The organism is Pseudoflavonifractor sp. 60 (assembly GCF_009911645.1).
Taxonomy (GTDB): domain Bacteria; phylum Bacillota; class Clostridia; order Oscillospirales; family Oscillospiraceae; genus Lawsonibacter.
In genome coordinates this window covers 1-57,095 of record NZ_QWKI01000057.1, presented here as the reverse complement: position 1 = coordinate 57,095, position 57,095 = coordinate 1, and the positions used below count along the sequence as shown (strand labels likewise).

The window sequence follows — 57,095 nt, the reverse complement described above, 5'->3', positions numbered from 1 at the left end:
CTGAACGCCCATGCGGGCGGCCCGGTCCAGAGCCATAATCTCCAGCTCGATGCCGGCCTCCTGAAGCATGGCCTGGAGGGCCACGTAGGGGCCCTGGGGGGCCTGGGCGGAGGTCAGGATCTTCAGCTTCAGCTCACCGGGCTTGTAGCCGGCGGCGGCCAGGCACTCGGCGGCCTTGTCCAGGTCCTGCTCGAAGTAGGACTGATTGTCCCAATCCTGCACGTAGTCAGGGCCCTTGTTGGGGGCCACGTCGTGGCTGACCACACAGGCGTCGCTGCCGCCGCCCATCATCACAGTGAGGGAGTCGGTGGCGTAGGAGACGGCCCGGCGGACGTTGACGTCGTGCATGGGGGAGTTCTCGCTGGTGTTGTAAATCAGGTACTGGGACATGGCGTTCATATAGCGGGTGATATTGTAGTCGCTGCCGCTCTCAAAACGGCTGACGTCAGAGGCGGCGATCTCGGCCATATCCACCTCGCCATTCTCCAGGGCCACGGAGCGCATGGAGGCCTCGGTGATGCACTTCAGGTTGATCTTCTTCACATTTTGCAGCTCAACCGTGGTCAAATCGCTGGTCTTCCAGTAGTTGTCCTTGGCGGCCATGGTCAGGGACGCGCCGATTTCCATGTTCTCCACGGTGTAAGGGCCGGTGGTGGCGGGGTTCTTCTCAATTTCGTCCTGAGAAGCGCTGGTGTACCAGGACTCGCTGGCGATGGAGCAGCCGCAGAGGACTTCCTCAATGGCGCCCTCGGTGTCGCTCTTGAGGTTGATGGTCAGGGTGTAGTCGCCGGTGGCCTCGGCGCTGCTGTAGTAGGTGCTGATCTCGGTGACATAGCCCAGCTCGGCCAGCTTGTCATAGCTGAATACCACGTCGGAGGCTTTGATGGCGTTGCCCGCGCTGTCCACGATGTTGTCGTAGATCTCTACCTCATAGGTAGTGCTGTCCACTGCATTTACGCTCTTGGCAGCAACCAGCTCCAGCTCGCCGGCCTCAAAGGCGGCGCCGATAAAGGGACGGTAGGCCAGGTGGGTCCACAGGATGGTCTCGGTCCAGTCCCGGACGGCGCTGTCGCTGCCCCAGGGGCCAATGGTGAAGGAGTCGTCGTCCACCGCAACGGTGACGGATTCTGCCGCCGTGTCCATGGCAGTCGCCACACTTCCGGTGTCCAGTCCAGGCATGGACTTGGAGCCATCGCCGCCGGTGTTGCCGGCACTGGTTCCACCATTGCCGCCGCAGGCGGCCAGGCTGAGAGACATGGCCGCAGCCAGCAGCAAGGCAAGTGCTTTTTTCATATAAGTTCCTCCTTTTATGAACCCTTTTGTCGAAGATAGCGGGTTCAACTCTGATTCTATTTTATAAAAACGGCTTCCTTGAATCAATTCTGTTCCTGGAGTGTTATTTTCCAAAACGGAAAAAGTGACCATTTTATACAAAATTTTAAAATGATTTTTATGTGTTTAATACAAAAGCGGTGCTGCGACCTGCCGTCACAGCACCGCTCATTATTCAGTCCTCATCCATGGGGAGGTCCTTGTAGGCCTCGTACAAATCGGGCAGCACCTGGAGCAGGTGGGCCCGCTCAATGGTATTGTGGGTTATGACATTTTTCAGGTAGGTCTCGTCCACCGGCGTGTCCGGGTCCCGGACAATTTTGCCGTCCCTGGGGTACCAGCCCATCCACTCGCAGTTGAGACTCTCCCGGCCGCCCAGGGGGCAGGGGCGGCTGAACCGCAGCACCAGGTGGTGGCCAGGCAGCTGATTGCCGTCCTGGTCGAAGAACTCCTCGTAGACCGCCTCGGCCCGGCAGTCGGCCTCCTCCAGCTCCCGCTGCTTCTCCGCGGTGAGGCCGTAGTCCCGCAAATTGATCTGGTGGGAGATGGCGGGAATGCCGCAGCTGGGATCGCCGCCCGCACCCAGGTCCAGGGTCTCCAGGGACCAGACGCCGTCCTTGTCGTTCTCGCCGTTGATAAACCTGTGGTCCCAGTGGTCGATGGGATTCCAGATTTTGTAGCGCAGATTGCCCAGCTTCTTGCCCTTCATGCTCCTGGAGTACTGGTTGTACCACTTGCCGTACCACCGCCGCCAGGCGGATTTCCAGGTGGGGGGCGTGACAGAGTACTCGATGTAGAACCCGGAGCCGTCGGGCATCATGGTGTAGCCGTAGACAACCCTGGGGTAGCCGTGGGGCTGGAGCCAGTCCAGCCAGTGCTCCACCGGGATGGCGTCCTCAACCCGCATGGGGCCGGCGTCTAAAATCTGCTGCTGGAGGGGATTGGGGGGATATAGGGGGTAGTCGGTGTAGAAGCAGGAGGAGGGCAGAGCCTTCTCCTCAGGGGAGAGCTCGGGGACCTTGATATGGGGCATACAGTTTTCGGTAATCAGTTCCATGGTGTGTTCCTCCTTTTAACCCACGACAAAGCCGCCGTTGACGTCGATGCGGGCGCCGTTGACAAATCCGGCCTCCTCGCTGGCCAAAAACTCCACCGCTGCCACCACGTCCTGGGGCTGGCCCAGGCGGCCGATGGGAGTGCGGGCCAACAGTGCGGCCCGGGCCTCGTCGGTGAGGGTCGTCTCCGGAGGCACGTCATTCTCGATGTGGCCCAGAAGAACGATGTTGCAGGTGATGCCCTTGGGCCCCAGCTCCTTGGCCATCTCGTAGGTCATGGTCTCCAGACCGCCCCGGGCTGCCGCAAAGGCAGGGTCGCACCGCCAGCCGCCGTGGCGTCCGTCGCAGCTGGTCATGTTGATGACCCGGGGGGCTTTGCTCTTCTCCAGGTAGGGCAGGGCCAGCTTCACGTTGACAAAGGCGGACTCCACCACCTCCATGGAATGGGCCCAGATGGTCTTGTCGGTCTGCTCCATGGTGCAGGGGACGTGGCCCCCCTTGGCGTTGACCACCACGTCGATGCTGCCGAATTTCTCGAAAATCCAGTGGTGGACGTCGGCCATTTTGGAGTCGGGCTTGTAGATCTCCGGGGCCGCCTCCATGTTCCACTCCAGCTTGGCCTGAGGATTCTGGGCGTAGCCGATGACACGGCCCTCAAACTCCGGGCGGCGCTCCAGCAGCTCCTGAATGGCCTTCTGGGCCTTGGCGTGGAAGCCGCTCATCAGGGCCACGTTCATGCCGTTCTCCAGGGCCATCTCCACAACCCTCATCCCGTTGTGGCCTGCGCCGCCGGTGATAATCATGGTCCTTCCTTTTAATGTCAGCATAGGATTCACTCCTTTAATTGAGATTTTGGGGCTTTATTCGCCGCCGTGGCGCTCCTTCAAAATGGCCACGTTGGAGTCGACCCGCTTCTTGTTCAGCGGATAGAGTACGCCGACGATCAGGGCCATCAGCACGAAGCCGATCAGAGGGACAACACAGGAGATGTTGTAGATCCCGTCAGTCAGGCTGGGAGCATACTTGTCGGGGGCGCTGTCATAGCCGATGATAGACAGCATCATACCGGTGACGCCGGAGGACAGGGCGCTGCCGAACTTCCGGCCGAAGCTGTAGACACTATAGATGGTGCCGTCCATCCGGTTGCCGGTGCGGACCTCCTCGTCGTCCACAATGTCAGTGACCAGAGCGAAGGTGACGGGGTTAAACAGGGCCAGGCCCACAGTGACGCCGCCATAAATGACAAGCCAGCTGTAGACATTGCTGGTGTGCATCACAAAGGCAATGGCGAACACGGCGGCGGAGATCAGGCAGCCGGTAACAGTGATCTCTTTCTTGCCCACCTTGGCCACAATTTTGACGATACAGGCCGCAATGACCAGTGTGATAATGGTCTCTACCGGGCTGGTAATGGCCTGCATCTTGCCCTGGCGGAAGTAGTTGTCAAACATATATCCGCTCATGCGGTGGAAGGCGCTGTTGGAGCACTCCTGTACGATAATCAGCAGGACGATTGCAATCAGGCCCCGGTTGTGGAACAGGTTGTTGATAAACGCACCGATATTCAATTTCTCGTTCTTTGAGGGGATTTTGACCCGCTCAGTGGTCATAAAGTAGCAGACCATCCACAGAACAAAGGAGAGTATGGAGAACACCAAACCGCAGAGCATCATTCTGGTGCCGTTCAGGCTCTGGATTACCTCGCCCGCGTCGTTCAGGATTAGGGAGCCATCGGGGTTGGTGGCGTCCACATAGACCACCAGGGGAACAATAAAGTTGATAACGGTGACTGCCAGGGTTCCGCCCACGTGCCGCCAGTTAGACAGCTTAGTCCGGTCCAGAGCGTCGTTGGACATGGCGGAGGCCATGGAACCGTAGGGGATGATAATCATGGTGTAGAACACGCTGGAGTAGAGTAGATAGGTGACGAACAGCCACACGATTTTCAATGTCATGGGCGCTTCTTTGATCCAGCTTGCGTACATCAGGAAGCTGATGAGGGAGACGGGACCGGCGATCCGGCGGATCCAGGGGCGGAACTTGCCCTGCTCAGTGGTAGGGGCACGGTCGCAGATCTGGCCCATGCCCAGGTCGGTAACGGCGTCCAGGATTTGCGCCACCGTCATAGCCAGACCGACAATAACAGCGGATACACCCAAAACGTCGGTGTAAAACTTCATCATGAAGCCGGTACACAGGGTGTATGTAAAGTCGCCGGCGAAGTTGCCGGCCAGATAACCGAACTGGTCCCGCAGACCGAATGGCCGCAGAGTCCGTGTCGCTTGTGGTGCTGCCATTTTCATCGTCTCTTTCTATTTAAATTATTTGTCAGGGGCTGAAGCGGAGATCAGTCGGCGTCCATGGGCTGATCCTTGTACTCGGCGTACAGCTCGGGCAGGAAGGTGTACAGGTGCTCCCACTCCACCAGAGTGTGGATGACCACCTTTTTCAGGTAGTCCAGGTCACACTTGGTGGCGGGGTCCCGGACCAGCTTGCCGTTCTCGGGCCGCCAGCCGATCCACTCCCGGCTGCGGGTCTCCACGCCGCCCTGGGGGCAGGGGCGGGAGTAGCTCAGGCACAGGTGGGTTCCCGGCTCGTCGAAGGTCTCGTAGGAGCCGTGGCTGGTGAGCTGGCAGCCCGCCGCCTTTAGCTCAGCCATCCACTGGTCGGTCATGCCGAAGTCGGACAGGGGGAACTCGTGCCGGATGGTGTCGTACATCCGGTCGCCAGCCCCCAAATCCAGGCTCTCTGTGGTGTGGATGCCGTCTGAGCCGTTCTTCCAGTTCACGTAGTAGTGGTCGAAGTGGTCGGCGTAGTTCCAGATCTTGTAGCGCAGGTTGCCGTGGCCGGGGACCATGCTCTTGGATTTCAGGTTCCGCCAGTTGCGGTACCAGCGCTCCATCTCGGCGGTAATGTGGGGCGGGCGGACCCGGTAGGTGGCCACATAGCCGGAGCCGTCGGGGAACATGCAGTAGCCCAGCTCGTACTTGTCATAGCCGTAGGGCTTGAGCAGAGACATGAAGTTTTCAGGCTGGATGGCGTCCTCCACGGGAATGGGATTCATAGTGTTGATGATCTGCATCTCCACCGGCGTGGGGTAGTGGAGGGGGTACTTGTAAAAGTACTTGACCAGAGGCATTTTTTCCTCCTCGGGAAAAAGCTTCTGCCGGACATTGATGACGCTGCTGTCTTCCGTAGGGAAGGTCTCTTTATCTACCTGAATAAACATAAAACTCCTCCTTCAATATTTATGTGCAATTCCTTCAAAAATTGAGCTTGAAACAATTATAATTGTTAGATGACTTGACAATCAATTCGATTTTATCTATAATTTTTTCCAGGCGGGAAATAATTCGCCGGATGGGAGTGCGTGGAGATGGAACTGAAATTATTGCAGGAATTTGTCTCCTTGGTGGAGACGCAGAGCTTTCAGGAGACCTCAGAGCGGATGAATATTTCTCAGTCCGCCCTCACCAAGCACATCCACAAGCTGGAGGATGAACTGGGGGTCTCCCTGTTCGACCGCTCTACCCGCTCCGTGGAGCTGAACGAGTACAGCCGGGCCTATTACCCCTATGCGAAGAAAATGGCCGAGCTCTATGAGCAGTCCAACGCCGCCATCAGCACCATGCTCTCCCACGGGGAGAATATTGTGCGCATCGCCCTGACGCCGGCCCTGGTCCACTACGGCGGGGTGGAGGTCCTCTCCGACTTTTCCCGGCAGCACCCCCAGTATCAGATGGAAATCACAGAACAGCCCCACGTGGTGGAGCTGCTGGTGAGCCAGAAGTGCGATTTCGTCTTTGCCATGGAGAACGACGCCATGGACGACCGCATGACCCGGCTGCTGTATAAGGTGGACAGGCTGGTTGCGGTGTTCCCTGTGTCCCACCCCCTGGCCGCGCTCCACAAGGTGACAATCGACCAGATCCGGGGGGAGCGGTTCATTCTGCACCGCAATTCCAGCGGAGAGATGCACCTGGAGAGCCGGAAATTCGTGCAGCTGTGCAAATCGGCGGGCTTCAAGCCGCTGGTGGCGGCCAATATCTCCTCCATTTCCACCATCGTGAAGATGGTCAGCCAGGAGCAGGGGATCGCCATTCTCCACCGGGACCACATCCCCGAGGACGCAGAGGGCATCTTCTGGGCAGAGCTGACCCCACCGGTGCAGTCCCATATCTATGCGCTGTATTTGAGCAGCAAGCAGATGCCGGCCGCCTGTAAAACCTTCCGAAAATATCTGAAGCAAACCATCAGCAAGGAGAAAACATTGGAACAGAGCTGATAAAGGGCTGGAACGCAGGACGCGTTCCGGCTCTTTTTTTGGGGGAAATTTTAAAAGGCACCTTGACATTTTCTTCTCCGGTGTTATAATACAAAACCAAGGTACCTAGTAATTATGGAAGGAGGCAGGCGGAGCCGTGTGGAGATATATTAAGCGGTATTGCCATTTTGCCGTTATCGCCGCGCTGTTTATGGTGGGGGAGGTCCTGGCCGACCTGTATCAGCCCGCCCTGATGAAACAGATTGTGGACGACGGCGTGCTGGGCCTGAACACCGGAGGTCTGGGTGACCTGCAGTTGATTCTGCGGGTGGGAATCGTCATGATTCTGGTGGTCGTCCTGGGGGGCGCCGCCGGGTCGCTGAACAATGTGTTTACTCATATGTGCTGCCAGAACATGGGCAACGACCTGCGCAAGGACTGTTTTCAGAAGATCATGTCCTACTCCTTTGACCAGATGGACCGGTTCGGCACTGGCTCCCTCATCACCCGGGTCACCAACGACGTAAACCAGGTGTCCATGCTGGTGGGGCAGTTTATCCGGGGCGTTGTCCGGGCCGGTATGCTGACCTTCGGCAGTCTGATCTGCCTGTACCGGCTGAGCGCCACCTTTGGTACCATCGTTCTGTGTGCCGTCCCCCTCATCCTGGCCTGCCTGATTGGCTGTATTTGGGCCGCCAATCCCCTGTTTTCCCGGCTTCAGGAGCAGCTGGACCAGGTCAACGGAATTCTCCAGGAGGACATTTCAGGCATCCGAGTGGTCAAGGCCTGCGTGCGGGAGACCTATGAGAAGCTCCGCTTCGGCAAAGCCAATGGGGAGTTAATCAAGATACAGCTGAAATTTCTAGTGATTTTCGCCTTTATGAACCCCACCATCAACGCTTTGATGTACCTGGCCGTGGCGGTGATTCTGATGAGGGGCTCCGTCCAGGTGGGGCAGGGAGCCGCAACCCCCGGCATGGTGATGGCGGCCATTACCTACACGACCCAGCTGCTGGACGGCATCCTGATGCTGGTGATGATTTTCCAGACCATCTCCCGGGGCTGCGCCTCCTGGAAACGGGCCCGGGAAATTCTGAACAGCGAGCCCGCGCTGACGGACGGCGGCTTTCACGGGGAGACGGAGGTCCAGGGGAAGCTGGAATTTCGAAATGTCTCCTTCTGCTACCCAGGCTCCCGGCAGCCGGCCCTGCGCCATATTGATTTGACCGTCCAGCCCGGCGAGACGCTGGCCATCATCGGCCCCACCGGCAGCGGAAAATCCACTTTGGTCAATTTGATGCTGCGCTTTTACGATGTGACTGAAGGTGAGCTGCTGGTGGATGGCGTGGATGTGCGCCGCTACGACCAGAGGGCCCTGCGGGATAAGATGGGGGCGGCGCTGCAAAAGAGCGAGTTGTTCAGCGGCTCCCTGGGGGAGAACATCGCCTGGGGAGTTGACGGGGCTTCGGACGAGGCCATTGCCGCCGCCGCCCGCACCGCCCAGGCGGCAGACTTCATCCAGGCCGCCCCCCAGGGCTACCGCACTCCGGTGGCGGAGCGGGGGGCCAGCCTGTCCGGCGGGCAGAAGCAGCGGGTGTCCATCGCCCGGGCAGTGTTGAAGCCGTCGGAGTTCCTCATTTTTGACGACTCCTCCAGCGCTCTGGACCTGAAAACTGAGGCGGCCCTGTACGACGCTCTGGACAGCGCCCAGCCGTCGTGTACCAAGATTTTAATTGCCCAGCGAATTGCCACCGTGCGCCGGGCGGACCGAATTGCCGTGATGGACAGGGGGACCATCGTGGGGTGCGGTACCCACTGGGAGCTGCTGGAGTGCTGTCCCATCTATCAGGATATCTGCCAGTCTCAGATGGGGAGTGAGGAGGAATTGCTGTGAGAGAGATGAAGCCTGCCGCCCAGATGCCCCGCATTCCCGGTGCGGGAGGCGGTCCGGGCAGAATGCCGGGGACCATGCAGGTGGAGTACGCGGAGCATTTGGGCGGGACCCTGCTCCGGATTGCCGCCTACCTGGCCCGGGAGCGCGCCACTCTGGCCGCCATGCTGGCCGTGGTGGTGCTGGGTACACTGTGCGGGCTGTGGGCCCCCAGCCTGCAGAGCAGAGCCATTGATATTATCTCCGGCGAGGCGGAGGGCATCCTGACAAACACCGTGGGACTGATGCTGGGGGCCTATCTGCTGTACAGCGCCAGCCGGCTGGTCCAGGGGCTGCTCAGCGCCCGGCTGAGCCAGAGCATTGTCAGGCGGATGCGCCAGGAGCTCTTTGACAAGCTGGTGGATCTGCCCCTGAGCTATCTGGATACCCACGCCAACGGCGACCTGATGAGCCGCATGACCAACGACATTGAAAATATCTCCACCACCGTGACCCAGTCTCTCCCCTCCCTCTGCTCCGGGGTCCTGACTGTCATCGGAACTGCGGCGGTCATGGTGTGGTACTGCTGGCAGTTGGCCCTGCTCAGCCTGGTCACCATTATGCTGACAGTGCTTGTCACCAAATTTCTGTCCAAAAAGGTGCGTAGCTCCTCCCGCCAGCGCCAGGAACTGCTGGGACGGCTCAACGGCCAGGTAGAGGAGATGATTGCCGGCTACCGCACAGTGGCAGCCTACAACCGCCAGGAGAGGGCGGCGGCGGACTTTGCCCAGGTGTCCGACAGCATGACAAGGGCCGGCATCCGGACGGACGCTGTCAGCGGCATTATGGGTCCCCTGTCCAACTGCATCGGCAACACTGGCTTTGTCATCATCGCGGCGGTGGGGGGCTGCTTTTCCCTCCGGGGCATGATCTCGGTGGGAGTGATCTCCGCCTTTATCGTCTACGCCAAGCAGTTCAGCCGTCCTATCAACGAGCTGGCACAGATCTACGGCCAGCTGCAAACCGCCATCGCCGGGGCGGAGCGGGTCTTTTATGTGCTGGACGAGAGGGGCGAGGACCCCTCCGGTCAGAAGCTGGAGGAACGCGGTGTTGCGGAGGTCTCCTTCCAGCATGTGAATTTCTCCTATGAGCCGGGCCGCCCGGTGCTGCGGGACTTCTCCCTAAAAATTCCATCGGGGAAGAAGGTGGCCCTGGTGGGGGCCACAGGCAGCGGAAAGACAGCGGTGGTCAATCTGCTGATGCGTTTTTACCAGCCGGACAGCGGCGAGATTGCCATCAACGGGCAGAACATCGGGGCGGTCAGCCTGGACAGTCTCCGCCGGAATATGGCTATTGTGCTCCAGGACACGGTGCTCTTTGCCGGCACAGTGCGCCACAACCTGACCTACAGCAATGAACACGCCACAGAGGAGCAGCTGCGCTCTGTACTGGCCATGAGCCGGTGTCAGGAGTTTGTCCAGCGCCTGCCCCAGGGGCTGGATACCGTCCTGACGGGAGCGGGAGGAAATCTGAGCCAGGGGCAGCGCCAGCTGCTGGCCATTGCCCGGGCCTTTGCCGCCGACCCGCAGATCCTGATTCTGGACGAGGCCACCTCCAACGTGGACACCCAGACCGAGCGGGCCATTCAGGAGGCCATGCAGCGGATTATGGAGCACCGGACCAGCATCATCATCGCCCACCGGCTGTCCACCATTCGGGACGCGGATATCATCGTGGTTATGGACCAGGGGCAGATTGCCGAGATGGGCAGCCACGCCGGTCTGCTGGCCGCCAGAGGCAAATACTACGAGCTCTATATGACTCAATATGCGGGCTTTGCCACTTAAGTATAACAAAAGTTTCAGGAAGAAGGAACATTAAATGCGATTACATCATAATTGGGACAACAAGCCCGATGGTGCAGGCCGTCACCACGGCAGCCACGGGCATCGCCACAACGAAAACGGCCACAGCCGGGGCGCTGAGGGACACGGCCGCCACGGCAGGCAGAAGCACCTGTCCAATCTGCTGGAGAACAAATTGGAGACTATGCTGCTGTTTGTGGGCGCGGCCAACTGCGCCCGGCACCGGGCCGACCAGATGGCTGAGCTGATGCGGGCAGGCCGCCTGGCGCTGCTGTGCCCCACCGCCGCCGACTACGCCACCGGGCGCTACCTCCACCAGGTGGAGGACGCCATGGTGGAGCTGAGCGAGAGGAAGGGCGTGAAGGAGTTTGTGGTGATGTACGGCTGTCAGTGGGCGGTGCTGTCCACCGACTTCGACATGATGGCCCGGGAGCTGAAGGAGGTCCACGGCATCACCGCGGTGCTGGACGCCACCTGCCACCTGTGCGGCAACGCCCAGGGCGGCGAGGACGACCACCGGCAGGGAAGGGGGGAGGAGTAATGAAACGGCTTTGGACAAAAATTCCCCCCTGTATGTCCGATATTTTGGGCCTGCAGGCGCTGATAAACAACACAAGCGGCGAGGCCATTGTGGACGACGCCTCCAGCTACAAGCCCCTGCGCTACACCCAGGGCGGCGTGGGCCGTCCCGAGAACCGCCGGGGCCCCGGCGGCAAGCACAATGGTTACTTCGGGAGCCAGCGGGTTGTGTCCTCCGAGATTCGGGAGGCCAACGTGGTCACCGGCACCGCCGGGCAGGTCTGGGCCGCCGTGGAAACCGGGATTGAGGTGTTCCGCCCCGACTTTATGCTGCTGGCCACCGCACCCTGCGCCGCCATGATCGGCTCCGACCTGGCGGAGGCGGCGGACCGGGTCCAGGCGGAGCGCCGCATTCCCGCCGCCGCAGTGAATCTGGACGGCCAGAAGGACTACCTCTTCGGCGTCGGTATGGCCCTGGAGGCCATGGGAAAGCTGCTGCTGGAGAAGGGGGACACCCGGCCCGGCACCGTCAATCTGCTGGGCTGCAACACCGTGGACTGGTCGGAGGAGATGGTCCAGGAGACCGGGCAGTGGCTGGCCTCCCACGGCTGGCAGGTCCTGTCCCGCTGGGGGAGCAGGGAGACCACGGAGAATCTGAAAAACGCCGGCGCCGCCGCCCGGAATCTGGTGGTAAATCTGTCCGGCCTGCGGCTGGCCCGGTATATGGAGGCGGAGCTGGGCATTCCCTATGTGGTGGGCGCTCCCTTTGGCGCGGACCAATGCGCGCAGCTGCTGGAGGAGCTGGAAACCGGACTGTCAGACCCCAAGGAGGAACAGCCAGAGGGAGAACCGGAGGCGCTGGTCATCGGCGAACAGCTGGCCGCCAACGCCATCCGCCAGGGGTTGGAGCAGCGGGGCTTTGCCCATGTCCGGGTGTGCAGCTTCCTGGAGATGGACAAGGGACTGATGAGCCCCGGCGATAAAAAGCTGGTCAGCGAGGACGAGCTGGAGGCGGAGCTGAGCAACGAGACGCTGCGGGTCGTCTTGGGGGATGTGGACTGCCGCATTGGGTCCCCGGTGAAGTGGGCCCCCCTGCCTAACCAGGGCAATCTGGCCCCCTCCCGGCTGCTGGCCCCCTTCTCCATGACGGACGGGGCCCTGGACCGCTGGCTGGACGGGGTTTTATAAGGAGGAACGAGATATGAGACAGATTGCCATCTATGGAAAGGGCGGCATCGGGAAATCCACCACAACCCAGAACATGGCCGCCGCCCTGGCCGATTTGGGCCGCAAGCTGATGATTGTGGGCTGCGACCCCAAGGCGGATTCCACCCGTCTGATTTTGGGGGGAATGCCCAAACGCACCGTACTGGACACCATGCGGGCCAAGGAGGATGATGATGTGGAGCTGTCCGACTTCCTGTTCACCGGCTTCAAGGGCATCCAGGCGGTGGAGTCCGGCGGACCGGAGCCCGGGGTGGGCTGCGCCGGGCGGGGCATCGTTACCGCCATCAATCTGCTGGAGCAGCTGGGGGCCTACCGGGCCGAGCTGGACTACGTCCTCTACGATGTGCTGGGGGACGTGGTGTGCGGCGGCTTTGCCATGCCCATCCGGGAGGGCAAGGCTCAGGAGATTTACATCGTCTGTTCCGGAGAGATGATGAGCCTGTACGCCGCCAACAACATCTGCAAGGGCATCCAGCGCTACGCCGCCGCCGGAAAGACAAAGTTGGGCGGTCTGATCTGCAACTCCCGGCTGGTGGACAAGGAGCGGGAGCTGGTGGAGGCCTTTGCCAGGGAGCTGAACACTCAGCTGCTGCACTTCCTACCCCGGGACAACGTGGTCCAGCGGGCGGAGCTCCAGCGCAGGACGGTCATCCAGCACGACCCGCACTGCCCCCAGGCGGAGGAGTACCGGGCGCTGGCCCGGGCGGTGGAGGACAACCGGAGCTTCACCGTCCCCACTCCCCTGACGGGCGAGGCCCTGGAGGCCCTGCTGCTGCGCTGCTGTCCAATGGAATAGAGAAAACAGGCTGGGAACTTCCGTTCCTGGCCTGTCCTTTTTCATGGCGCACATACTATTTCCGTTTTGGAAACTATCCCTAAACAAATTGAATTGATTCCACCTGGAATTGTGTGATTTAATAAAGGCAAAGCAGACCATGTAAGGGTTAACACTCCCCTGGGATGAAACGGAGGTATGCTACCATGGCAAGACAGGTTAGCGCGGAAAAAAAGCAAATGATGTTAACGGAGGACATCCGGACCCTTGTGCCCAAAATGGCGGTCCCCACCATTGTGGCGCAGCTGATTACAACGGTCTATAATCTGGTAGACGCGTATTTTGTCAGCACCCTGGGGACCAACGCCACCGCCGCAGTGGGCGTGAACAGCTCCCTGGAGCGCACCATAACCCTCATCGGCTCCCTGATTGGCGCGGGCGCGTGCAGCTACATCGCCCGGCTGCTGGGCTCCAAGCGGGACGAGGACGCCAACCGGGTCCTGTCCACCTCTCTGTTCTCGGCGCTGGGCCTAGGCATTCTCTTTATGCTCATCGGCCGGCTGTGCATTCAGCCCATGGTCTACCTGCTGGGGGCGGACGAGAACTGCGCCGCCTACTCCATCCAGTATGCCACCTATGTGCTGTACGCCGCGCCCTTTATGGTGGGCAGCTTCATTTTGAACATGTGCCTGCGCAGTGAAGGCAGCGCCATGTTTTCCATGATCGGCATGGGCTTTGGCGGCGTACTCAACTGCTTCCTGGACCCCTTGTTCATCTACGGCGGCGAATACGGTCCCGGCCTCTTCGGCATTCAGGGACTGGGCCTGGGTGTGGCCGGCGCATCTATGGCCACGGCAATCTCCAAGACCGTCAGCTTCTGCATCCTGTGCTGGCCCTACCTCCGGCACCGCAGCTCGGTGACCATCAGCCTGAAAAAGTTTAAGCTGGTGATGGAGGATGTGCGTGAGGTGCTGGCCATTGGCTCCACCTCCTTCTTCCGCAGCGCCTTCTCCGTGATTGCCAACGTCACCATCAACCGGGTTGCCCGGGGCTACTCCACCGCCGCTCTGGCCGCCCTGTCGGTGGCCAACCGGGTCCTGGAGTTCCCCTTCGCCATCATTCTGGGCTTCGGCCAGGGCTATCAGCCCATCGCCGGCTTCAACTGGGGGGCCAAGCAGACCAAGCGGGTTCGGGACAGCTTGAAGTTTGTCATCCAGGTCTCCCTCATCGGCGCCATTGGCATCGGCGCGGTGCTGGTCCTGCTGGCCGCCCCCATCGTGAGCATCTTCAACAAGCAGGCCGACGCCGAGGTGCTCCGGCTGGGTGTGCTGTGTATCCGCCTGCAATGTATCATGCTGTTCTCCCATGCGCTGAACTCCATTATCAACATGTTCTACGCCGGTATTGGCAAGGCCAAGTACGCCCTGGCCATGAGCACTGCCCGGCAGGGTTATGTCTTTATCCCGGTGGCAATCATTGCCCCCATCTTCCTGAAGGAGGTGGGCATTGCCTCAGCTCAGGCCATTGCGGACGTGGTGTGTCTCTTTATTGCAATTCCCTTAGCGATCAAAGCCTTTAAGATGATCGATGAGGAAGAGATAAAAGAATCGCAGGAGGAGGCCATAAAATGAAGGAATACGAAGTCAAGGAGACGTTTCTCCGGGTTACAAGGCGGGTCCCCGGCGTGCTCTATGAGCCGGCGGGCCGGGACGGCGAGTGCCTGAACGCCGTGCTGGTAATGCACTCCGACGAGGACTATCTGGACGCCCCCACCGGCCGGCAGCTGGCTAAGCGGGGCTTCCGGGTCCTGTGCGCCAATGCGATGGTCAAGGAGGGCCTGTTTTTTACCCAGGTGGACAAGATGCAGGCGGTGAAGGGGGCCGTCGAGTATCTGCGCAGTCTGCCCCGGGTCAACCGGATCATCCTGATGGGCCACAGCGGAGGTGCAACCCTGATGACCGCCTATCAGGCCATTGCAGAAAATGGAGCCCAGATTTTCCAGGGGCCAGAGGTGATCCTGCCCTATCCGGACAGCTCCCCGCTGCCCCCCGCCGACGGCCTCATGCTGCTGGACGCCAACTGGGGCAACGCCGCCATGCAGCTGTTCAGTCTGGACCCCGCTGTGGTTTCGGAGGACAGCGGAATGGAGCTGGACCCCGTCTATAACCTCTTTGAGAAGGAGAACGGCTTTAAAAAGGAGGGCTCCACCTTTTCCGACGCATTTATCCGGCGCTTCCAGAGGAAGCAAGGAGAGCGCAACAATCAGATTCTGGCCCACGCCCTGGAGTGCTGGGAAAAGATCCAGGCCGGCGAGGGCCGCTACAGCGATGACGAACCACTGGTCATCCCCGGGGCCAACCAGGTGTTCTTCAATAACAAGCTCTACGCCCAGGATATCCGCCTTATGTCCCACACCCGCCAGCCCAGAGAGCTGATCCACGCCGACGGCAGTTCCACCGTGGAGATCGTTCACTCCGTGCGCCATCCGGAAAACCCGGAGTCCATGACCCACAACATGATGGACGGCGCCCGGATTATGACGGTGTACAACTACCTGACCTCCTACGCGGTGCGCACCCTGGACAGCTACGGCTACGGTGAGGACTCCGTCTGGGGAATCGACTGGGATTCCACCTACTGCTGTCCTCCCGGCAACGTCCAGCATATCCATGTGCCCTCTCTGTTCATGGGTATGACCGCCGGGTGGGAGTTCCTGGCCGCGGAGACGATTTATGAAATGTCCGCCAGCATCGATAAACACGTCGCCTTTGTGGAGGGGGCCAACCACAAGTTCCATACCGCCCACCACTGCGAGGCCTTCAAGGGTCAGTTCGGCAATACGATGGAGACCCTCCACGACTATGTGGCCAAGTGGCTGTCCGAGGGCAGATTTGAAGGTCCATCCTCCTTTCAGTGAGTGCAATTGAGGGCTACTGTATCTAATGGGACTCACGTAATCTCTGAACACTGCGCCGCAGCACAGAGGAAGATTGATGTATGGCCTTGAACGGGCCATAGGGAGCAGAAAACCCCCGGCAGGACATCATGATCCCTGCCGGGGATATTCAGCAGATACTCCGCACCCATGGGGGTGTTTTTTTGTTGTTTTTCCCAGAGATTGGTGGTATACTGAATCTACAAAGATGGAATGGAGGAATGTCACATGGCAGTACTATCCACGCTGGAGCCCAGGAGGGTATTTGAGTACTTTGAAAAGCTGTGCTCCGTCCCCCACGGCAGCCACAATACCAAGCAGATCAGCGACCTGTGTGTCAGCTTTGCCCAGGAGCTGGGGCTGAGGTGGCGGCAGGACGAGGTGAACAACGTGGTCATCTGGAAGGAGGCCACCCCGGGTTATGAGGGAGCTGTCCCGGTGATTCTCCAGGGTCACATGGACATGGTGTGCGTCAAGACAGAGGACTGCCCCAAGGATATGGCGGCGGAGGGGCTGGACCTGGCCACCGACGGGGAGTGGGTCTGGGCGGATGGCACCTCTCTGGGCGGGGACAACTGCATTGCGGTGGCCATGATCCTGGCCATTTTGGCCGATGACACCCTGCCCCACCCTCCGCTAGAGGCAGTATTTACCGTGGACGAGGAGGTGGGCATGGACGGCGCCTTTGCCCTGGACTGCTCCGATTTGAAGGGGTGCAAGCTGGTCAACCTGGACTCGGAGGAGGAGGGAGTGTTTACCGTCTCCTGCGCCGGCGGCCTGCGGCTGGACTGTTTCCTGGCGGGAGAGCAGAGGCCTCTGCTGGGGGAGAAGGGCTATGTGGTGACCCTGGATGGCCTGTTGGGCGGCCACTCCGGCGGGGAGATCCACAAGGGCCGGGCCTCCGCCAACCATCTGATGGGCCGGGTGCTGTACAATGCCATGGGGCGGGTCCCCGGCCTGCGGCTGGCCGATATTCGGGGCGGGCGGTTTGACAACGTGATCTGTCCCAGCAACCAGGCCAAGGTGGCGGTGCCGGCGGAGCGGGCGGCGGACTTCGAGGCCTTTATCCAGGAGTTCCAGGCCGTGCTGCAAAACGAGTACGCCGGCTGTGACGACGGTCTGTCTCTGACCTGTGCCCCCGTGGAGCTGGAGCGGGCTCTGTCCCCCAAGGTCGCCTTCCGGATGCTCCAGGTGCTGATGGTCCTGCCCCAGGGGGTCCAGGCCATGAGCGCGGATTTCCCCGGACTGGTGCAGACCTCTCTGAACCTGGGCACCATGGGACTTGAGGAGGACGGGCTCCACTTCAGTATCTCTGTCCGCTCCTGCATCGCCTCCCAGAAGACCATGATGGTTCAAAAGGTACGGGCCATTGTGGCCAGCGCCCGGGGGAGTGTGGCTGAGCGGGGCGACTACCCCGGCTGGCAGTACGCCAAGGAGTCGGTGCTGCGGGAGGATATTCTGGCGGCCTACCAGGCGGTGACCGGCAAGGAGGGCCGGATTGAGGCGACCCACGGCGGCCTGGAGTGCGGCCTGTTTATCGAGAAGATCCCCGGTCTGGACGCGGTGTCCGCCGGCCCGGAGCTGGTGGATATCCACTCCCCCCAGGAGCGGCTGAACGTGGCCTCGGTGGGCCGGGTGTATGAGATGACCTGCGAGCTGCTGAAGCGGAGTAGATGACAGCCGGGGCCCCGGAGGAAGAGAACAAAATGGAGGGGAGCAGATATGCCCATTCAGATTGTGCGCAATGATATTACCACCATGTCGGTGGACGCCATTGTCAATGCCGCCAACACCTCCCTGCTGGGGGGCGGGGGTGTGGACGGCTGCATCCACCGGGCGGCGGGTCCCCAGCTGCTGGAGGCCTGCAAAAAGCTGGGGGGCTGCGACACCGGGAAGGCAAAAATCACCGGGGGTTACCGCCTGCCCTGCAAGTATGTGATCCATGCGGTGGGCCCTGTGTGGCGGGGCGGAGGCCAGGGGGAGCGGGCGCTGCTGGCCTCCTGCTATCAGACCAGCCTGGAGCTGGCGGCGGAGCACCGGTGTGAGACGGTGGCTTTCCCCCTGCTCTCCTCCGGCATTTACGGCTACCCCAAGGACCAGGCCCTCCAAGTGGCTATGGAGACGGTGGAGCGCTTCCTGATGGACCACGAGGATATTACCGTATACATCGTGGTCTTTGACCGGGCCGCCTATCAGATTGGGCAGCAGCTCTTTGAGGACATTGCCGCCTATATCGACCAGAACTATGTGGACCAGCACACCGGCCAGACCCGCCGCCTCATCTGGGGAGATAGGCGGTACCAGGAAGTCCCTCCCATGGCGGCGGCCATGCCGGCCCCGCTTCTGGAAGCAGACAGCTTGGAGCAGGCCCTGGAGGAGCTGGACGAGAGCTTTTCTCAGGCGCTGCTGCGCCTCATCGACCAGCGGGGGATGACCGATGCCCAGTGCTACAAGCGGGCCAACATCGACCGCAAGCTCTTCTCCAAGATTCGTAAAAATCCCGGCTACCGCCCCAGCAAGCCCACTGCTCTGGCCTTCGCCGTGGCCCTGGAGCTGACCCTGGAGGAGACAGGGGAGCTGCTGCGCAAGGCGGGATTTGCCCTGTCCCGGTCCAGCAAGTTCGACATCATTGTGGAGTACTTTATTTCCCGGGGAAGCTACAACATCTTCACCATCAACGAGGCCCTGTTCGCCTTCGACCAGTCTCTTCTGGGCGGCTGAAATTTGTCGCCCGGCAGGCGACCCCGAAAGAGAAAAAATCCCCTATACTATGGCTGTAAGCAGCAGACAGCCATTGTACAGGGGGTTTTATTATGAACAACAATTTGACCGAGATCATCTTCATCCTGGACCGCAGCGGCTCTATGGCGGGGCTGGAGGCCGACACCATCGGCGGCTTCAACTCCCTGCTGAGCAAGCAGAAGGAGGAGCCAGGGGAGGCCATCCTCTCCACCGTCCTCTTCGACCACGAGATACAGGTGCTCCACGACCGGGCCGACCTGAACCAGGTGGCCCCCATAACCCAGAAGGACTACTTTGTCCGGGGCTGCACCGCCCTGCTGGACGCGGTGGGCGGGGCCATCCACCATATCGGCAACGTCCACAAATACGCCCGCCCGGAGGACGTGCCCCAGCGGACCCTGGTGGTCATTACCACCGACGGCATGGAGAACGCCAGCAGGCGGTACACCCTCCCCCAGGTGAAGGAGATGGTGGAGCGGCAGCAGCGAAAGTTCGGCTGGGAGTTTTTGTTCCTGGGGGCCAACATCGACGCGGTAGAGACCGCCGGCAGCATGGGCATCGCCCCCCAGCACTCCGCCAACTACTGCTGCGACCAGGAGGGGACCCAGCTGAACTACCAGGTCCTCAGCGAGGCGGTGTGCTCCGTCCGGGCCGGGAAGCCCCTGGGCGCCGGCTGGAAGGCCAAAATCGACCATGACTTCCTGCGCCGCCGCTGAGTTCTCAAAGAACTGCGCCCGGGGACTCTCCCAGGGCGCGGTTTCTGTTTACGCAGTAAGGGCCAGCTCCTCCATGGCCTCTCGTTCGCTGTCAGCAGAGAAGCAAAACCGTCCTGCCCAATCGTAGACCTCCACGTGTCCTCTGACCCAAACAATGCTGTAATCCATCGCGTCTTGCTCCTTTCTTGTAGTATGACCACAGTATACAAGAAGGATAGTCCCATAAACCGGACTTTTGACGGGGGCGGCAGCAAGATTATTGTTGCCAAACGGGGGAAAATCAGGTATGCTGGAGGAAAAGGAGGGGGATCTATGGACCCGATTTATTACACCGTGGACGCCATCAACGGAGATTACGCCCACCTGGTCACCGACGAGGGCGGGGAGCACTCCATTACCATGTTCCTGCTTCCCGAGGGCACGACCCTGGGGACCTGGCTGAAGCTGGAAAATTTCCAGTGGGAGATCGTATGAGCCGGAGCGGGGGAAGGAGGGGAGCCCGATGATACGGATCAGCAATTTGCCTCTGCCCCTGAATGGGGACCTGGACCAGCTGCGCAGACGGGCGGCCCGGGCGCTGGGGGTCCGGCCAGGGGCGCTGGGGGAGCTGGAGCTGGTCCGCCAGTCCATCGACGCCCGTCGGAAGAATGACGTCCACTATGTGTACACGGTGGAGGTGGAGATGCCCGGTGAGGAGTCTCTGGTCCGCTCCGCCCCCGGCAGAAATATAGCCCTGGTCCAGCGGCTCCCCTATGTCTTCCCCCAGGTGGGCCGGAAATCGACCCTGCCCCCGGTCGTGGTGGGGATGGGACCGGCGGGGCTGTTTGCGGCCCTGTTTCTGGCAAGGAATGGGATCCCCTGTGTGGTGCTGGAGCGGGGCCAGGATGTGGACCGGCGGGCTCTGGACGTGGGGGATTTTTGGAGTACCGGGGGGCTGGATGAGGGCTCCAACGTCCAGTTTGGCGAGGGAGGCGCAGGGACCTTTTCTGACGGCAAGCTGACCACCGGGACCCACGACCCCCGCATCTCCGCCGTGCTGGACGTGCTGGTGGAGGCGGGGGCCCCGGCGGATGTGAAGTACTCCCACCGTCCCCACATTGGCACCGACGTGCTGCGGGAGGTGGTGAAAACCCTCCGCCGGGAGCTGATCGCCCTGGGCTGTGACGTGCGCTTTGGCCACAAGCTCACCGGGCTGACGGTGCGTGGGGACTGTCTGGCGGGGGTCCAGGCGGAGGGCCCACGGGGAACGGAGTTCCTCACCGCCGACACCCTGATTTTGGCCCCGGGCCACTCGGCTCGGGACACCTTCGCCATGCTGCGGGACGCGGGAATCCCCATGGAGCAGAAAAAATTTGCCATTGGGGTCCGCATTGAGCACAGACAGCGGGATGTGAGCCTCCAGCAGTATGGACCCGCCTGGAAAACGCTGCCCCCCTCCGACTACAAGCTGGCCTGTCATCTGCCCAATAGCCGCTCCGTCTTCACCTTCTGCGTCTGCCCCGGGGGCCAGGTGGTGGCTGCCGCCTCCCAGCAGGGGGGCGTGGTGACCAACGGCATGAGCCTGCGGGCGAGAGACGGGGAGAATATCAACGGCGGCCTGCTGGTGGGGGTGGGCCCGGAGGACTTTGGCGGCGGGGATGTGCTGGCCGGGGTCCAGTTTCAGGAGCGGTGGGAGCGGGCCGCCTTCCGCCTGGGGGGCGGGGGCTTCCGGGCGCCGGCCCAGCGGGTGAGGGATTTTCTCCAGGGCCGCCCCTCCGAGGGGCCGGGCGGAGTCGCGCCCACCTACCGGCCCGGAGTGGCCTGGACCGACCTGCGCCCCTGCCTGCCCGGCTATGTCACCGCCAGCCTGGCCCAGGCTCTGCCTCTGCTGGACCGGAAGCTCCAGGGATTTGCTGCGGAGGACGGGGTCCTCACCGGTGTGGAGACCCGTTCCTCCTCTCCAGTTCGTATTCTTCGGGATGAAAATTACCAATCGAAATTGCGGGGGCTCTACCCCTGCGGCGAGGGAGCGGGCTACGCCGGGGGCATCGTTTCCGCTGCGGTGGACGGCATCCGGGTCGCTGAGGCGGTGGCCTTCCACTGAGCTGTGGATCCTCTCCGCAACAGAAAGCATCCCCCTGAGGCGGGAGCGTCACTGTCTCAGGGGGGATGTGGGGTTTATTTTGTTACTTGGACAGGCTCGCCAGCGCACTGGAGCCAATGCGGTCCGCACCGGCGTCCAGCATGGCCTGGGCCTGCTCAAAGGTGCGGATACCGCCGGCGGCTTTCACCCGGACGTCGGGGCTGACGTGCTCCCGCAGGAGGCGTACATCCTCCACGGTGGCGCCCCCCGCGGCAAAGCCGGTGGAGGTCTTGATGAAGTCCGCGCCGGACATGGATACGACCCGGCACAGGGACAGCTTCTCCTCATAGGTAAAGTTGCAGGCCTCAATGATGACCTTCAGGATGCGGCCCTTGCAGGACTCCTTCACCGCCTTGATCTCCGCCAGGACTCCCTCCCAGTCGCCCTCCTTGGCCAGGCCCTGGTTGATGACCATGTCGATTTCGTCCGCACCGTCCCGGATGGCGTCCTCCGCCTCAAACACCTTTACCTCAGGGGTTGCGTAGCCGTTGGGGAAGCCGACCACGGTGCAAATTTTCAGGCCATTGCCCAAATAGTCGCTGGCCTTTTTCACATAGCGGGGCGGGATGCACACACTGGCAACCCCCAGATCCCGGCCCTCGTCGCAGACAGCCTTGACCTGCTCCCAGGTAGCCGTAGGGGCGAGAAGGGTGTGGTCGACCCGCCTCAAAACTTCTTTCTGGTCCATGTTTGTCTCCTTTCCCCGCCCAAACCGGCGGGTTATATGCTACTGTTTTATTCTACCCCAGCGTTGGGCAATTGTCTATTTATGGAAAGTAAAAAAATAATCTGCCGGACCGCCCATTTTTGGCTTTTCGACAGGTTATCTCAATTTTTTTAGCTATTTTTGCCTGCTTCCGGAGAAATCTGCCTCTGTCAGCATATTCCGGACAATCCCAATTCATACCTGAAAGAACCGCGACTTGAAACTCATGGGGCTGGAGTGTGATGCTCCAGCCCCAGAGTTGGGCCGTATCCGGCCACAGCGGTCAAAGAGGGAAAACAGTGTCAGACGGATTTCCAGGAGGGTTGACCCCTTGAATCTTGCGGCTCAAGCCGTCCTACAATGTCTGAATACGGGTATCAAACTTGGGGCAGTGCAGCCGGACTGTTACGTTGTCGTCCACAACCTCGCTGATTTGTGCATCGCAGATGGCGCTCAGCAGCCGGTAAGCGTCCGGAAAGTTCAACTCCAGCTTCTTCATCAGAAATTCCACCGCGTCCGCCGCCGCTGTCTGAATACTCTCCTCCAGAGTTGTCCGGGAGGCCAGAAAATAGATGCCGTCAAGGGTCTCAATGACAGGGCGCTGAATGGGGCGGTCCCGATAAACGGTGGTTTTCAGGCACATACGTCCGGCAATTTCAATTCCGGTACCGGACAGCTCACCATCGCCCATGCAGGCGTGTATGTCACCCACAGCCAGCCCGGCTCCCTCCACGTTCACCGGGAAGTAGACGCGGGAGCCCGCTCGGATTAGCTTGGTATCCAGGTTGGCCCCGTGGTCATGGGGGACCGCACAGTGGAACTGTCCGGATTTTGGCGCCACACCCATAACGCCGATCATGGGGCTAAGGGGCAGCTTGATCCTATCAGAGAAGTGGGCAAAGCCGTCATGGACCGGGATTATTTTGGTGTCCGGCTGGGTGATCCGGTCTCCCAGGACCCCAAGTCCCTTTGAGGTGACCATCACGCCCTGAGCGGCCAGGTCGATGGCCAACACCTCCACGCAAAGCGTATCCCCGGGACACGCCCCCCGCACATGGATGGGGCCCACCGCGCAGTCCATGATGCTGATGTCAATGTCTGTCCGCTTTACCGAGGCGTCGGTGATCTGCCCGGAGTAGCAGTCATCTGCCTCGACCCAGAAAACCTCTCCATCCTCCACGGTGTAATTTGCCCTGTTGGTGGTGTTAAAATAGAAAATGACCTGATCCTTTGGTATAATTTTCATATTTGCCCCTTTCCCTTACCAGCCAGCGGGCAGAATGCCCACCATGGAACAGATGAAGTAGACCGCAGCCAGGCTGAAGACTACAATGATTGTGCCTTGGATGGCGGGGTGGGCGTACCAGCCGCATTTCCACTCCGGCTCGATTTCGCTGTGTTTCCGGGCGCTGTTCAGCATCAGCACGGGGACAATGGACATAATCACGCCGCCGAAGGTACCTGCCAGGCCGATGGCATCCACAAAGCTGACAAAGCCGCCATAGGCCAGGATGAAGGGGGGCAGCACAGTGCAGATGATGGCGGTGATCCGGGTCTTGGGGTCGTGCTCATCCTTGAGCTTAAACATATCCACAATGTTGGTCAGCATTGAACCGCCCACCGCCCAGTAGGAGGTCATCATGGCGCACAGGGCAAAGATGTTGGCAGTATACAGCGCCCAGGTCCCCAGGGCGTGACCCCAGGCCAGTGTGGCGACCTCGGTGACCTGGTCCGCACCGGTGAGACTGAGCACAGCCAGGGGGACGATGGCCAGGAGCATACCGGTCACAACCATTCCCGCAATGATGGCCACCGGCAGTTTTTTGGGGGTGTGGCGCATACCGCGGGCCAGCTCAGGCACAGCGTACTGGGCGATGTAGCAGAAGATGGCGCTGCTGAGCAGGGGGACGGCGTAGGTCCAATCGGCATACACCGCCCGGGAGATATCCGCTTTTCCGGACAGGAAGGAGGCCAGAACGATGACGGCCAGCAGTACCACCATACCGGTGGACATAAACTTCTCCCACAGTCCGGTGGCCTTCAGGCCCAGCCAGACCACAAGCACACAGGGTACGGTGAACAGCAGACTGCCTGCCCAGTTGGGAAGGCCCAGAAGAGTACACAGAATGTTGCCGGAACCGCTGGTATATGCGATCATACACCCCATAGAGTTGGCAACCACCGAAATAAAGACCAGCACTGCCCCCAGCTTCCCCACATACTTCTCGGCCAGGCCGGGCAGCTGTAAGGGCTTTTGGGTCCGCAGGGCAGTCTCCGCCACATACAGCATGGAAAATGTGGTAAACACACCGGCCACAATCAGCCACAGCAGCAGGATGGGCCAGCCGGCCTTGCGGGACGAGTACGCCAAGCCCAAAATGCCAGAGCCAATGTTCGCGCCGACAATGATTGCCGCCGCCTCGTACAGAGTTAATTTCGTAACTCTCAGGGCGCCCTCTTCAGGCTGCAAATTTTTTTCCTCCATGTTGTTCTCCTCCTTGTAAAATTTCATCTCTGTTCAGAGATGTATCACCATTATAGCTTGGGGGGGACAACGAAAGGACAACAATAGATAAGCTTTTGGGATTTGCTTGCATTGAGGCGCCGGAGACAGCGGCATTTATTGGAGATATTTATAAAAAAGAGCAGCCGTGGCGGGCTCTGCCCAGCTGTATTGGGCCATAAACTCGCCCATAAAGGCCCCAATCGCGTGGGTATCGCCCCGCAGCAGGTGGTAATAATCGCAGTCCACTTTCTCTACGGCTACCCCGAGAACGTTGTGGCCTTTGATAAGCACATCCTCGCAGTCTACCGACCGCAGAGTCTTCAGCAGGTCCGATTTAAAGGTCTGAGTCTGATTTTTCAGGGTGCTGTCATACTCCCGGTCCTCGAACAGGACGGCGGCAATCTCCTTCACCGAGCAGGTTGCCCCGCAGCGGTAAATTAGATAGGCGAAGAGCTCTTTGGATTTCGCCCTGGAAAATTTCAGCGGCTTCCCGCTGTAAAACACCTCAAAATTTCCAAAGCATTTCACGCTCAGCGGAACAGCGGTCCCGCTGAAAATATTATTCAGCTCCGCTCGGACCGCCTGCGCAGTGACCGGTTTAATCAGATAGCCCCTGGCATGGAGGGAGTAGGACTCCAGGGCATATTGGGGGTAAGCGGTCACAAAGACGATCTCCAGCTGGGGCAGGACCCTGCGCAGCTCACCGGCCAGACGCAGGCCGGTCCAATCCCGCATCTGAATGTCCAGAAATGCCACATCCGGACGGATTTCTCCTCGCTGCACCGCCTCCAGCGCCGCGGAGGGGGAGGTGTAAGGGCAGATCGTCCCGTCAGGCGCAGCCTCTTTCAGGGAGGCAGTCAGGTCGGCCAGCGCCAGTGCTTCGTCGTCAACGGCCAAAAATGTGTATTTCATAAACCCTCTCCCTATTTGGGGACAAAAATGACTGCGGTTGTACCGATACCCGGCTGGGAATGAATGTCCAGAGAGCCGCCGCACATGGCGGCAAGACGCTTTTGCACGTTGCTGACCCCCACATGGACCGGTCCGCACCGGTTTAAGAGGGATGTGTCAAATCCCACGCCGTCGTCCGTTACCGTAATTGTAAAGCCCTGGGCGGTCTCCGCTGTTTGGATTATGACGGTGCCGCCTCGCTCCCGCTGCATGACTCCGTGGCGGACGGCGTTTTCCACGATGGGCTCCAATGTCAGCGCGGGAACAAAGAACTGGGCGGCTGGCGTGTGAAAGACGACCTTCAGATCGTCCCCATACCGCATCTGCTCCAACCGGATATAGTGCCGGGTGTGTTCCAGCTCCTGAGTCAGAGGGATCAGGCTCTCATCCTCCAGGGAGCTGAGGTTGGCACGGAGATAGCGGGTAAAGTCCACCAGGGCGGCCTCCGCCTTGGGCGGGTCGAGGCGGCACAGCGCCCGGATCCCGGTCAGCACATTGTAGAGAAAGTGCGGTCGGATCTGGCTGAGCATAATGGAAATGCGCTGCTGAAGCAGGGCCTCCTCCTGCTGCTTCTCATACTCCAGCTGTACGCTGATATACAGCTGGAGCAGAGAAAAGGCTGCGACAGCATAGGCCAGAGTCATCTCAGAAATCAGGATATCCACAACAACGGCCATCAATACCAGCAGTTCATAGAACAAAAAGGCAATTGCCTTGCCGTTGCTCAGCATCCGGCGGAAATAAAAGATGATCCCCATGGTCACCACAATGGGCACCGCCAGAAAGAAAAGGAATACCCATGGGTGGTCCCACAGCTGCCAATACTGGACCGTGCTTCTGGAGGTTATTTGATTGATGCACACCAGCAGCAGACCGTCGGCGCACAGACCGCCCACCAGCCGAACATACCGCAGCAGCTCCTTGGGGTCCTCGTTTACATAGCTCAGCAGATAGGTGCTGTAGAGAATGATCAGCGGAAAACCCATGCTGTCACGGAAAAATGCCCCCACAGCCTGTAGGGGAACGACCCAGGGAAATTCCTCCAGCCCAATTCCCCAGACCAAGACATCCCCCAGCATTCCCATTGTTACAATGGCAAGCATCCACAAAAACAGTTTTACAAAGACTCTCTCACAGTGGCCGCTGCTGGAGACGCTGATATATGTGGTTGCTGTCAGCAGAATAAACATCAGCTCCACCAATGCGCTGGCGGCGGCGTATCCGCTGTATTCCGCTGTGCCGCCCATCGCCAAAAGGACGCGCACCAGCAGCGCTATGGCTAACACGATTACAGCGGCAGCTACCAAACGGGGGAGGACAGCTTTCGCTCTGCTCCCTTTTCTGGATTTCTGGACCATATTCACCCCCAATTTTTGGCCGTCGTTTTCTGACAGCACCTAGACTGCGGCAAACAAACGCCACACAAAGCCCAGGATTTCCTTGTTGTTTGCGCTGTTCATCATCGTAACGCTGCCTCTGTCCTCTTCACAGCGGGTGATTCCCAATTGGGCAAACCGGCTTTGGGTCTCCCGTGCGACGGTATCGCTCTGCTCATAGAAGCATACAGGATAGCCCAGCGCCTCTTGAATCTCAGCGGCGGCAAAGGGAAAATGGGTACAGCCCAACACGACGCCGTGGAACATCGTCGATTGCCATGGCGCAAGCAGCTCGCGCAGGTAGGCTATGATCCCCCCACGGTCCTGCTTCCCGCCCTCCACATAGCCGACAATACCCGGGGCGGCCACAGAAACCACTTCTCCCAACCCCTGCACCGCCTGGAGCTGTTTCTGATAGCGCGGGGAGGCCAGCGTCCCCGCAGTGGCCAGCGACAGGATCCGGCCGCCCGGGTGCGCCTGGAGCGCCCTTTGCACCGCCGGTTCAATGCCGATTACCGGAATACAGGGGTGCGCTTCCTCCAGTGCCCCCTGGGCGGCGGCGGTTGCCGTATTGCAGGCAATCACAATGGCCTTGGGCTGAAAGACATCCAGCCGCGCTATGCTCTCCACCGTCAGCCTTCGGACCTCGCAGGGGTCCTTGGGGCCATAGGGGGCGTTCGCTGAGTCTCCGTAATAAATGAAGGACTCATTCGGCATCTCCTTGACCAATTTTTTAAGCACACTGATTCCGCCTAATCCCGAGTCGAATACTACAACAGGCTGTTCTGAATGTTTCATAAAAGATCCCCCCTTGGCCTTGATTATAGCGTGGCGGTATGGTATTATCAAATACAAATGTATTTATCACAGCGATAGATAAAAATCTATCAGGAGGCCGGCCAGTGGATAAACAAATGAGCTATGTAAAAATGGTGTACGACCAGCGCAGCTTTACCAAAGCGGCGGAAAAATTGTACATCTCTCAGCCCTCTTTAAGCGCCATGATAAAAAAAGCGGAGACAGAGCTTGGAACCGCTATTTTCGACCGCAGCTGCACTCCGCTGGAGCTGACCGAGGCGGGGCGGGCATATATGGAATATATTGATGCAACCGTCCGCAATGAGACCCTTTTGTCGGAAAAGCTGTGGGACATTCAGAATTTAAATAAAGGGCATATTTATATTGGCGGCTCTAACTATATCCTATCCAATATTCTGCCGTTGATTTTACAGCGCATGATTCCCCGTTACCCTGATATTACATTTGAGACGGCAGAGGCAAACTCGTTTGTACTGCGCCAGATGCTGCTTTCAGGCGCACTGGATTTTGTGATTGACAGCTCCAGCGAGGAGGAGCCCTCGCTCATCTATCATGATTTATTTGAGGAGCATATTCTGCTGGCTATTCCAGCCGCGGACCCCGTGAATCAAGCGCTGATGGAGTATCAGATTACGGCGGCCCAGCTGTTGGATCCCGCACAGAAAAGGCGCTGCCTCCCCTATGACCTGGCCCGTTCCGCCTTGGAGAGCCCTTTTATCCTGTTGAAAAGTGAAAACGATATGTACCAGCGGGCCGACGCTGTATTCCGGCACTATAAGCTCCAGCCGAAAGCGCTGATTCAGCTGGACCAGCTGAATACCTCCCTCCAATATACCATGTATGGACTGGGATGCAGCTTTGTGACGGATACCCTGTTTCGCTACGGACGAAATTGTCCAGATATCTGCCTGTATGCCATTGACGCCCCGCTGTGCCGGCGCAGGCTATGTATTGTCCATAAAAAAGGCAGATATATTTCCAAGGCCGGAAGGCTCCTGATTCAGATTGCACAGGAAATTTTCTTCTCTTAGCGTGAAGCCCGCCGCAGACAGTACGATGGGTTTCTTGTCCAATCCTTCTTCTGGTGCCCGTGGCCCAGCTGCCAAACCCCTCAGACATACAAAAGGGTCCTATGATACGCCGCAGCGGCGATATCATAGGGCCCTATCTCGTTGAAGGCAGGGGTCACCTGTCTACGCAGATAACATCAAATATTCAGTATGGAATTCCTGCCCTCCTGGACCAGGGGATGGCTGCGTGGCTGGCCGTCCAGGAATCCGGTGTGATCCAGGTGGGGGCGGCTGGCCGGACTCTATCGCAGCATATCAGCGTATTGGGACCGCCTGGCCGAATCGCTCTTCAGCTGGAACCGTTCAACCAGGCCCTTCATAAGCTGCGACTGACTGGACAGCTCTTCACTGGCCGCCGCGCTCTCCTCTGCGGTGGCCGAGTTTGTCTGTACAACGCTGGAAATCTGGTCAATGCCCACTGTGATCTGAGAAATGGAATCCGCCTGGTCTCTGCTGGCCTCCGAAATCTGTTCGATGATACCGGTCATTTCGTTTACGTCATGAACCGCCTGAATCAAAGACTGGGCTGTATCGTCCGCAATCTGCGTCCCTTTTTCAACGGCGTTTAAGGTGTTTTCAATCAAAGAGGCGATATTCTCAGAGGCTTCTGTGCTCTTGTTGGCCAGATTGCGGACTTCATCGGCTACTACGGCAAATCCTTTTCCGGCGGTGCCTGCGCGGGCGGCCTCTACAGCGGCATTCAGGGCAAGGATATTGGTCTGGAATGCAATATCCTCAATGATCTTCATGATCTTGCTGATTTCACTGGAACAGCTGCTGATATCCCCCATTGCCTGGGTCATTTGCTGCATTTTTTCTTTGCTCACGTTTACCTTTACGCTGACAGAGCCTGCCGCCTCGCTGGCCTGCCGCGCATTGTCCGCATTCTGATTTACCTTGTTGGAGATTCCGTCAATGGTGGCGGCGAGCTCCTGCACGGCGCTGGCCTGCTCCGTTGCACCCTGAGCAAGGGCCTGGGCGCCGTTTGATACCTGGCCTGCGCCGCTTGCCACCTGAGAGGAGCTCTGACTGATCTGAAGCATGGTGTCATTGAGCTTCTCCGCAATGCTCCGGAAAGAGATGAGCAGAGGATGGAAGCCCCCTGTATATTCTCCCTCGCAGGTGGAATCCACGGTAAAATCTCCGTCGGCCATTTTAGCAAGGAATTTATTCTCATCGTCAATGATAACCCGAAGCTTACGGATCAATTTGCCCACCTGGGCGGCCAGAACGCCCAGCTCATCCTTGGAGGTATAAGAGATCTCTACGTCCAAATCTCCCTCCGCCATTTTAATGGCGGCATTCTCGATTTCAGAAATCGGGGTTTTAATCAGGCGTATTATCACAAAAGAGAAAAAGACGCCCACAAGGATGATGGCAATGATAATTGCTGTCATGGTAAAGATGGCGGTCCTATAGAGGGAAGCGCTTTCTGCCGCCGCGTTGTTACTGCCTGTTGTATTGTAGGCAATAATATCATCAAAGGCGCTGTTCAAAGAGTTGAACAGATCTTCACAGTCCACCTCCAGAATATCGCGGGCACGCTCCATCTGGCCCTGCTGGGCCAACGCCAATATTTTCTCGTCCGCATTCCTGTATTTCGTCCAGAGGTCATTGGCATTTTCATAGAAAGCGCTCTCTTCCTCGTCAATCAATGCCCCATATGTGGCTAAGAGAGTGTCCATAATTTCTTTTTCGCTGTGGAGATACTGAAGGCTGGTCTCCTCCCGCATGGAGGAGTTTGCAGTTAGATAGCCCAGCTCATTCAGCCGGATATTCGAGAGGGTGGCGCTCAATTCCCTGGCCGTGTCAACACTGGGAAGCCAGCTTGTTGCAATGTCATTTGTCATGTCGTTTAGCCGGCCCATGAGGAAAAATGACATACCGCTGATAATCAGCATTCCAAGCAGTGCAACTCCTATGAGGATATAGAGCTTGAGTCTGATTTTTAAATTTCGTATGCAGTGAATCATATTCGCCGTCTCCTTTGATGTTTCTTTGTCGCAGCGGTCAGCCGCAAAAATAATATGTCTGCAAACACAGTCCCTCAACTATATCGGAAAATTTTCTCTGTTTGATAAGTGAATAGACAAGAATATTCTTGCAAGATTCCAGGAGTTGAATCGGCTTGGGGGGATGGAAGGGGATGACAGGCGCAATTCAAATTGCCAGTGTTTGCCATCTGCTTTACGCAGGCAGCAAGCACTGGCATCTGTTTGAGGGATTTTTATAACGCCCTATTCAATCTCATACCACCGAATCTCGTTGGCGTCCAGATCCAGAGTAAAGCTGGAGCCGTCCCCCCGGAAGACGGTGGTGGACTGGGATACATAGGTGTTGTTGACCACACAGAATTTGCCGTTTTTCACATAGGCGTGGACGTCCACATTGCAGTTGCTGGACAGCCACAGATTGAGCTGGTCCTCGCTGCGGCTGGACCAGAGCACCGCCCGGTGGAGCAGACGGCTGTTCTCAAAGGAGTAGGGCAGGCCAGAGATGTACACCGCCCGGCCCTGGCCATACTCATTCACCGCCAGCTGGACCTCTCTGTCCCGCTGGACCAGCACCTGGGCGCCCGGCAGAGCGTAGATGCCCTTCTTGCCCTCGCCAAAGTCCGCCTCCCCCTGGCAGTCGGCCAGAATGAAGTGGTCCAGATGTTCCTCCCAGTTATATTTGTCATAACCCAGGGTGAAACCCGTCTCTTTTTCTACGCCGAGTATACTGGCCAGCTGGAGATATCGGCCTTGGTACTGATGCCCCGAGGGCTCCCCCACGCCGATTAGGCCGCCGCCGTTCCACACAAAGCGTTTCACCGCAGCGGAAATCTCCGGGTCCTCCCAGACTGCTCCGCCGGTGTGGGCGGTGTCGCCGTCGCCGATGTTCAGAAGGACGTCTACTCCATCCAGAAGGGAGGGATTGGCCTTGACCTGGTCGAAGCTGAGGAACTGCACCTGGAAGGGTGCGCCGGACAGGGCCTCGATGACCCCGGCATAGGAGTAATTCTGTTTCTGATACAGGGCGTGGTGAACCATATGGCAGCCCCAGGACCGGGCCCGTCCCCAGCTGTTCAGCACGGCCACCGTCTTGACGCAGTAGGGGGTTGTCCCCTTGATGTTGTGGTACAGCTCCCGGAACTCATTGCAGACCGACTCCACATAGTCGATAAACGCGGGGAATTGGCAGGCCAGCTTCAGGTAGCCGCCGTAGCCAATGCGGTCAATGGGCTTTCTCAAAATGGCCCGGCGGGCGGTGACCCAGTTCTCTTTGGCCTCCCGGACGGGGTCGCCCCCCTGGTGGAAGGTGTCGGGGAAGAAGTAGGGCAGAAAGCGGCCCTCGGTGTATTGAACCCCGGGAATGTCAGCAATCAGCCGCAGGGTGGACCCGTTGCCCACGCTGCCCACCACCGCGTCCAGGCCAATGCTGGAAAACTCCTCCAGATAGGGCTCGGTGCCGATCCAGTGGTCACCCAGGAACATCATGGCCTCCTTGCCCAGCTCGTGGGTGATGTCCACCATCTCCTTGGCCAGGGCGGCCACCTCCCGGCGCTGGAAGGCCATAAAGTCCTTAAACTCCTTGGAGGGGACCCGGTACTGGTTGTTGTAGTAGCCCTGGTCAATGATGTACTCAGGGCGGAACTTGTAACCCGCCTCTCGCTCAAACTGCTCCAGGATGTAGGGGGAGACCGAGGCGGAGTAGCCGTACCAGTCCACATATTTCTCCCGCTTCCACTCGTCAAAGATCAGAGTGAACTGGTGGAAGAAGGTGGTATACCGGATGACATCCACATAGGGGTGGTCCGCGATGAACTTGCGCAGCCGCTCCATGGTGAATTTCCGGGTCTTGGGCTGGCGGACGTCAAAGGTAATCTGGTGCTCGAAGTTGGTCCAGCCGTTGGTGACAGCGTTGTACATATGGACCGGGTCCCAGATCAGGTAGGCCAGAAAGCTGACGGTGTAGTCGTGGAAGGGCTCCGGGGCGTCGATGACGACCTGGCCCTCCTCGTACCGCCACGCCTGGGGGGCCAGGGGTTCCACAGTGGTGCGGTCCACCACCTCCCACCAGCGTTTGATGTCGTCCCGGGTGTTGACCTCCAGCAGCTCGTCGCTGATTCCCTGCATCAGCGGGATGGACAGCGGTCCAACCGAGGCGGTGTGGAAGCCGGTCATAATATAGCACTGCTGAATTTCGTCCGGATTGGCCCGGGCCCAGGCGTTGTCCTTCCGGGTCGTGTAGTAGGTGGAGTATACCTTGGCGTCAACCCCCTTCAGCTCCTCGGGGTAGTCGGTGCCGTCGCAGTCCCGGATGGCGTCCGCCCCCCAGCGCTTCAGCAGCTCCAGCGTCTCGGGGACCACGTCCACGTCGGTGGGGATGGTTACCCGGCCTGTTTTACATATGTCGGTCATGTGTTCCTCCCTTTACAGCTTGCGCTTTTCCGTCTCAAAGGGTTTGTTGTAGATCATCAGGGCGGCCAGCAGCAGGATCACGCCCAGGATCATCAGCCCCAGGCCGGACAGCTGACCGGTCAGGGTCCAGCCGTAGATCACCAGCCCCAGCCCTACGAAAAAAAACAGGGCAATCAGCGAGACCCGCAGGCTGGTATGTTCTTTCCAGAATTTCATTATAACACATCCTCTCCGTTAAAGTCGATGGTTCGGCGGAGTGCTTCCGCAATATTCCAGCAATCGAAGCGGCACAGCTTAGCCTTTCAGTCCGCCCACGGTCATGCCCTGAGTCAGCTTTTTCTGCACGCACATATAGAGGATCAGAGTTGGCAGCATCACCAGCACCAGACCGGCGTACATCCGGCCGAACTCCGCCTTGGACTGGGAAGCCTGCATCAGATTGAGCAGGCCCACAGGGAGGGTCTTCTGTCCGGCGGCGCTGCTCATCAGGGTCATGGAGATGATGTACTCGTTCCAGAAGGACAGGAAATTGAACAGGATGATGGTGATAATGGAGGGCTGAGCCATGGGAAAAATCACCCGGATCATAGCCTGACCGTAGCCCGCGCCGTCGATGTAGGCGGCCTCCTCAAAGTCATGGGGGAGGGTTGCGAAGTAGCCCGACAGCAGGTAGACGGTGAAGGGAAGAGCAGTGGCGGCGTAGACCAGGGCCAGCATAAACAGGTTGTTGAGGAAGATGGTCTTGCCGAAGAAGTAGTTGATCCAGCTGTCCCAGTCCCGCATCATCAGGAAGATGGGCACTACGATGTAGTTCACGTTAATGAACAGCCCGGCCATAAAGGCGGTGTTCAGGAACCGGCCTCCCCGGAAGCGGAACCGGGACAGGCAGTAGGCAGCCGGCAGGGCCACCACCAGCAGCAGAGCCAGGGCCAGGGCGGTGACGATCACCGAGTTGAGCATATAGCTGCCCATGCTGGCCGCCGTCCAGGCCTCATAGAAGTTCTGCCAGTAGAACCCGGCGGGCATAGCCCAGGGATTGCCATAAAACTCGCTGTTCTGCTTGATGGAGGCCAGGAAGACCCAGGCCACCGGGACAATAATGACGATGGCCAGGGTGGCCAGTACCACATAGATAAAGGCCTTGTACAGCCGGTCGCCGGAGGAAATCTTTTTTGTCATTCTCTGCCCCTCCTTACATTTCCAGCACTTCCCGCTCCGTTACCTTGTTGACCAGGGCGGACAGCAGGAAGGAGAACAGGAAGATAATCACGCCGGCGGCCATAGAGTAGCCGTAAAGGCCGGCGTCCTTCTGGGCGTACATAAAGCTCAGGCCCACGTCGGCCATACCGGGGGCCACCATGGATTTTACAAACAGGAAGGCCATATTGATGGTGGAGATGATGAAGAAGGTCAATGTGGTGCGAATGTTGGTCCAGATCAGGGGCAGGGTGATCTGGAAGAACTGGGTCAGCCGCCCTGCGCCGTCCAGCCCGGCGCTCTCATAGAGGCTGGCGGGGACGGCGGACATAGAGGCCATATACATCACCATGTAGTAACCGATGGCCTGCCACACCATGGCGATGATGACGCTGACAATGACCATGGGCTGGGTCTTCCAGAGGACCGCAATATCCCGTCCGGCGAAGAAGGTAAAGATATTGTTCAGCATACCGGTGGTGTCCGGCTTGTAGACGGCGGAGAAGATACCAGCGATGACCACGATGGACAGGATGTTGGGGATGTAGAAGATGATCCGGAAGAAGTTCTGTCCCTTGATCTTCTCCCGGGTGAGGATGGCGGCGAAGACGATGGCGAAGAAGAAGGTGATGATGGTCACGGTGACGATGAGCAGAATGGTGTTCTGCATGGAGGTGATAAACTTGGTATCCTTGAGCAGGACTTTGAAGTTGTTTATCCCCACGAAGGTCTCGGTGGGGGAGTAGGCGCCCCGCTCAAAGAGGGACATACGAAACACGTTAAAGGTGGGCATAACCATAAAAACGAAGAACAGGATGGCTGCCGGAGCCACACACAGAGCGATGAACCGGCTGCGGCCTTTGCTGCGCATGGAATCTCTCCTTTCTCGCTGGAAATAAAACGGCAGCGGTGAGCGGTTTTCGCTCACCGCCGCCTGCATTACGGACGATTGAATGGTTTTAGACGGGGAAAAATCACTCGCTCAGCAGATTGGCGCGCATCTGGTCGCTGGCGGTATTGATGTTCTCCACCCACTGGTCCGTGGTCAGGGAGCCGCTCACAAGGCTGTTGAAGGGGTCAAAGAAGACCTCGCGCACGCTGCCCAGGCCGGCAACGGAGGCGTAGGCGGCGAAGCCGCCCATAACGGCGGAGGCGCCGTTGTCATAGATGGAGTAGAAGATCTTGTTGTCGCCCTCCATACCGTCGGTGATGCCGGTGATGGGCTGGGCGGCGCCGCCCTTGGCGAAGATCTCAGCGGCCTTGTCGCTGTACATAAAGGCCACGAACTGCTTGCCGGCGTCGATGTTGGCCGCGCCGGAGGGAATCCAGATCTGCTCCAGCCAGCAGTAGCTGGCACTGGTGCCGCTGCCGCCGCCAGGCAGGGCGCACATACCCCACTGGAAGCCGTCGGCCCGGGGGGCATCGGCCATCTCGCCCACGATCCAGGTGCCATTGGGCATGAACAGGGCCTTGTTGTCCAGGATCAGCTGCTGGTTCTGGGTGAAGTCGGAGTCGTTGGCCTGAGCGGGGGTCACCTTGGCGGTGTAGCTGGCCAGCTTGCTCATCACGTCGAAGCACTGTTTGGCTTCGTCGGTATCCCACACGCCCTCGGCGTAGTTCATGGCCTTGTTGAAGAAGTCGGGCCCGCCCACAGAGTAGAGCAGGGTGGGGAAGAAGGTGTCGAAGTAGCCGGTGGTGGGGTAGGTAAACAGGGCAATGCCCTCAGCGGCAGCCTTGTCGCCCAGCTCCCACATCCCGTCCCAGGTGGTGGGGACGGTCCAGCCCTTCTCGGCGAAGAGGCCGGCGTTGTAGAACAGGCCACAGGGGGAGTAGAACATGGGGGCCAGGTAGGTCTTTCCGTCGTTGTAGGGATTGGTGATGTTGGTGCCCACAAAGCCGGGGACCAGTTTGCTGCTGACGGTGGCGCTTTCGCCGGGGACGGTCATGGACAGCACGTCGGTGATGTCGGCAATGAGCTTGTCCTTGATAAACTGCTCGGTCAGGCCCTTCTCGCGGCCGGTAGCGCACAGGATCGCATCAGGGTAGTCGCCGCCCTGCATGGAGGGGCCAATCACGTCCTCCAGGTTCTTCTCCAGGATGAGCTGGACCTCAACGCCGGTCTCGGCGGTGAAAGCATCGCAGACCTCCTGCCACATACCGGGATAGGTGGTCTCATAGCCGGAGGACAGGGCGGCTACCTTGATGGGGCCGGCGGGGGTTGTGGGGTCAGTTGTGCCGGAGCCGCCTTGGCTGGTGCTGGAGCCGCCGGCGGGGGGATTGTTGGACTGAGCGGGCGCCGGTGCGCCGCCGCAGCCCGCCAGCAGAGACAGGGACATGGCGGATGCAAGGAGCAAGCTGAGCATCTTTTTCATCGTTTCTAACCTCCTCAAAAAATTGGAACAGTACGTTTGGCCGAAACACCGGCCTTGTGACTCTAAGTATATATGTGTCTTCGCTGGGAAAACAGCCTGATTCTTGCGCTTGTCTTTAGAAATATTGCTCTCTTCGCGTTTTGCACATTTTTCTTCAACATCCTTTCTTAGCTTTGGTAAATATCCATAGTTTATTCCGGTAAAGCAAGGGGCAGAGGCTGAACTAACTGAAAAGAGAACAAAAGGGAATGGTGTAAACAGTTAAATGTTGCACAAATTTCAGAATAAGTCTATAATAGAAAAAAGAGCGGGATTCTGTCAGTTTTGCAAAATTGCGCTGAGGGGAGAGGAGTCTGTTTGAGCAGCTGTCAGTTTAGTTTTTCCCAGACGGCTCATGAGCCGTCCAGCCGCAGGGACCTGCGGCTGAGCTATATCACCAAGGCGCAATATTCCCAGGAGTGGAACTCCAATCTCCACGCTCACGGCTGTGCCGAGCTGTTTTTCATCACCGATGGCCACGGACGCTTTCGCACCCAGTATGAGGAGTTTCCTGTGGCGATCCACGACCTGATCATCGTCAACGCCAATGTGCTCCACACCGAGCTGAGCCAGATGGACAGCCCTTTGAAGTACATCGTGCTGGGGGTGGAGGGGCTGGAGGCTCTGGGAGGCGCGGACGGCTATACCATGCTCCATCTCCACAGCGGCTGGCGGGAGCTGCTGAATTGTCTGGAGCTTATGTTTCAGGAGGCCAGGGAGAAGCAGTCCGGCTATGAGGAGGTGTGTCTCCACCTGCTGGAGGTGGTGCTGGTCCGTCTGGAGCGGCAGGACAGCCTGTCCCTGTCCGACCAGCCGGACGGGTCCCGCTCCAGCCGGGAATGTGCCCTGGTGCGGCGGTATATCGACAACCATTTTAAGGAGGATTTGAAGCTGGATCAGCTGGCGCAGCTGGCTCATGTGAACAAATATTATCTGGCCCACGCCTTCCGCCAGGAATTCGGCACTTCGCCGATCAGCTACCTCATCTCCCGGCGGGTTGAGGAGAGCCGCTTTCTGCTGCGGGAGACGGACCACACCCTGTCTCTCATCTCCCAAATGCTGGGTTTCTCCTCCCCCAGCTACTTTTCCCAGTGCTTCCGCCGCGTTGAGGGGATCAGTCCGCTGGAATACCGGCGGCGGAGGACGCCCCGGCGGTAACCCGCTGGGAGTGCCGCACAGGCAGGACGGCGGGAGATAAGCTCCAGACCGTTTTTCTCCTTGTCCAAGTTGTTTGCAGCTTCTGCCCCCAGGTCAATCTATAGGAAAATTCATTAAAATATTAGTAATATTATGCTTTTAACCCTTGATAATCTCCCGTATGAATGATATGATACGAGAGTCTGGATGTCAGGAAGCGGCTGTGATAAAGCCGCAGCTTACGAAAAGGCAGGGGTGGAGATGTCGATTTTCGACCGGTTTATCTCAAGAGACTCAAATGAGCAGGAAAAGAAAGCGCCCCGCCCCACTTCCTGCAAAAAGGTATTTTCCGAGCTGGACGCCACCAGTAAAGAGGCGAAGGCTCAGTATCCAGACGACAGCAAATCAATGGATGATTTTCTAGGGATTTTAAAGGAAGTGTCCAGAGTCAGATATAAAAAGGCGTTGGAGGGGGGCCGGGAGCCCATGAAGGCCGAGGCGCAGTTTTTCCTGTCCGAGGACCGGATGAGCGCCTACGCCTGTCTGCTTCCGCCGGAGAACAACGGAGATGGGCTCACGCTGGAGGAGTTTTTGGAGGATATCCGTTACGAGGGCATTTGCTACGGCATTTTGCAGGAGGAGCTCCAGCGGGAATTTGAGCAGGGGTATCTCCGCATCTTTCTGGTCGCCCAGGGGAGCCTGCCCCAAGCGGGACAGGACGGCAGTGTGACAGAGCTGTTCCAGCGGCACGGGAACCTGTGTCTGGAGGTGCAGGACGGGGACCCGGTGAATTTAGGGAAGGATATCCAGCTCCAGCCCATCCGCAAGGGGACGGTGATCTGTCAGATCCAGCTCCCCAAAGCGGGGACGGACGGCATGGATGTCACAGGACAGATTCTTCCCGCCTCCCAGTCAGTCGGCGCCGATATCCCTCAGGGAAAGAACACCATCATCAGCAAGGATGGCCAGGCCCTCGCCGCCGGTGTGGACGGGATCCTGTACATTGAGAACGACCGGTTCTGTGTCCATGAGCAGAAAATTATTGACGGCAACCTGGACCAGTTTCAGGGTGTGCTTCGGATTTCAGGCAACCTTTATATCGGCGGGAATGTGGACGGGGGCGTTGAGGTAGAGGTGTCCGGCGATGTTGTAGTTGCCGGAAAGGTGGGACAGGCCCGCATTACCTCCAGAGAGGGAACGATTTTAGTCCAGCAGGGCATTTATGGAAGGAAAGGCGGTACCCTTGTAAGTGCAAACCGCCAGGTGCAGTCCCCGGTGGTGGAGTGGGCGGAAATCAGTGCCGGGACCAGCGTCTTTGCCGAGACGATTTCCAACAGCGTCATCCGCTGCGGCGACACAGTCTATGCGACCAATGGACGGGGCATGATTGCAGACAGCCATATCCAGGCGGGGGGCAGCGTCCTATGTCAGCGGATCGGCAATCTGGCAGGGGGCCACAACCGATTTTCTGTCGGCTATCCCCCCCATGTCCTGGAGTCCTGGGAGCGCAGCAAGGCGGAATTGGCGCAGGTGCAGTCCACCCTTGAGCTGCTTTGGAACTCAATCACCGACCTGCGAAAAAAGGGGACCCGGATTTCTCCGGGGGAGAAGGCCGTTCTGGACAAGCTTGTGGAACAGCGGGAGCTTTACACCCAGCGGCGGGAGACACTGACCGCGGAGCTGCACACCATGAATCAAATTCTGGGCCAAAAAAGTGCGGGGAGGATACAGTGTGAAAAATTGTACCCCTCCCTGGACGTCCATATTGGCAGAGCGGCGGAGGAGATTACCACGGCGGAGGAAAACTGCGATATCCGTGTGGTGGATAACGTCATGCTGTTAAGGTGAAGGCCATATACACAGAACAGACAGATTGCTGGCCCTGGCAGTCTGTCTTTGTTTAGAGGGGACTGCCCCCTTTGGGGAAGCCATTTCCAGCTGGAACAAAGCCAATTAAAAAATATGAAAAAGATGGAACTTCGGGCGCTGAAAAACGTCTGATATCAGTGAGGCAGGATTTGACGCCCTGCGTGTTTAAGAAAGGAAAGGAGAGAGTACGATGAAAAAACGCATCCTGTCCCTGATGCTGGCCCCGGCGCTTCTGTTTTCTATGGCTGTCCCCGGGATGACGGTGGAGAGAAGCGACAGTGCGGACCGTCTGGCCGCCGTGACCAGGAAGGTGAAGGACACATTGAACCTGGATACGGAGCAGTACAAGGACTTTCATGGTCAGCTGACCGAGGGGGAGCTGGCCCCCACCTGGCGGCTGAGCTGGAGCGGAGTGGGCGGTTCCCTGGAAATCACGGCCAGCGAGTCCGGCAAGATTTTAAGCTACTACTTCTACAGCGAGGACGAGGACCGGAGCGGCGAACCCCTCTCTCTGCCCAAGGGCGATCCCGCCCGGGTCAAGGCGGCGGCGTCCGCATTTTTGAGCCGGGTCCTGGACTCCAGGGAGACGGTGGACCTGGACGCTGACGGAGATACCACCTCCTCTCTCCGGCAGACCCGCTGCTACTTCCAGGGAACTGTGCTGCTCAACGGCTGTCCCTCTCCCTTGAGCTACACCCTGTCGGTGCGCACCTCGGATTACGCCGTTGTACAGTTCCGGCGGGACGCGCTGGAGACGGATTACATCGGCTCCCTGCCCGCCGCCGGCTTCCGCATGGAGCAGAGCGCCGTGGAGCCCCTGCTGCGGGATACTTTGTCTCTGCGGCTGGAGTACGTTCTGGACGAGGAAGCGGAGAAAGCGGTGCTGCGCTATCTGCCCAACGGAATCGACAGCTTCTATGTGGATGACGCCTCCGGCAGGCTGGTGAACCTGACTGAGCTGTATGAGGAGCTGGGGAAGAGCGGCGGTTCTGATTTTGCTGAGGACAGGGCGGAGTCTGCGCCAACAGCCGCCGCCAACAACGCTGGCGGCCTGACCCAGGCGGAGCAGCTGGGGACGGACAAGCTGAAGGGGACGCTGAGCAAGGAGGTCCTGGACCAAAAGGCGAGAGCCATCTCCCAGCTGGGGCTGAGCAGCTATACGCTGGCCACTGTCTCCTATCGGGAGGAGGAACTGGTGAAGGACGCCCCAGTGATTTCCGCCCGCCTGTCCTACGCCAAGCGGGTTGAGGAGGAGACCTGCCGCCGGATGGTGACGGTGGACGCCAAGACCGGGGAGCTGCTGGGGGTGTACAGCTACCGGCCCTGGAGCCAGGAGAATGAGCAGAAGGTGAGCGAGGAGACCGCACGGAGGACGGCGGAGGCTTTCCTGCAGGCCCAGCAGAGAACGCGGTTTGCCCTGTGTGCAGCCTACACCGGCGACCCCGCCTATGTCCGGGAGAACGGCCGCTATGGGACCTGGAGCTTCCGGTATGCCCGGCAGGAGGGGGGATACTTCTTCCCCCAGGACCAGTTCAGTGTGGGTGTGGACACCATCGACGGGTCCATCGCCTCCTATTCCCAGACCTGGTCGGAGGATATGCAGTTTGACAGCCCCGAGGGGATCATCTCCATGGAGGAGGCGGTCGGCGCCTATTTCCAGACCTTCCGGGTTACCGGGGGCTATATTGCGGTCCCCCAGAAGCTGGACCTCTCCGACCCGGAGCATATGCCGCTGGCAGAGATGGGCTACAGCGCTCTGAACTGCCTGAAATTGGGGTGGCAGCTCACGGCGGCAGAGGAGAGAGTGACGGGGATCGACGCCAAGACCGGCCAGCCGGTGCGCTGGCAGAGTGTAAGCCGCAGTCCTGTGGAGTACAGTGACCTGGAGGGCTCCCTGGTGAGAGAGGCCGCCCAGGCTCTGGCGGAGTACGGCATTGGTTACGCAGGGGGCCAGCTCCGGCCCGAGCAGGAGCTGACGCAGCTGGACCTGATGTCCCTGCTGGCCAGCACCCAGGGGACCCTGACCGACCTGGAAAACCTGGAGGACAACGCAGACCAGATCTATCGGATTGCCTACAGCATAGGGGCGCTCCGCCGGGAGGAGCGGAACGACGGCCAGCGGCAGACGAGGATGGATGTGGTAAAGGTCCTGCTGAACGCGGGGGGCTACGGACCTGCCGCCCGGCTCCAGGGGATCTACCGCACCAGCTTTTCCGATGAGGAGTCCATCCCGGTCCAGCTGTTGGGTTATGCCGCCCTGGCCCAGGCTATGAATGTGGTGGCGGGCGACACCTTTGCCCCCGGACAGACCGCGACCCGAGGGGACGCCATTATGATGCTCTACGCCTTTATGCAGAGAAATTGACGGGTACGCCTGACTGAAAATTGTCCCAACGCAAAAAACACCGGCACATGGGGTTTGTTCCATGTGCCGGTGTTTTTGTTTTTACATCGCCAGCAGCTCCAGCGTTTCCCCGTCGGAGACCGCCTTGAGCTGAGAGACGGGCTCCTGCCAGCCCTCGATCAGCCGGGCGGCAATGGTGTCCTCCAGCTCCTTCTGGATCAGGCGGCGCAGATTCCGGGCGCCGTAGGTGGCGGAGTAGGACTTCTTTACCAGATAGTCCAGCAGAGTCTCGTCCCAGGTGAAGTGGATGTCCTTCTCACCCAGAGTCCCCACCAGCTCCTTGAGCATGAGCACGGCAATATCCTTAAAGTTCTCCTCGGACAGCTGGTTAAAGTAGACGATCTCGTCAATCCGGTTGATGAACTCGGGACGAAGGAAGTCGTTCAGCGCCTTCATAGCCCGGTCCTTGCCCTGTTCGTTGGCGGTGCGCCCAAAGCCCACGGAGCCTACCTTGGTGCTGCTCCCTGCGTTGGTGGTCATCACGATGACCGTGTTCTCAAAGTTGACAGTCCGACCGTGGGCGTCGGTAATGCGTCCGTCGTCCAGTACCTGGAGGAGGATGTTCAGCACGTCGGGGTGAGCCTTCTCAATCTCGTCGAAGAGGACCACCGAGTAGGGCTTCCTCCGGATCTTCTCGGTGAGCTGCCCCGCCTCGTCATAGCCCACATAGCCTGGAGGAGAGCCGATAATGCGGGACACAGCGTGCTTCTCCATAAACTCGGACATATCCAGACGGATGAGGGACTCTGGGGTATCGAAGAGGTCGGCGGCCAGCTGCTTCACCAGCTCGGTCTTGCCCACGCCGGTGGAGCCCACGAAGATGAAGGATACCGGCTTGCGCTTGGGAGAGATGCCCACGCGGCCCCGGCGGATGGCAACGGAGACCGCCTTTACCGCCTCGTCCTGGCCGATGACATGTTCCTTCAGCCGCTCCTCCAGCCGGGCCAGACGCTGAAACTCCTGTTCCTGGATGCGGCTGGCGGGGATGTTGGTCCACAGTTCAATGACGTTGGCCAGATGCTCCTGGGCCAGGGCGGGGTGGGCCTGGGCTTCCAGCCCCTGCTTCTCCTCCTCCAGACGCAGCTCCAGGCTCTTAATGTCGGCCAGCCGCTTATAGGAGTCCTCGGTGGCGGCGGCCATCATGACCTCTTTCTCCTTGGCCAGATCAGCCAGCTCCTTGTCCACCGCATTGAGGCGGGCCAGGGCCTTGTTGTGGAGGTTTACATTGGAGCAGGCCTCGTCGATCAGGTCGATGGCCTTGTCGGGCAGGTAGCGGTCGGTGATATACCGCTCGCTCATGGTGACGGCCAGGCGGCACATGGCGGGGGAGACGGTCACCTGGTGGAACTTCTCGTAGTAGGGGACAATGCCCTCAATGACCCTCACGCTCTCCTCGATGGAGGGCTCCTCCACGATGACGGGCTGGAAGCGGCGCTCCAGAGCGGTGTCCTTCTCGATGTGCTTGCGGTACTCGTTGAGGGTCGTGGCTCCGATGACCTGGATTTCTCCCCGGCTGAGGGCGGGCTTGAGAATGTTGGCGGCGTTCATAGAGCCCTCGGCGTCGCCGGCGCCCACAATAGTGTGGACCTCGTCAATGACCAGGATAATGTTGCCCAGCTTCCGGATCTCCTCGATCAGGCCCTTCATGCGGCTCTCGAACTGGCCCCGGAACTGGGTTCCCGCCACCAGAGCGGTAAGGTCCAGCAGATAGACCTCCTTGTCCAGCAGCTTGTAGGGCACATCCTTGGCGGCGATGCGCTGGGCCAGGCCCTCGGCAATGGCGGTTTTGCCCACGCCGGGCTCGCCGATGAGACAGGGATTGTTCTTCTGCCGGCGGTTGAGGATCTGAATCACCCGTTCCAGCTCCCGTTCCCGGCCAATGAGCTGGTCCAGCTTGCCGTCCTGGGCGCGCTGGGTGAGGGAGATGCAGTAGCTGTCCAGAAATTTCCGCTTGGCAGGCTTGGCGCCGCTATTTTTCTCCCGGCTGCTGGGAGCGGGACCCTCACCGCTGGGGGCAGGCGCGGGGGAGGAGCTGCCGCCGCCAAAAAGCTGGTTGAGGAAGGGGAAGGTGGCGGTGCGGCCGTCGTCCTCCTCGTCGTCCTCCTCCTTGGCGGGGGACATCATGCCCTCAATTCCCTCCGCGCCTCCGAAAGCGGACATCATCTCGGAGGTCAGGTTGTCCAGATCCTCATCGCTGATGCCCATCCGCTTCATCATGTCGTCGATGGGTTTAATGCCCATCTCGCGGGCGCATTTGAGGCACAGCCCCTCATTTTTCGAGGCGCTGCCCTCCAGCTTGGTAATGAAGATCACCGCCACGTTTTTTCCGCAGCGGCTGCACATGGTAGGCTGCATAGTGAATTCGCTCCTTTCGAGGGACTCCATCTCCTGCCCGGAGGGGGAGGGGGAGTCGGGAAAAGTTCATGTTTGGGGAGATAGTACACCTAAATTATGAACTGGTTATGAACTTTTGTCCGGGAAATCCGGGAATCAGAGGAAGAATGACAGAGGTGTTACAGAACAGAGGAATTTTAACAGAAAAGTTTCCTCCACAGCCGCCCTTGGGAGGTAGCTGTCCTGGAGCAGCCAGGCGGCAATCATCACGATCAGCGCCCCCTTGCACAGGCCGATGGCCCCGCCGCCCCAGCGGTTGACGCTGTTGAGTACCGGGAGCCTGGTCACCAGGTCCAGGGCGCGGCTGAGAAAGAACCAGGCGATGAGCACCGCGAAAAAGGCGAGGGCGAAGATCACCGTCCGGGCGATCTGCACCGCCACGAAGTGGGCCAGGGTCTGGGCGGCGTTGGAGGTCATCTCTGCCATGCCGGAGTCCACCGCAGTCTGGAAGGCATCGGCAAAGCTGTGGTACAGCCTGGATTCCTTCAGCTGCTGGATTACCGCAGCCAGGGACAGCTCCTCCGGCGTCTGGGCCACACCGCCGCCCACAGCGGTAAACTCCGTATTTCGGATGGCCTCGGTCAGCACGTCCTGAATACGCTGCTCAATGGCCGGCTCTACCGCTTTGGCCACCGGTTCAGCCAGGGCGTTGGACAGGATGGACGCGCCGATGAGGGCCACAAAGACAGCCAGAAAGCCGCACAGGGTGAGCACAAAGCCCTTCCTGTAGCCCCGCCACAGGAAGAAGAGGAGCAGGGCGGCGGCGATCAGGTCAAGGGTTATGGGATCCATCGGAAAAACCTCCAATCTTATTTGGGAATGTACAGCCAGGTCTGCTGGTCGTTGGCCAGGAGGGCGGAGCCGTTGGGGGCCAGGTCCAGCTGGCGGGCGGCCTGGGCGTCGTTCAGGAGGGAGTACAGGGTCAGTTCCTGGTCATAGATGGTGAGATGACTGCCCGACAGCAGAGCACAGTAGCTCCCAGCGGCGGCGCAGTCCAGGATTTGCCCGGTGAGGTCCACAGTCCGGGCTGACTGCTCCCCGCCGTGGACCACAATGGCCTGAGTGGCGCCACCGGAGCGGTACCGCCCGGTCAGCAGCAGGGCAAAGCCGTCTCCGCCCAGAGAGCAGCCCTTCAGGTAGCTGGGAGAGAAGGTATAGCTCTGAATGCTGCTGTCGTGGGGATCGACCATGAGAAGGCGGTCCTCTCCCAGGACCCAAATCAGGTCGTCCTCGTAGTCCAAGTCCAGTACGGCGATGCTGCCCAGGTCAATTTGGGCGGAGGGCTCGGTCTGGTTGATGGGGTAGAGAAGGAGCCGGCTGAAAAACGTGCCGTTTTCCTGGCCGATGGTAATCACCGCTGCTGTCCGGCAGTCGGGGGAGATGGCGGCGTCTATGGCGAAGGTGCTGGACAGGCTGATTTGGATGACCTCGCTGCCCCGGTTGTTGTAGACGGTAACCGCCCCCTTGAAGCCGCTCTGCTGGGCGGTGACCGCCAGCCAGCCGCTGTCATTGGGCCGGGCGGACAGCAGGTCGGCGCTGCCGCTGAGGGTCAGGGAGAAATACTCCTGGCTGTTGCGGAAGGCGAACAGGGACTGTCCCCCCGCGTCGTAGACCACACCGGTGGTGCGGGAGGCCTCCAGCACCGGATTTTCCAGGGTGAGGACCCGCTCCGCCAGGTGCTCGCCGTCCAGGCCGTAGTAATGGGCGCCGGCGGCGGAGGCAGTGACAACGCCGTCCTCCAGATAGGCCAGGTCCAGCTTGCTCCCCCCGGCATGGGTAAAGGGGGCGGCCTCGCCGGTGTCGCTGGTCTGCATATTGCGGTAGGAGATGCGCCGCCTGATGGCGTCCAGATTCAGCTGGTCCCGGTAGACTACCACCATCAGCGCGCCCAGTACCAGCGCTCCCGTTGTACACAGGGCCAGCAGGCGGACCACGATGTTCGGTTTTTTCACCCGCTTGGGGGCCTTTGCTTTCTCATCCATACTTTACTTATAAAATGTCCTCTTCATACCATAATTTTGTCATGTACAGTCCGCCCGGAGGTACGGTGGGACCCGCCAGAGTGCGGTTGCCCGACTCCAGGATGGCGGGGATATCCTCCGGGGACAGCTTGCCCTCGGCGGCGTAGACAACGGTGCCCACCATGGCCCGTACCATGTTGTACAGAAAGCCGTTGGCGCACACCTGGCAGGAAATCAGGTCTCCCTGGCGCTCCGCGGTGAAATAGTAGACTGTACGTACAGTTGTTTTGGTTTCGGTCCCCACAGAGCGCACCGCCCGAAAGTCGTGGGTCCCTACGAATTGGGCCGCCGCCCGGGCCATGATCTTCTCGTCCAGGTGCTTGGGGTAGAACCAGGCCCGGTCCACGTAGAAGGGATTGCCCAGACGGGAGTTGTAAATTTTATAGGTGTACTCCTTTTTCCGGCAGGAGCCAATGGCGTTGAAGCTGTCGGGCACCTGGGTCGCCTTGACCACCACAATGTCGTTGGGCAGACGGGTGTTCACCGCCAGGGGCAGCTTGTCCAGAGGAATGCGGGAGGTGGTGCGGAAGTTGGCGGCGTAGACCTCGGCGTGGACCCCCGCGTCGGTGCGGCCCGCGCCGGTGCATTTTACCGGATGCCCCACCGTGGCCGCCAGCGCTTTTTCCAGCGTCTCCGCCACCGAGACCGCGTTCTTCTGCACCTGCCAACCGTGGTAGGCCGTGCCGTTGTACATCAGTTTTAAGGCTACGTTTCGTTCCATCGTAACATCCTTCATCAAAGCAGTGCCGGACACGGTCGGAAAACAGAGGAGCGGGGGACGAGCCCTGCGAAGCAGGGCCAAACAAGCGGCGCAGCCGCTTGCCCCCTTTGGCAAAGGGGGCCCCTGAGCGAAGCGAGGGCGGGGGATTGTACCTAGGAAAACTACCTTCCACCCCAGATTTTTGGTTGCAGCAGTGCCAGCAAATCAATCCCCACCGGCTTCGCCGGAGCCCCTTTTGAAAGGGGGTGCCCGAGCGAAGCGAGGGCGGGGGATTGTACCTAGGAAAACTACCTTCCACTCCAGATTTTTGGTTGCAGCAGTGCAAGCAGGTCAATCCCCACCGGCTTCGCCGGAGCCCCTTTTCAAAGGGGCCAGGCCGCCTGCGGGCGGGACGAGAGATGGGCCCTGCTGCGCAGGGCATTGTTCGCTTAGCGGTTCACTTCCCGTTGATCGGTCAAGCCCAGGAGGTAATCGGTGCTGACGTCAAAAAATTTGGCAATTTGAATGAGCCCAGGGACAGTGGGGTAGGCGGTTCCATATTCATATGCCTGATAACCGCGTGGTTTTAACCCTAAAATTTCGGCCATTTGGTTCTGTGTATACCGATTTTCATTTCGCAGTAATTTAAGCCGTCCAGAAAAATTTTCCATAGTACCCCCATTGCCCTTGACTTTCAATATAAATGTGATATAATTAACATTATAAATGCGAAAGGAGCTGACCTCATGCTCGAATCTGTCAATATGCTTTTTTTGGATAATCCAGAATTAGTCGAACGAATCGAAGCGTTTTGCAGCCAAGATCCGGAATATCTCAAGTTGAGGCAGGAATTTTACGAGACTGCCCATGAAATTGCCGAAATTGTTGGCTTTGAGCAGTACAGCAAATTCGAAAGCCGCTTTGGGCTGTACATATCCTGTGTCAACGACCTCTATTATCGCTTCGGTCTGGGCTTGCGTCAAGGGGTTTTCACTGCCTTACAGCCCAAAGTGTCCTAACACGCCCGCGGCCACGGTGACGGCCAGGAACAGGAGCAACGCCACATAGTCCGGGAACTGATAGCGCAGCTGGCGCAGTCTGGTGCGGCCCTCGCCCCCGTGGTAACAGCGGCACTCCATAGCGGTGGCCAGCTCGTCGGCTCTTCGGAAGGCGGAGATAAACAGGGGCACCAGCAGGGGCAGCAGCGCCTTGGCCCGCTGGATCAAATTTCCGCTCTCGAAGTCGGCCCCCCGCGCCCGCTGGGCGGACATGATTTTGTCGGTCTCTTCGATGAGGGTTGGGATGAACCGCAGGGCAATAGACATCATCATCGCCAGCTCATGGACGGGGACCCGCACCTTTTTCAGCGGGTTCATCAGGGACTCCAGGCCGTCGGTGAGCAGAATGGGCGAGGTGGTATAGGTCAGCAGGAAGGTGCCGGAGATGAGCATCATGATCCGGACGACCATAAAGAAGGCCCGCCAGATGCCCTCCAGGGTTATGGTAAAGATCCAGAACCGGGCCAGCACCGTGGTTCCCGGGGTATAGAAGATGTTGAGCAGGGCGGTGAAGACCACGATAAACAGCACCGGCTTCAGTCCCCGGAGGATGGATTTTGGGGGGACCCGGGACAGGGCGATGGCCCCCTCCAGCACGGTGAACATCATGGCGTAGGTGAAGAACCCACTGGCCAGGAACAGGGCCACGATGAAGAGGACGACGCAGATCAGCTTGGTCCTGGGGTCCAGCCGGTGGACCACTGAGCTGCCGGGGAAGTACTGGCCCAGGGTGATATCCTTCAGTGCCATTTACACCGCCCCCTTTCCCAGCTTTGCCAAAATGGCCGCCTTGGCCTGCCCCAGGGTGTAGACCGACGGGTCGATCTCCACGCCCATGGCCCTCAGGCGGTGGAAGACTCTTGTGAGCTGGGGCACGCCCAGGCCCATGTTCTCCAGCTCGTCCCCGTGGCGGAACACCTCACGAGGGGTCCCCTGAAAGGGAATGGTCCCGTCGTTCACCGCCACCAGCCGGTCCACAGAGCGGGCCACCTCCTCCATGGAGTGGGAGACCAGGATGATGGTGGCGTTGTGGGCCCGGTGGTACTCCCGGATGTTGCCCAGGATGGATTCAACCCCCTCCGGGTCCAGGCCGGCGGTGGGCTCGTCCAGGATGAGCACCTTGGGCTCCATAGCGATGACGCCAGCAATGGCGACCCGCCGCTTCTGGCCGCCGGACAGCTCGAAGGGGGATTTTTCCAGTTGATCGTCCCGCAGTCCCACGAAGTAGGCCGCCGCCCGGACCCGGCGGTCAATTTCTTTGCTGTCCAGCCCCATATTTTTGGGGCCGAAGGAGATATCCTTGTACACCGTCTCCTCAAAGAGCTGGTACTCCGGGTACTGGAACACCAGCCCCACCTGGAAGCGGGTCTTTTTGGTGGTCTGGGGGTCGGACCAGATGTCGGCGCCCTGAAACAGCACCTGGCCCGAGGTGGGCTTGAGCAGAGCGTTCAGGTGCTGAATGAGGGTCGATTTGCCGGAGCCGGTGTGGCCGATGATGCCCAAATACTCCCCGGGGTAGGCGCAGAAATCCACCTGGTCCAGGGCGGTGTGCTGGAAGGGGGTCCCGGCGGAGTAGATGTGGGTCAGCATTTTTGTTTCGATAATTGGTTCCATGGGCGGTTCCCATCCTTTATGATTGGTATCTGCCCCGTGAGGGGTCAAATCCGAAGGGGCGGCGGTTGTTACGCGCCCCGTGCCTGCAAAAGATTGTACAGCGCCTGTGCGCACTCCTCGTCAGAGAGGGCGTCCAGGGGGACGTCGAATCCCTCCTGGCGCAGCTCCCACAGCAGCTGAGTGGTGTGGGGGACGGTGAGGCCCACCTGGTGCAGCTCCTCCACCTGGGAGAAGACCTCCTTTGGCGTGCCGTCGGCCACGACCCGCCCCTTGGACATGACAATCAGCCGTCCGGCCTGGGCGGCCTCGTCCATGTGGTGGGTGATGAGGACCACCGTGACCCCCCGCTCCCGGTTCAGGGTCTTGATGGTGCGCAGCACGTCCTTGCGGCCAATGGGGTCCAGCATAGCGGTGGGCTCGTCCAGCACGATGCACCGGGGCCGCATAGCGATGACGCCGGCGATGGCGACCCGCTGCTTCTGGCCGCCGGAGAGGAGGTGGGGGGCGTGCTCCCGGAACTGATACATATTCACCGCTTTCAGGGCGTCGTCAACCCGCTGCCTGATTTCGGCGGGGGGGACCCCCAGGTTTTCCGGGGCAAAGGCCACGTCCTCCTCTACCACGTTGGCCACAATCTGGTTGTCCGGGTTCTGGAACACCATGCCCACGGTGCGGCGCACGTCCAGGAGCCGGTCCTCGTCAGCGGTGTTGATGCCGTCAACCCAGACCGTCCCCCCGGAGGGCAGGAGGATGGCGTTCATGTGCTTGGCCAGTGTGGATTTGCCGCAGCCGTTGTGCCCCAGGACGGCCACAAAGCTGCCCTCCTGGATCTCCAGGTCCACGCCGTCCAGCACCACGGGCGTGGTCCCCTCCACGGCGGGGTAGGAGAAGTGTAAATCTTCGGTTTTGATAATAGTTTCCACAGTGTCACCTTCTCATGGTTCAATGTGAATGAGAACCCCGTGCCGCAGGTCGGGCCGGTTTTGGGCGCAGTCTATCATAACGGGCAGGGAGTCGGTGTAGAAGAACACCTTCCGGGCCCCGCACTGGATGGCCGCCTCAGCCAGGGCCTGTTCCTCCACCTGGGTTGTGTGCTCCTGGATGTGGACGCACATGACGGGCTTGGGAATGGCGACCGTACCGTGGCCGGCTTGTTTCAGCAGTGCCTTCAGCAGCGCCTGGGCGGCGGGATACTGGACAATCTGCCCCTGACGGAAGGGGGAGAACACCACATAATCCGGGTCGTCCCTGTATGGGAGCGCCTCTTTGCCCGCGGCGGCCAGCTTGTCCGGCTGGGCGCGGACCACAGCAATCAGGGAGGGTTCCTGGACCTGCCGCCCGGTTTTGAGGCTGTGTATGGTGATTTGGGCGGGAGGAAATTCCAGATACCAGTCCTCCGGAGAAATCTGCCTGGAATATTCGTCAAATTGCTTTATCATGGTGCAGGCCACCTCACTTCCGGGTCCACCGTCCGGCGGCGCCGCAGGGGAGGACCAGGCCGGACTGGGTCACCGGCAGCCCCAGCTCGTCGGAGACGGCGCGGCCACCGAATTTTTTGGAAATCAGGGTCTCCAGGATGTAGGTCACCACGCTGGGGGCCAGGCCGGTGGTGTAGGAGTTCAAAATGAGGAACAGGGGGTCGTCGGACAGGACCCCGGACACCAGCTCCACAAAGGGGTACAGGCTTTCCTCCAGCTTCCACACCTCGCCGGTGGGGCCTCTGCCGTAAGAGGGGGGGTCCATGATAATGGCGTCGTATTTCCGGCCCCGGCGAATCTCCCGCTCTACGAATTTGGCGCAGTCGTCCACAATCCAGCGGATGGGGGCCTGCTCCAGACCGGAGCTTTTGGCGTTCTCCCTGGCCCACTGGACCATGCCCTTGGCGGCGTCCACGTGGCACACGCTGGCCCCGGCGGCGGCGCAGGCCACAGTGGCCCCGCCGGTGTAGGCAAAGAGGTTGAGCACGTTGACCGGCCGGCCCGCGTTCCTGATCTGCTCCATGGCGAAGTCCCAGTTGGCCGCCTGCTCGGGGAAGAGGCCGGTGTGCTTGAAGTTCATGGGCTTAATATTAAAGGTAAGGCTTCCGTAGGACACCGTCCAGCGCTGGGGCATGGAGCGGTTGAGCCACTGGCCGCCCCCGGTGGAGGAGCGGACATAGCGGCCCGCGCTGTGCTTCCAGCCGGGATGGGAGCGGGGAGTGTTCCAGATGGCCTGGGGGTCGGGGCGCACCAGGAGCTGGTCCCCCCAGCGCTCCAGCTTCTCCCCTCTGCCGCAGTCGATCAGCTCATAGTCGGTCCATCGGTCGGACGGCCACATGGTAATCCCCCCTGGAAAAATTATGTTCTAAAACCAGAATAGTATATCATTTACCTGGCTTTCCGTCAATGAAATATAAGGATTTTGCGGCAATGACGGAGAAGTGATTGTAATTTGCGGCAAACTATGTTAAAATGCCTCAAGCAGCGACAAGTTCAGCGGTCCCGGAGGCCGCATGAGAGAGGTGTAAAACATGGACCATCCGTTTCGTTCCGCCGCGCTGGGCGGATTCAACAAGCAGGACGTACTCTCGTTTTTAGAGGAGCAGGCCAAGCAGAGCGCCCAGGCCCAGCAGCAGCTCAGCCAGCGGCTGGAGGGGGCGGAGCGGCAGGCGGAGGGCCTGCGGCAGGAGGGGGAGGAGCTGCGCAGCCAGCTGGAGGAGGCCCGGCGGGAGCTGGAGGGGCTCCGCCAGCAGCGGGACAGCCTGAACGTCCAGCTGGACCGGGCCAATTTTGACCTGAACGCCAACCGGGAGCAGCTGGAGCGGACCCGGCAGGAGCTGGAGCAGACCCGGCAGGAGCGGGAGGCGCTGCGGGGCCGGCTGGAGGCGGTGACCCCCGACGCCCAGGCCTTTGTGCAGCTGAAGGAGCGGACCGCCGGCGTGGAGTTGGACGCCCACCGCAGGGCTCAGGCGGTGCAGGAGAAGGCGGCAAGCGACGCCCAGCGGACCCGGCGGCAGGTGAACCAGTGGCTCCAGCGTCTGGGGCGGGAGTATGAGGCCCTGCGCAGTCAGGTGGAGGCCACCGCCGCCCACGCCGCCAGTGAGCTGGAGCGGGCGGACGCCTGTCTGGAGAAGGTCAATCAGATGCTGGGCGACCAGGAGGCGGCGCTGGAGCAGTTGGTTCAGGCTTATAACAAGACCGACCTGGACCGGGTCGAGGCCCCGGTGCCCCTGCCCGAGGAATAACTGAAAAAGCCCCCGAAACATCAAAAAAGCTGACAGCTTGAAACGCTGTCAGCTTTTTTGATGAGGAGGCAATGAGATAATGAAAACTAATTATTTGCATTCGACGGTGTAAGAGACGATGCTTCCGGTATCAGAACCGGTTCCTTTTCGAGCATATACATGTACTGTAACACGGTAGGACAGACCGGGAGTTCCATAAAACGTTGCGGTTCCTCCATAATTCCGCGAATTATAGGCGAAAAAATCATCATGGTCTACGGAATATAAGGTATCAAAATAACTCCATCCTCCGTTTGCTTTCTCTTCAATATCAATATGTGTAACACCGATTTTATCTTGAACACCAATGCCTTCCACTCCCATAGAGATGAGCATTTTGTCATTACCTTTTGCAGATAAAGTTACATAATAGCTTTCCAGATAACTACTGGCATAAGGAACTACCTGATTATCTACAGCATATGTAGTATTAACCAAACCTAATAGCATTACAAGTGCTAGTAGGGTAGGGATTAGCTTTCTTTTCATATCAATATTACCCCTTATGAATAGAATCAATCATTGTGATAAGTTCATCCTCGGAAATGTGGCCATTGATACTATAGGAGCAACCCCCAAATTGCCATCCTGCTTTATTGGTTTCGGTGTTTGCAACAATATAATATTCAATACCATTGTTAGGATAGATGTAACCACCGGATTCCTTTTCATCAGCAAGGGACATCATATCTTTTGCTTGTATTACCAGAAACGATAATTCCCCTCGACTAGAATCATAGAGTGCTAAATAGCGTGTTACATCTCCAAAGTTATCAGAACTAACCTCGGATAGTGTATAATCTTGAGGAACCCAGGTAGGACAGGAAGAAGGATCAATACCATTGTCTTCCAGCGCTTCCTCCAATGATTGATATTCCTTTGAAGGGTCTCTCAGCTCCATCACACCGGAAGGATTTGTATAAACTTGGATGGCATCATTGGCCCACTCCCAAATAGCCTGAATGGGATTTGTTCCAAAAGCAGAGGTTGTTATGACCAGAGCGAGCACTGCGGCCAGACCGGTATATACCCATTTGAGTACGCGGCGGGGCCGGGGACGTGCCGCCCGGGATTTTGCAGTTTTATGCTCCTCCGCAGGCGGGAGGGGCCGGTCCATCAACTCCTTCCACTGAGCGTCCGCGTCATAGTCCTCCATGACAGGCGTCCGCTCTTGCAGTTTCGACAGATACAGCTCAATCAAATCAGTGTCCATGGTCTCAGCCGGAGCATCCATTAGGATTTCGATCTGTTGCAGCAGCTCAGTATTTGACATGGTGTCCGGATCAAGTGTATCCGCCTTAGCCCCGTGGATTCCAGCGGGGCTAGTTCTTTTCATCATATCATTACCTCCTATTATGTACATCCGCTGAGACGTCTGTTTTGTGACACAGGATCCAATAAAATTATTTGGCCGGGTCTTTTCCGAACAGATACTGGCACCGTTTCTTCGCCCGATTATAGGCCTGACGGCTGGCATCCTGGGAAAGGCCGAATAGTTCCGAGATTTCTTTGTAGGACAGGTCCTTCCCCACGCGGGCCAAAATCAAACCCCTCTCCCGCTTTGTCAGGCCCTTGGGCAGAAGGAGCTCCATCAGCTCGTCCATCTCCACGCTGCCCAGCTTTTCATCGTCAAATTCTGACGTCTCCATTTTGTGATAGGCGCGCTCTTTTTCACGCTTGATGATATTTTTCAGTGTGCCGTAGAGCCATCCAACGGCCTTGTCACCGGAAATCTTGTCCGGGTGCTTGCAGGCCTCTTCAAATGTCTTTTGAACCATTTCCTCAGCCAAATGACTGTCTTCAAGCTTGCGATATGCGAACTGGACCATGGCTTTAGAGTGCTGCATAAAAAGAGCTTCAATTTTTTGACGGATGTCCTTTGTCAAATCCATTCTCAACTCTCCTTTGTCGGGTTAACGAAATTATACCATTCGGCGAATTGCCAGATAGCCCAATTAAATGAAGTACGCACGCTGTTTTTCTTCAATCACTGCACGGCACAGCGCCAGACACAGGTTGCGGTCCTCCGGCGCCGCGTCCTGGAGCAGGGAAGTAAGTTCAGGGGCGATGCTGTTGTCAGCCTGGATCGGCAAATTGGTCCCCAGCAGCATATCCACGCTCACGGAAAGCGCCGCTGCAATCTTGACAAGCGTTTTCAGTCCAACGGATGTGCTGCCGCATTCAATGTGGCTAATATATTGGGTGGATACGTCAATTCGTTCCGCCAGCGCAGCCTGCTTCATGTTTCGTTGGATGCGATATAGCTTAATGTTTTTTCCGATTTCCTGATAATCCAGCATAATTGATCACCTACATATAAAGTATTGTTTCATTCATTCTATATGCAGTAATCAATATAATAAATGGAGATGTAGGGCTTTTAGCGCCCTATATCCTATAGTTCCCGTCTGGCGGTTTCCCATTAGAAAAATCGAAAAAGACAAAATTTTGTCACAAATTGGCCTCCTTATCGGATATGTATTATGAAAGACCACGACCCATTGACGGCAAAAACAGACAAAATTCGACTTTGTGCCGGCGGTTGGGTGCGTGGACCCTTTGTTTATTTTTTTGTTGAAAGAGGATGGATATGGGAATGCAGAAGAATATAGCCGATGTTCTGTGTGCAAAACGGCGGCTTAGCGGAAAGTCAATCGAAACCTGGGCGGCGGAGTTGGGGATCTCTCCCTCCACGCTCCAGGACTACCTCAAGGGGATCGGAAATCCAACCATCCATATGGTGGAGCATCTGGCGGAAAAGCTGGGCGTGGAACCCCTGGCCCTCCTGTCGGGGGACATGGAGCCGGAAAAGTATCAAATCGCCCTGCTGCTGCTGGACAGCATTAAGGCCATTTCGGACCTTCCCCAGCCCAAACGGCTCCGTTTCGCAGAGCTGTTTCTGGACCTGGTGCAGCTGTGGGAGGTTGAGGATTGACCGAATTCCGAAAATAGGGCAAAAAGAACTGCTGTGCCCAGTTCGCTCTTATCGGGAACGGCGGACCCTTTCATAAGCGGCCGCAGCTCCGCAGGGAAGAGAATTGGAACAAGCCGGAGGGTATAAATAGAGAGCCTTGATTGCGAACAGATCAAGGCTCTGCTGTTTTAATGAGGCTTTTGAAGCAGGAGACCGGGATCATATGTGTTCGAATCAGGAGTCTTTCAGCAGCTTTGAGACGTCGCTGGTCAGGCCGCCCGCAGTTTTAGCAGGCAGTGTTACCTCAAAGGGAAGGCCGCGCCGAAGTACGATTTGCTTCAGAAAAACATTGATTGCTCCAGACATGGGCATACCAAGCTGGGATAAAATGCTCTCCGCCTGTTCCTTCAGGGAGGCGTCCACTCTCGCAAAGACGTTGGCGTCCTTCGCCATTGTCATCACACCCTTTCTTCCTTATTATACGCTGTTGTCTGCACAATAGCAAGCGTTTTTGAAGAATTTTTTCGTTTGTAAAGTATCTTGCAGGGCACGACAGCCCTGGTGCGCCGCTCCAACGATTCCTGTGAAGCGGGAGTTGGGCCCTTTTGAAAGGGGCTCTGCGAAGCGATGGGGATTGTCTGGCGGGCACTGCATCTACAGAAAATCCTGGGTAGGAGATAGTTTTACTAGTGACAATCCCCCGCCCTGGCTTCGCTCGCCACCCCCTTTGCCAAAGGGGGCTGGGCGGCTGCGCCGCCTGTACGGCCCTGCGCCAGCAGGGGCCGGGGCAGATTGTCAATGAAGTGCAACAAAAAAGAAAAAGGAGGAGTCAGGAGGGTTTAAGAAAGAGTTCCGCAGGAG

The 57,095-nt window shown here is 58.9% G+C and carries 51 protein-coding genes and 1 pseudogene (1 of these 52 running past the window's edge); 20 read left to right on the top strand and 32 right to left on the bottom strand.

Features of this window, described 5'->3' with window-relative positions:
* From D1646_RS07525 to D1646_RS07505, 5 genes are all read right to left on the bottom strand, one after another.
* Positions 1–1,293, bottom strand: the 5' portion of a protein-coding gene (locus D1646_RS07525; RefSeq protein ID WP_160635883.1) for an ABC transporter substrate-binding protein. It extends 351 nt beyond the left edge of the window; the window shows 1,293 of its 1,644 coding nt (coding positions 1–1,293); the start codon lies at positions 1,291–1,293; the stop codon falls past the left edge of the window.
* 214 nt (positions 1,294–1,507) lie between these two features.
* A complete protein-coding gene (locus D1646_RS07520) occupies positions 1,508–2,389 on the bottom strand; it encodes a hypothetical protein (protein ID WP_160635882.1) in 882 nt (293 codons plus the stop codon).
* Positions 2,390–2,404: 15 nt separating this feature from the next.
* Positions 2,405–3,214, bottom strand: coding sequence for an SDR family oxidoreductase (locus D1646_RS07515; RefSeq protein ID WP_160635881.1), 810 nt, complete (start codon positions 3,212–3,214; stop codon positions 2,405–2,407).
* 33 nt (positions 3,215–3,247) lie between these two features.
* The gene (locus D1646_RS07510) at positions 3,248–4,684 is read right to left on the bottom strand and encodes a glycoside-pentoside-hexuronide (GPH):cation symporter (protein WP_160635880.1); all 1,437 of its coding nucleotides are present in this window, start codon (positions 4,682–4,684) and stop codon (positions 3,248–3,250) included.
* A 50-nt stretch (positions 4,685–4,734) separates the two neighbouring features.
* Positions 4,735–5,616, bottom strand: coding sequence for a hypothetical protein (locus D1646_RS07505; RefSeq protein WP_160635879.1), 882 nt, complete (start codon positions 5,614–5,616; stop codon positions 4,735–4,737).
* A 147-nt stretch (positions 5,617–5,763) separates the two neighbouring features.
* On the opposite strand from D1646_RS07505, the gene D1646_RS07500 reads away from it, so the two are divergent.
* The 13 genes from D1646_RS07500 to D1646_RS07445 all read left to right on the top strand — a co-directional run bounded on the left by D1646_RS07500 (position 5,764) and on the right by D1646_RS07445 (position 21,383).
* Complete coding sequence (locus tag D1646_RS07500) at positions 5,764–6,672, top strand: LysR family transcriptional regulator (protein ID WP_160635878.1); 909 nt, start codon at positions 5,764–5,766, stop codon at positions 6,670–6,672.
* A gap of 136 nt (positions 6,673–6,808) precedes the next feature.
* Positions 6,809–8,545 (top strand): ABC transporter ATP-binding protein, encoded by a 1,737-nt coding sequence (locus tag D1646_RS07495; protein WP_160635877.1) that lies wholly within the window; start codon positions 6,809–6,811, stop codon positions 8,543–8,545.
* Positions 8,546–8,550: 5 nt separating this feature from the next.
* Entirely contained in the window at positions 8,551–10,368 is a 1,818-nt protein-coding gene (locus tag D1646_RS07490) for an ABC transporter ATP-binding protein (protein ID WP_160635910.1), read from the top strand.
* 34 nt (positions 10,369–10,402) lie between these two features.
* Complete coding sequence (locus D1646_RS07485) at positions 10,403–10,927, top strand: hypothetical protein (RefSeq protein WP_160635876.1); 525 nt, start codon at positions 10,403–10,405, stop codon at positions 10,925–10,927.
* The gene (locus D1646_RS07480) at positions 10,927–12,093 is read left to right on the top strand and encodes a nitrogenase component 1 (RefSeq protein WP_160635875.1); all 1,167 of its coding nucleotides are present in this window, start codon (positions 10,927–10,929) and stop codon (positions 12,091–12,093) included. Before D1646_RS07485 ends, D1646_RS07480 begins: the two co-directional genes overlap by 1 nt.
* Positions 12,094–12,106: 13 nt before the next feature.
* Positions 12,107–12,928 (top strand): nitrogenase iron protein, encoded by an 822-nt coding sequence (gene nifH / locus D1646_RS07475; RefSeq protein ID WP_160635874.1) that lies wholly within the window; start codon positions 12,107–12,109, stop codon positions 12,926–12,928.
* A gap of 185 nt (positions 12,929–13,113) precedes the next feature.
* Positions 13,114–14,538: an MATE family efflux transporter gene (locus tag D1646_RS07470; RefSeq protein WP_160635873.1), complete on the top strand. Its 1,425-nt coding sequence runs from the start codon at positions 13,114–13,116 to the stop codon at positions 14,536–14,538.
* On the top strand, positions 14,535–15,824 hold the full coding sequence (locus D1646_RS07465; protein ID WP_160635872.1) for an alpha/beta hydrolase: 1,290 nt from the start codon (positions 14,535–14,537) through the stop codon (positions 15,822–15,824). The genes D1646_RS07470 and D1646_RS07465 overlap by 4 nt, the downstream gene beginning before the upstream one ends.
* A gap of 246 nt (positions 15,825–16,070) precedes the next feature.
* Positions 16,071–17,519: an aminoacyl-histidine dipeptidase gene (locus D1646_RS07460; RefSeq protein WP_160635871.1), complete on the top strand. Its 1,449-nt coding sequence runs from the start codon at positions 16,071–16,073 to the stop codon at positions 17,517–17,519.
* Between the two features lie 45 nt (positions 17,520–17,564).
* Positions 17,565–18,563 (top strand): O-acetyl-ADP-ribose deacetylase, encoded by a 999-nt coding sequence (locus D1646_RS07455; RefSeq protein WP_160635870.1) that lies wholly within the window; start codon positions 17,565–17,567, stop codon positions 18,561–18,563.
* Between the two features lie 92 nt (positions 18,564–18,655).
* Positions 18,656–19,300, top strand: a complete 645-nt coding sequence (locus tag D1646_RS07450) for a hypothetical protein (RefSeq protein WP_160635869.1) — start codon at positions 18,656–18,658, stop codon at positions 19,298–19,300.
* Positions 19,301–19,612: 312 nt separating this feature from the next.
* Positions 19,613–19,774, top strand: coding sequence for a hypothetical protein (locus D1646_RS22640; RefSeq protein WP_201754584.1), 162 nt, complete (start codon positions 19,613–19,615; stop codon positions 19,772–19,774).
* A gap of 28 nt (positions 19,775–19,802) precedes the next feature.
* Positions 19,803–21,383, top strand: coding sequence for an FAD-dependent protein (locus D1646_RS07445; RefSeq protein WP_160635868.1), 1,581 nt, complete (start codon positions 19,803–19,805; stop codon positions 21,381–21,383).
* A gap of 82 nt (positions 21,384–21,465) precedes the next feature.
* Here the strand turns inward: D1646_RS07445 and deoC are convergent, their stop codons facing one another.
* From deoC to murI, 6 genes are all read right to left on the bottom strand, one after another.
* Positions 21,466–22,110 carry a deoxyribose-phosphate aldolase gene (deoC, locus tag D1646_RS07440; protein ID WP_160635867.1) on the bottom strand — a complete coding sequence of 215 codons (645 nt, stop codon included), beginning with the start codon at positions 22,108–22,110 and terminating at the stop codon, positions 21,466–21,468.
* Positions 22,111–22,483: 373 nt separating this feature from the next.
* Positions 22,484–23,374: an acetamidase/formamidase family protein gene (locus tag D1646_RS07435; protein WP_160635866.1), complete on the bottom strand. Its 891-nt coding sequence runs from the start codon at positions 23,372–23,374 to the stop codon at positions 22,484–22,486.
* A 15-nt stretch (positions 23,375–23,389) separates the two neighbouring features.
* Positions 23,390–24,613: an amino acid permease gene (locus D1646_RS07430; RefSeq protein WP_243154070.1), complete on the bottom strand. Its 1,224-nt coding sequence runs from the start codon at positions 24,611–24,613 to the stop codon at positions 23,390–23,392.
* Positions 24,614–24,748: 135 nt separating this feature from the next.
* Positions 24,749–25,546, bottom strand: a complete 798-nt coding sequence (locus D1646_RS07425) for a response regulator (protein ID WP_160635864.1) — start codon at positions 25,544–25,546, stop codon at positions 24,749–24,751.
* An 11-nt stretch (positions 25,547–25,557) separates the two neighbouring features.
* Complete coding sequence (locus D1646_RS07420) at positions 25,558–26,943, bottom strand: histidine kinase (protein ID WP_160635863.1); 1,386 nt, start codon at positions 26,941–26,943, stop codon at positions 25,558–25,560.
* 39 nt (positions 26,944–26,982) lie between these two features.
* Positions 26,983–27,759, bottom strand: coding sequence for a glutamate racemase (murI, locus tag D1646_RS07415; RefSeq protein ID WP_160635862.1), 777 nt, complete (start codon positions 27,757–27,759; stop codon positions 26,983–26,985).
* Between the two features lie 104 nt (positions 27,760–27,863).
* Here murI and D1646_RS07410 point away from each other — a divergent pair, with 104 nt between their 5' ends.
* The gene (locus tag D1646_RS07410) at positions 27,864–28,811 is read left to right on the top strand and encodes a LysR family transcriptional regulator (protein WP_160635861.1); all 948 of its coding nucleotides are present in this window, start codon (positions 27,864–27,866) and stop codon (positions 28,809–28,811) included.
* Positions 28,812–29,092: 281 nt separating this feature from the next.
* Here D1646_RS07410 and D1646_RS07405 read toward each other — a convergent pair whose 3' ends face one another.
* The 6 genes from D1646_RS07405 to D1646_RS07380 form a co-directional block, all read right to left on the bottom strand.
* Entirely contained in the window at positions 29,093–30,823 is a 1,731-nt protein-coding gene (locus D1646_RS07405) for a HAMP domain-containing methyl-accepting chemotaxis protein (RefSeq protein WP_160635860.1), read from the bottom strand.
* A 264-nt stretch (positions 30,824–31,087) separates the two neighbouring features.
* The gene (gnpA, locus tag D1646_RS07400) at positions 31,088–33,253 is read right to left on the bottom strand and encodes a 1,3-beta-galactosyl-N-acetylhexosamine phosphorylase (RefSeq protein ID WP_160635859.1); all 2,166 of its coding nucleotides are present in this window, start codon (positions 33,251–33,253) and stop codon (positions 31,088–31,090) included.
* Positions 33,254–33,265: 12 nt separating this feature from the next.
* A complete protein-coding gene (locus D1646_RS07395) occupies positions 33,266–33,469 on the bottom strand; it encodes a hypothetical protein (RefSeq protein ID WP_160635858.1) in 204 nt (67 codons plus the stop codon).
* A 78-nt stretch (positions 33,470–33,547) separates the two neighbouring features.
* Entirely contained in the window at positions 33,548–34,432 is an 885-nt protein-coding gene (locus D1646_RS07390) for a carbohydrate ABC transporter permease (protein WP_160635857.1), read from the bottom strand.
* A gap of 13 nt (positions 34,433–34,445) precedes the next feature.
* A complete protein-coding gene (locus D1646_RS07385) occupies positions 34,446–35,321 on the bottom strand; it encodes a sugar ABC transporter permease (RefSeq protein WP_160635856.1) in 876 nt (291 codons plus the stop codon).
* Between the two features lie 103 nt (positions 35,322–35,424).
* On the bottom strand, positions 35,425–36,822 hold the full coding sequence (locus tag D1646_RS07380; protein ID WP_160635855.1) for a carbohydrate ABC transporter substrate-binding protein: 1,398 nt from the start codon (positions 36,820–36,822) through the stop codon (positions 35,425–35,427).
* Positions 36,823–37,179: 357 nt separating this feature from the next.
* Here D1646_RS07380 and D1646_RS07375 point away from each other — a divergent pair, with 357 nt between their 5' ends.
* From D1646_RS07375 to D1646_RS07365, 3 genes are all read left to right on the top strand, one after another.
* Positions 37,180–38,019 (top strand): AraC family transcriptional regulator, encoded by an 840-nt coding sequence (locus D1646_RS07375; protein WP_160635854.1) that lies wholly within the window; start codon positions 37,180–37,182, stop codon positions 38,017–38,019.
* A gap of 186 nt (positions 38,020–38,205) precedes the next feature.
* Entirely contained in the window at positions 38,206–39,846 is a 1,641-nt protein-coding gene (locus D1646_RS07370) for a FapA family protein (protein ID WP_160635853.1), read from the top strand.
* Positions 39,847–40,057: 211 nt separating this feature from the next.
* Positions 40,058–42,232 carry a YcdB/YcdC domain-containing protein gene (locus tag D1646_RS07365; protein WP_160635852.1) on the top strand — a complete coding sequence of 725 codons (2,175 nt, stop codon included), beginning with the start codon at positions 40,058–40,060 and terminating at the stop codon, positions 42,230–42,232.
* Positions 42,233–42,313: 81 nt separating this feature from the next.
* Here the strand turns inward: D1646_RS07365 and D1646_RS07360 are convergent, their stop codons facing one another.
* From D1646_RS07360 to D1646_RS07340, 5 genes are all read right to left on the bottom strand, one after another.
* Positions 42,314–44,626: an ATP-dependent Clp protease ATP-binding subunit gene (locus D1646_RS07360; RefSeq protein ID WP_160635851.1), complete on the bottom strand. Its 2,313-nt coding sequence runs from the start codon at positions 44,624–44,626 to the stop codon at positions 42,314–42,316.
* 135 nt (positions 44,627–44,761) lie between these two features.
* A complete protein-coding gene (locus tag D1646_RS07355; protein ID WP_160635850.1) occupies positions 44,762–45,457 on the bottom strand; it encodes a CvpA family protein in 696 nt (231 codons plus the stop codon).
* A 17-nt stretch (positions 45,458–45,474) separates the two neighbouring features.
* Positions 45,475–46,647: a DUF5711 family protein gene (locus tag D1646_RS07350; protein ID WP_160635849.1), complete on the bottom strand. Its 1,173-nt coding sequence runs from the start codon at positions 46,645–46,647 to the stop codon at positions 45,475–45,477.
* Between the two features lie 7 nt (positions 46,648–46,654).
* On the bottom strand, positions 46,655–47,407 hold the full coding sequence (truA, locus tag D1646_RS07345; RefSeq protein WP_160635848.1) for a tRNA pseudouridine(38-40) synthase TruA: 753 nt from the start codon (positions 47,405–47,407) through the stop codon (positions 46,655–46,657).
* 428 nt (positions 47,408–47,835) lie between these two features.
* Positions 47,836–48,057: a helix-turn-helix transcriptional regulator gene (locus tag D1646_RS07340; protein ID WP_160635847.1), complete on the bottom strand. Its 222-nt coding sequence runs from the start codon at positions 48,055–48,057 to the stop codon at positions 47,836–47,838.
* 75 nt (positions 48,058–48,132) lie between these two features.
* On the opposite strand from D1646_RS07340, the gene D1646_RS07335 reads away from it, so the two are divergent.
* Positions 48,133–48,405: a hypothetical protein gene (locus tag D1646_RS07335; RefSeq protein WP_160635846.1), complete on the top strand. Its 273-nt coding sequence runs from the start codon at positions 48,133–48,135 to the stop codon at positions 48,403–48,405.
* Here D1646_RS07335 and D1646_RS07330 read toward each other — a convergent pair.
* From D1646_RS07330 to D1646_RS07310, 5 genes are all read right to left on the bottom strand, one after another.
* Complete coding sequence (locus D1646_RS07330; RefSeq protein ID WP_160635845.1) at positions 48,385–49,194, bottom strand: energy-coupling factor transporter transmembrane component T; 810 nt, start codon at positions 49,192–49,194, stop codon at positions 48,385–48,387. The genes D1646_RS07335 and D1646_RS07330 overlap by 21 nt on opposite strands.
* Entirely contained in the window at positions 49,195–50,058 is an 864-nt protein-coding gene (locus D1646_RS07325; protein ID WP_160635844.1) for an energy-coupling factor transporter ATPase, read from the bottom strand.
* 68 nt (positions 50,059–50,126) lie between these two features.
* On the bottom strand, positions 50,127–50,981 hold the full coding sequence (locus D1646_RS07320) for an energy-coupling factor transporter ATPase (protein WP_160635843.1): 855 nt from the start codon (positions 50,979–50,981) through the stop codon (positions 50,127–50,129).
* A gap of 12 nt (positions 50,982–50,993) precedes the next feature.
* The gene (locus tag D1646_RS07315) at positions 50,994–51,497 is read right to left on the bottom strand and encodes a rod shape-determining protein (RefSeq protein ID WP_160635842.1); all 504 of its coding nucleotides are present in this window, start codon (positions 51,495–51,497) and stop codon (positions 50,994–50,996) included.
* Positions 51,498–51,510: 13 nt separating this feature from the next.
* Positions 51,511–52,374, bottom strand: a complete 864-nt coding sequence (locus D1646_RS07310; protein WP_160635841.1) for a class I SAM-dependent methyltransferase — start codon at positions 52,372–52,374, stop codon at positions 51,511–51,513.
* Between the two features lie 193 nt (positions 52,375–52,567).
* Between D1646_RS07310 and D1646_RS07305 the strand changes: the two genes are divergently transcribed.
* A complete protein-coding gene (locus tag D1646_RS07305; protein ID WP_160635840.1) occupies positions 52,568–53,281 on the top strand; it encodes a hypothetical protein in 714 nt (237 codons plus the stop codon).
* 90 nt (positions 53,282–53,371) lie between these two features.
* On the opposite strand, the gene D1646_RS07300 is transcribed toward D1646_RS07305, so the two are convergent.
* The 4 genes from D1646_RS07300 to D1646_RS07285 all read right to left on the bottom strand — a co-directional run bounded on the left by D1646_RS07300 (position 53,372) and on the right by D1646_RS07285 (position 55,620).
* Positions 53,372–53,809: a hypothetical protein gene (locus D1646_RS07300; protein ID WP_160635839.1), complete on the bottom strand. Its 438-nt coding sequence runs from the start codon at positions 53,807–53,809 to the stop codon at positions 53,372–53,374.
* Positions 53,810–53,816: 7 nt separating this feature from the next.
* A complete protein-coding gene (locus tag D1646_RS07295; RefSeq protein WP_160635838.1) occupies positions 53,817–54,659 on the bottom strand; it encodes a DUF4367 domain-containing protein in 843 nt (280 codons plus the stop codon).
* Between the two features lie 64 nt (positions 54,660–54,723).
* Positions 54,724–55,212, bottom strand: a complete 489-nt coding sequence (locus D1646_RS07290; protein ID WP_160635837.1) for a sigma-70 family RNA polymerase sigma factor — start codon at positions 55,210–55,212, stop codon at positions 54,724–54,726.
* A 63-nt stretch (positions 55,213–55,275) separates the two neighbouring features.
* Positions 55,276–55,620 (bottom strand): helix-turn-helix transcriptional regulator, encoded by a 345-nt coding sequence (locus D1646_RS07285; RefSeq protein WP_160635836.1) that lies wholly within the window; start codon positions 55,618–55,620, stop codon positions 55,276–55,278.
* A gap of 296 nt (positions 55,621–55,916) precedes the next feature.
* Here D1646_RS07285 and D1646_RS07280 point away from each other — a divergent pair, with 296 nt between their 5' ends.
* On the top strand, positions 55,917–56,255 hold the full coding sequence (locus tag D1646_RS07280) for a helix-turn-helix transcriptional regulator (RefSeq protein ID WP_160635835.1): 339 nt from the start codon (positions 55,917–55,919) through the stop codon (positions 56,253–56,255).
* Between the two features lie 270 nt (positions 56,256–56,525).
* On the opposite strand, the pseudogene D1646_RS07275 reads toward D1646_RS07280, so the two are convergent.
* Positions 56,526–56,687 (bottom strand): annotated as a pseudogene (locus tag D1646_RS07275) (type II toxin-antitoxin system RelB/DinJ family antitoxin); the annotation flags it as partial.
* Positions 56,688–57,095 lie beyond the last annotated feature (408 nt).

Excerpts from the sequence above, each read along its gene's own strand:
- D1646_RS07335 (WP_160635846.1), top strand. The coding sequence starts at position 48,133 with ATGCTCGAATCTGTCAATATGCTTTTTTTGGATAATCCAGAATTAGTC.
- D1646_RS07485 (WP_160635876.1), top strand. The coding sequence starts at position 10,403 with ATGCGATTACATCATAATTGGGACAACAAGCCCGATGGTGCAGGCCGT.
- D1646_RS07515 (WP_160635881.1), bottom strand. The coding sequence starts at position 3,214 with ATGCTGACATTAAAAGGAAGGACCATGATTATCACCGGCGGCGCAGGC.
- D1646_RS07395 (WP_160635858.1), bottom strand. The coding sequence starts at position 33,469 with ATGAAATTCTGGAAAGAACATACCAGCCTGCGGGTCTCGCTGATTGCC.
- D1646_RS07300 (WP_160635839.1), bottom strand. The coding sequence starts at position 53,809 with ATGAAAAGAAAGCTAATCCCTACCCTACTAGCACTTGTAATGCTATTA.
- D1646_RS07390 (WP_160635857.1), bottom strand. The coding sequence starts at position 34,432 with ATGACAAAAAAGATTTCCTCCGGCGACCGGCTGTACAAGGCCTTTATC.
- D1646_RS07480 (WP_160635875.1), top strand. The coding sequence starts at position 10,927 with ATGAAACGGCTTTGGACAAAAATTCCCCCCTGTATGTCCGATATTTTG.
- D1646_RS07465 (WP_160635872.1), top strand. The coding sequence starts at position 14,535 with ATGAAGGAATACGAAGTCAAGGAGACGTTTCTCCGGGTTACAAGGCGG.
- D1646_RS07450 (WP_160635869.1), top strand. The coding sequence starts at position 18,656 with ATGAACAACAATTTGACCGAGATCATCTTCATCCTGGACCGCAGCGGC.
- D1646_RS07280 (WP_160635835.1), top strand. The coding sequence starts at position 55,917 with ATGCAGAAGAATATAGCCGATGTTCTGTGTGCAAAACGGCGGCTTAGC.
- D1646_RS07425 (WP_160635864.1), bottom strand. The coding sequence starts at position 25,546 with ATGAAATACACATTTTTGGCCGTTGACGACGAAGCACTGGCGCTGGCC.
- D1646_RS07350 (WP_160635849.1), bottom strand. The coding sequence starts at position 46,647 with ATGGATGAGAAAGCAAAGGCCCCCAAGCGGGTGAAAAAACCGAACATC.
- D1646_RS07380 (WP_160635855.1), bottom strand. The coding sequence starts at position 36,822 with ATGAAAAAGATGCTCAGCTTGCTCCTTGCATCCGCCATGTCCCTGTCT.
- D1646_RS22640 (WP_201754584.1), top strand. The coding sequence starts at position 19,613 with ATGGACCCGATTTATTACACCGTGGACGCCATCAACGGAGATTACGCC.
- D1646_RS07470 (WP_160635873.1), top strand. The coding sequence starts at position 13,114 with ATGGCAAGACAGGTTAGCGCGGAAAAAAAGCAAATGATGTTAACGGAG.
- D1646_RS07340 (WP_160635847.1), bottom strand. The coding sequence starts at position 48,057 with ATGGAAAATTTTTCTGGACGGCTTAAATTACTGCGAAATGAAAATCGG.
- D1646_RS07405 (WP_160635860.1), bottom strand. The coding sequence starts at position 30,823 with ATGATTCACTGCATACGAAATTTAAAAATCAGACTCAAGCTCTATATC.
- gnpA (WP_160635859.1), bottom strand. The coding sequence starts at position 33,253 with ATGACCGACATATGTAAAACAGGCCGGGTAACCATCCCCACCGACGTG.
- D1646_RS07290 (WP_160635837.1), bottom strand. The coding sequence starts at position 55,212 with ATGGATTTGACAAAGGACATCCGTCAAAAAATTGAAGCTCTTTTTATG.
- D1646_RS07330 (WP_160635845.1), bottom strand. The coding sequence starts at position 49,194 with ATGGCACTGAAGGATATCACCCTGGGCCAGTACTTCCCCGGCAGCTCA.
- D1646_RS07285 (WP_160635836.1), bottom strand. The coding sequence starts at position 55,620 with ATGCTGGATTATCAGGAAATCGGAAAAAACATTAAGCTATATCGCATC.
- D1646_RS07435 (WP_160635866.1), bottom strand. The coding sequence starts at position 23,374 with ATGAAAATTATACCAAAGGATCAGGTCATTTTCTATTTTAACACCACC.
- murI (WP_160635862.1), bottom strand. The coding sequence starts at position 27,759 with ATGAAACATTCAGAACAGCCTGTTGTAGTATTCGACTCGGGATTAGGC.
- D1646_RS07325 (WP_160635844.1), bottom strand. The coding sequence starts at position 50,058 with ATGGAACCAATTATCGAAACAAAAATGCTGACCCACATCTACTCCGCC.
- D1646_RS07360 (WP_160635851.1), bottom strand. The coding sequence starts at position 44,626 with ATGCAGCCTACCATGTGCAGCCGCTGCGGAAAAAACGTGGCGGTGATC.
- nifH (WP_160635874.1), top strand. The coding sequence starts at position 12,107 with ATGAGACAGATTGCCATCTATGGAAAGGGCGGCATCGGGAAATCCACC.
- D1646_RS07460 (WP_160635871.1), top strand. The coding sequence starts at position 16,071 with ATGGCAGTACTATCCACGCTGGAGCCCAGGAGGGTATTTGAGTACTTT.
- D1646_RS07420 (WP_160635863.1), bottom strand. The coding sequence starts at position 26,943 with ATGGTCCAGAAATCCAGAAAAGGGAGCAGAGCGAAAGCTGTCCTCCCC.
- D1646_RS07510 (WP_160635880.1), bottom strand. The coding sequence starts at position 4,684 with ATGGCAGCACCACAAGCGACACGGACTCTGCGGCCATTCGGTCTGCGG.
- D1646_RS07295 (WP_160635838.1), bottom strand. The coding sequence starts at position 54,659 with ATGATGAAAAGAACTAGCCCCGCTGGAATCCACGGGGCTAAGGCGGAT.
- deoC (WP_160635867.1), bottom strand. The coding sequence starts at position 22,110 with ATGGACCAGAAAGAAGTTTTGAGGCGGGTCGACCACACCCTTCTCGCC.
- D1646_RS07455 (WP_160635870.1), top strand. The coding sequence starts at position 17,565 with ATGCCCATTCAGATTGTGCGCAATGATATTACCACCATGTCGGTGGAC.
- truA (WP_160635848.1), bottom strand. The coding sequence starts at position 47,407 with ATGGAACGAAACGTAGCCTTAAAACTGATGTACAACGGCACGGCCTAC.
- D1646_RS07355 (WP_160635850.1), bottom strand. The coding sequence starts at position 45,457 with ATGGATCCCATAACCCTTGACCTGATCGCCGCCGCCCTGCTCCTCTTC.
- D1646_RS07490 (WP_160635910.1), top strand. The coding sequence starts at position 8,551 with ATGAAGCCTGCCGCCCAGATGCCCCGCATTCCCGGTGCGGGAGGCGGT.
- D1646_RS07430 (WP_243154070.1), bottom strand. The coding sequence starts at position 24,613 with ATGGAGGAAAAAAATTTGCAGCCTGAAGAGGGCGCCCTGAGAGTTACG.
- D1646_RS07385 (WP_160635856.1), bottom strand. The coding sequence starts at position 35,321 with ATGCGCAGCAAAGGCCGCAGCCGGTTCATCGCTCTGTGTGTGGCTCCG.
- D1646_RS07520 (WP_160635882.1), bottom strand. The coding sequence starts at position 2,389 with ATGGAACTGATTACCGAAAACTGTATGCCCCATATCAAGGTCCCCGAG.
- D1646_RS07445 (WP_160635868.1), top strand. The coding sequence starts at position 19,803 with ATGATACGGATCAGCAATTTGCCTCTGCCCCTGAATGGGGACCTGGAC.
- D1646_RS07305 (WP_160635840.1), top strand. The coding sequence starts at position 52,568 with ATGGACCATCCGTTTCGTTCCGCCGCGCTGGGCGGATTCAACAAGCAG.
- D1646_RS07370 (WP_160635853.1), top strand. The coding sequence starts at position 38,206 with ATGTCAGGAAGCGGCTGTGATAAAGCCGCAGCTTACGAAAAGGCAGGG.
- D1646_RS07310 (WP_160635841.1), bottom strand. The coding sequence starts at position 52,374 with ATGTGGCCGTCCGACCGATGGACCGACTATGAGCTGATCGACTGCGGC.
- D1646_RS07505 (WP_160635879.1), bottom strand. The coding sequence starts at position 5,616 with ATGTTTATTCAGGTAGATAAAGAGACCTTCCCTACGGAAGACAGCAGC.
- D1646_RS07500 (WP_160635878.1), top strand. The coding sequence starts at position 5,764 with ATGGAACTGAAATTATTGCAGGAATTTGTCTCCTTGGTGGAGACGCAG.
- D1646_RS07315 (WP_160635842.1), bottom strand. The coding sequence starts at position 51,497 with ATGATAAAGCAATTTGACGAATATTCCAGGCAGATTTCTCCGGAGGAC.
- D1646_RS07365 (WP_160635852.1), top strand. The coding sequence starts at position 40,058 with ATGAAAAAACGCATCCTGTCCCTGATGCTGGCCCCGGCGCTTCTGTTT.